50 protein-coding genes, 1 tRNA gene, 1 other RNA gene and 2 riboswitches (2 of these 54 cut by a window edge) are annotated in these 57671 nt (G+C 70.4%); of the genes, 26 read left to right on the top strand and 26 right to left on the bottom strand.

What is annotated here, in order from left to right:
- A protein-coding gene (locus CI785_RS13235; protein WP_105032536.1) for a DUF7933 domain-containing protein crosses the window boundary here: on the bottom strand, positions 1-1232 show its 5' portion. It extends 2602 nt beyond the left edge of the window; 1232 of the gene's 3834 nt are visible here — the first part of the coding sequence; its start codon is at positions 1230-1232; its stop codon lies off the left edge, out of view.
- Between the two features lie 796 nt (positions 1233-2028).
- Positions 2029-2682: a YdeI/OmpD-associated family protein gene (locus CI785_RS13225; protein WP_105032692.1), complete on the bottom strand. Its 654-nt coding sequence runs from the start codon at positions 2680-2682 to the stop codon at positions 2029-2031.
- 200 nt (positions 2683-2882) lie between these two features.
- Here CI785_RS13225 and CI785_RS13220 point away from each other — a divergent pair, with 200 nt between their 5' ends.
- The 6 genes from CI785_RS13220 to CI785_RS13195 all read left to right on the top strand — a co-directional run bounded on the left by CI785_RS13220 (position 2883) and on the right by CI785_RS13195 (position 8088).
- Entirely contained in the window at positions 2883-3626 is a 744-nt protein-coding gene (locus CI785_RS13220; RefSeq protein WP_105032534.1) for a VOC family protein, read from the top strand.
- A gap of 8 nt (positions 3627-3634) precedes the next feature.
- Complete coding sequence (locus CI785_RS13215) at positions 3635-4174, top strand: NUDIX hydrolase family protein (protein ID WP_105032533.1); 540 nt, start codon at positions 3635-3637, stop codon at positions 4172-4174.
- Positions 4175-4286: 112 nt separating this feature from the next.
- Positions 4287-5153: a DUF6707 family protein gene (locus CI785_RS13210; RefSeq protein ID WP_105032691.1), complete on the top strand. Its 867-nt coding sequence runs from the start codon at positions 4287-4289 to the stop codon at positions 5151-5153.
- A 67-nt stretch (positions 5154-5220) separates the two neighbouring features.
- Positions 5221-6498, top strand: a complete 1278-nt coding sequence (tgt, locus tag CI785_RS13205) for a tRNA guanosine(34) transglycosylase Tgt (protein ID WP_105032690.1) — start codon at positions 5221-5223, stop codon at positions 6496-6498.
- Between the two features lie 123 nt (positions 6499-6621).
- Positions 6622-7443 carry a bifunctional hydroxymethylpyrimidine kinase/phosphomethylpyrimidine kinase gene (gene thiD, locus CI785_RS13200; RefSeq protein ID WP_105032532.1) on the top strand — a complete coding sequence of 274 codons (822 nt, stop codon included), beginning with the start codon at positions 6622-6624 and terminating at the stop codon, positions 7441-7443.
- Between the two features lie 15 nt (positions 7444-7458).
- Positions 7459-8088, top strand: a complete 630-nt coding sequence (locus CI785_RS13195) for a DUF6328 family protein (RefSeq protein ID WP_338064910.1) — start codon at positions 7459-7461, stop codon at positions 8086-8088.
- Between the two features lie 114 nt (positions 8089-8202).
- On the opposite strand, the gene CI785_RS13190 is transcribed toward CI785_RS13195, so the two are convergent.
- The 3 genes from CI785_RS13190 to CI785_RS13180 all read right to left on the bottom strand — a co-directional run bounded on the left by CI785_RS13190 (position 8203) and on the right by CI785_RS13180 (position 10214).
- Positions 8203-8931, bottom strand: a complete 729-nt coding sequence (locus CI785_RS13190; protein ID WP_240615190.1) for a LytR C-terminal domain-containing protein — start codon at positions 8929-8931, stop codon at positions 8203-8205.
- A complete protein-coding gene (locus CI785_RS13185; protein ID WP_105032531.1) occupies positions 8924-9223 on the bottom strand; it encodes a type II toxin-antitoxin system VapB family antitoxin in 300 nt (99 codons plus the stop codon). The genes CI785_RS13190 and CI785_RS13185 overlap by 8 nt, the downstream gene beginning before the upstream one ends.
- Positions 9224-9296: 73 nt before the next feature.
- Positions 9297-10214 (bottom strand): ribokinase, encoded by a 918-nt coding sequence (locus tag CI785_RS13180; protein ID WP_105032530.1) that lies wholly within the window; start codon positions 10212-10214, stop codon positions 9297-9299.
- A 75-nt stretch (positions 10215-10289) separates the two neighbouring features.
- Between CI785_RS13180 and CI785_RS13175 the strand changes: the two genes are divergently transcribed.
- Entirely contained in the window at positions 10290-11210 is a 921-nt protein-coding gene (locus tag CI785_RS13175; protein WP_240615189.1) for a Cof-type HAD-IIB family hydrolase, read from the top strand.
- A 76-nt stretch (positions 11211-11286) separates the two neighbouring features.
- On the opposite strand, the gene CI785_RS13170 is transcribed toward CI785_RS13175, so the two are convergent.
- Entirely contained in the window at positions 11287-11790 is a 504-nt protein-coding gene (locus CI785_RS13170) for a glutathione peroxidase (RefSeq protein ID WP_105032529.1), read from the bottom strand.
- Between the two features lie 182 nt (positions 11791-11972).
- Between CI785_RS13170 and CI785_RS13165 the strand changes: the two genes are divergently transcribed.
- Positions 11973-12875, top strand: a complete 903-nt coding sequence (locus tag CI785_RS13165) for an oxygenase MpaB family protein (RefSeq protein ID WP_105032528.1) — start codon at positions 11973-11975, stop codon at positions 12873-12875.
- Positions 12876-12919: 44 nt separating this feature from the next.
- Here the strand turns inward: CI785_RS13165 and CI785_RS13160 are convergent.
- Positions 12920-13004 (bottom strand) — tRNA-Ser (locus CI785_RS13160).
- A gap of 124 nt (positions 13005-13128) precedes the next feature.
- On the opposite strand from CI785_RS13160, the gene ffs reads away from it, so the two are divergent.
- The 4 genes from ffs (at position 13129) to recR (ending at position 18856) form a co-directional block, all read left to right on the top strand.
- Positions 13129-13224: signal recognition particle sRNA small type (gene ffs / locus CI785_RS13155), an RNA gene on the top strand.
- 26 nt (positions 13225-13250) lie between these two features.
- A complete protein-coding gene (gene gluQRS, locus CI785_RS13150; RefSeq protein WP_105032527.1) occupies positions 13251-14204 on the top strand; it encodes a tRNA glutamyl-Q(34) synthetase GluQRS in 954 nt (317 codons plus the stop codon).
- Positions 14201-18073 carry a DNA polymerase III subunit gamma and tau gene (locus CI785_RS17185; RefSeq protein WP_157940269.1) on the top strand — a complete coding sequence of 1291 codons (3873 nt, stop codon included), beginning with the start codon at positions 14201-14203 and terminating at the stop codon, positions 18071-18073. The genes gluQRS and CI785_RS17185 overlap by 4 nt, the downstream gene beginning before the upstream one ends.
- 186 nt (positions 18074-18259) lie before the next feature.
- Positions 18260-18856 carry a recombination mediator RecR gene (recR, locus tag CI785_RS13140; RefSeq protein WP_105032526.1) on the top strand — a complete coding sequence of 199 codons (597 nt, stop codon included), beginning with the start codon at positions 18260-18262 and terminating at the stop codon, positions 18854-18856.
- Between the two features lie 64 nt (positions 18857-18920).
- Here recR and CI785_RS13135 read toward each other — a convergent pair whose 3' ends face one another.
- Together CI785_RS13135 and CI785_RS13130 are read right to left on the bottom strand one after the other, a co-directional pair.
- Positions 18921-20054: an ABC transporter permease gene (locus CI785_RS13135; protein ID WP_105032525.1), complete on the bottom strand. Its 1134-nt coding sequence runs from the start codon at positions 20052-20054 to the stop codon at positions 18921-18923.
- The gene (locus CI785_RS13130; protein WP_105032686.1) at positions 20051-20983 is read right to left on the bottom strand and encodes an ABC transporter ATP-binding protein; all 933 of its coding nucleotides are present in this window, start codon (positions 20981-20983) and stop codon (positions 20051-20053) included. The genes CI785_RS13135 and CI785_RS13130 overlap by 4 nt, the downstream gene beginning before the upstream one ends.
- Before the next feature lie 229 nt (positions 20984-21212).
- Between CI785_RS13130 and CI785_RS13125 the strand changes: the two genes are divergently transcribed.
- Positions 21213-22499 carry an aspartate kinase gene (locus CI785_RS13125; RefSeq protein ID WP_105032524.1) on the top strand — a complete coding sequence of 429 codons (1287 nt, stop codon included), beginning with the start codon at positions 21213-21215 and terminating at the stop codon, positions 22497-22499.
- 209 nt (positions 22500-22708) lie between these two features.
- Here the strand turns inward: CI785_RS13125 and CI785_RS13120 are convergent, their stop codons facing one another.
- Positions 22709-25882, bottom strand: coding sequence for a S8 family serine peptidase (locus tag CI785_RS13120; protein ID WP_105032523.1), 3174 nt, complete (start codon positions 25880-25882; stop codon positions 22709-22711).
- 217 nt (positions 25883-26099) lie between these two features.
- Here CI785_RS13120 and CI785_RS13115 point away from each other — a divergent pair, with 217 nt between their 5' ends.
- The 5 genes from CI785_RS13115 (at position 26100) to purL (ending at position 31180) form a co-directional block, all read left to right on the top strand.
- Positions 26100-26981 carry a 3-methyladenine DNA glycosylase gene (locus CI785_RS13115; protein WP_105032522.1) on the top strand — a complete coding sequence of 294 codons (882 nt, stop codon included), beginning with the start codon at positions 26100-26102 and terminating at the stop codon, positions 26979-26981.
- Between the two features lie 93 nt (positions 26982-27074).
- On the top strand, positions 27075-27662 hold the full coding sequence (locus CI785_RS13110; RefSeq protein ID WP_105032521.1) for an SSI family serine proteinase inhibitor: 588 nt from the start codon (positions 27075-27077) through the stop codon (positions 27660-27662).
- 159 nt (positions 27663-27821) lie between these two features.
- A complete protein-coding gene (gene purS / locus CI785_RS13105) occupies positions 27822-28082 on the top strand; it encodes a phosphoribosylformylglycinamidine synthase subunit PurS (protein ID WP_105032520.1) in 261 nt (86 codons plus the stop codon).
- Positions 28079-28876 (top strand): phosphoribosylformylglycinamidine synthase subunit PurQ, encoded by a 798-nt coding sequence (gene purQ, locus CI785_RS13100; protein WP_420808242.1) that lies wholly within the window; start codon positions 28079-28081, stop codon positions 28874-28876. The genes purS and purQ overlap by 4 nt, the downstream gene beginning before the upstream one ends.
- Complete coding sequence (purL, locus tag CI785_RS13095) at positions 28877-31180, top strand: phosphoribosylformylglycinamidine synthase subunit PurL (RefSeq protein WP_105032519.1); 2304 nt, start codon at positions 28877-28879, stop codon at positions 31178-31180.
- 99 nt (positions 31181-31279) lie between these two features.
- Here the strand turns inward: purL and CI785_RS13090 are convergent, their stop codons facing one another.
- From CI785_RS13090 to CI785_RS13060, 7 genes are all read right to left on the bottom strand, one after another.
- Positions 31280-31960: a response regulator gene (locus CI785_RS13090; RefSeq protein WP_105032518.1), complete on the bottom strand. Its 681-nt coding sequence runs from the start codon at positions 31958-31960 to the stop codon at positions 31280-31282.
- Positions 31957-34617 (bottom strand): DUF4118 domain-containing protein, encoded by a 2661-nt coding sequence (locus tag CI785_RS13085; protein ID WP_105032517.1) that lies wholly within the window; start codon positions 34615-34617, stop codon positions 31957-31959. The genes CI785_RS13090 and CI785_RS13085 overlap by 4 nt, the downstream gene beginning before the upstream one ends.
- Positions 34618-34620: 3 nt before the next feature.
- On the bottom strand, positions 34621-35226 hold the full coding sequence (gene kdpC, locus CI785_RS13080; RefSeq protein WP_105032516.1) for a potassium-transporting ATPase subunit KdpC: 606 nt from the start codon (positions 35224-35226) through the stop codon (positions 34621-34623).
- 34 nt (positions 35227-35260) lie between these two features.
- Positions 35261-37420, bottom strand: coding sequence for a potassium-transporting ATPase subunit KdpB (kdpB, locus tag CI785_RS13075; RefSeq protein ID WP_105032515.1), 2160 nt, complete (start codon positions 37418-37420; stop codon positions 35261-35263).
- 3 nt (positions 37421-37423) lie between these two features.
- Positions 37424-39097, bottom strand: coding sequence for a potassium-transporting ATPase subunit KdpA (kdpA, locus tag CI785_RS13070; protein ID WP_105032514.1), 1674 nt, complete (start codon positions 39095-39097; stop codon positions 37424-37426).
- Positions 39097-39186: a K(+)-transporting ATPase subunit F gene (gene kdpF, locus CI785_RS13065; RefSeq protein WP_055770995.1), complete on the bottom strand. Its 90-nt coding sequence runs from the start codon at positions 39184-39186 to the stop codon at positions 39097-39099. The genes kdpA and kdpF overlap by 1 nt, the downstream gene beginning before the upstream one ends.
- Before the next feature lie 353 nt (positions 39187-39539).
- Positions 39540-40103: a DUF1990 family protein gene (locus CI785_RS13060; RefSeq protein ID WP_105032513.1), complete on the bottom strand. Its 564-nt coding sequence runs from the start codon at positions 40101-40103 to the stop codon at positions 39540-39542.
- A 125-nt stretch (positions 40104-40228) separates the two neighbouring features.
- On the opposite strand from CI785_RS13060, the gene CI785_RS13055 reads away from it, so the two are divergent.
- Positions 40229-41092 (top strand): DUF1206 domain-containing protein, encoded by an 864-nt coding sequence (locus CI785_RS13055; protein WP_105032684.1) that lies wholly within the window; start codon positions 40229-40231, stop codon positions 41090-41092.
- Between the two features lie 3 nt (positions 41093-41095).
- Here the strand turns inward: CI785_RS13055 and CI785_RS13050 are convergent, their stop codons facing one another.
- Entirely contained in the window at positions 41096-41512 is a 417-nt protein-coding gene (locus tag CI785_RS13050; protein WP_105032512.1) for a CoA-binding protein, read from the bottom strand.
- A gap of 272 nt (positions 41513-41784) precedes the next feature.
- Here CI785_RS13050 and CI785_RS13045 point away from each other — a divergent pair, with 272 nt between their 5' ends.
- The 4 genes from CI785_RS13045 (at position 41785) to acs (ending at position 46531) form a co-directional block, all read left to right on the top strand.
- Entirely contained in the window at positions 41785-42594 is an 810-nt protein-coding gene (locus CI785_RS13045; protein ID WP_105032511.1) for an ABC transporter ATP-binding protein, read from the top strand.
- An 87-nt stretch (positions 42595-42681) separates the two neighbouring features.
- On the top strand, positions 42682-43725 hold the full coding sequence (locus CI785_RS13040) for an aliphatic sulfonate ABC transporter substrate-binding protein (protein ID WP_105032510.1): 1044 nt from the start codon (positions 42682-42684) through the stop codon (positions 43723-43725).
- The gene (locus tag CI785_RS13035) at positions 43722-44591 is read left to right on the top strand and encodes an ABC transporter permease (protein WP_105032509.1); all 870 of its coding nucleotides are present in this window, start codon (positions 43722-43724) and stop codon (positions 44589-44591) included. Before CI785_RS13040 ends, CI785_RS13035 begins: the two co-directional genes overlap by 4 nt.
- Positions 44582-46531: an acetate--CoA ligase gene (gene acs / locus CI785_RS13030; RefSeq protein ID WP_105032508.1), complete on the top strand. Its 1950-nt coding sequence runs from the start codon at positions 44582-44584 to the stop codon at positions 46529-46531. Before CI785_RS13035 ends, acs begins: the two co-directional genes overlap by 10 nt.
- 78 nt (positions 46532-46609) lie before the next feature.
- Here acs and CI785_RS13025 read toward each other — a convergent pair whose 3' ends face one another.
- The 3 genes from CI785_RS13025 to CI785_RS13015 all read right to left on the bottom strand — a co-directional run bounded on the left by CI785_RS13025 (position 46610) and on the right by CI785_RS13015 (position 49440).
- A complete protein-coding gene (locus CI785_RS13025; RefSeq protein WP_105032507.1) occupies positions 46610-47557 on the bottom strand; it encodes a C40 family peptidase in 948 nt (315 codons plus the stop codon).
- 5 nt (positions 47558-47562) lie between these two features.
- Positions 47563-47743, bottom strand: a riboswitch (cyclic di-AMP (ydaO/yuaA leader).
- A 108-nt stretch (positions 47744-47851) separates the two neighbouring features.
- Entirely contained in the window at positions 47852-48088 is a 237-nt protein-coding gene (locus tag CI785_RS13020) for a hypothetical protein (protein ID WP_105032506.1), read from the bottom strand.
- Positions 48089-48150: 62 nt separating this feature from the next.
- On the bottom strand, positions 48151-49440 hold the full coding sequence (locus CI785_RS13015) for a glycoside hydrolase family 6 protein (RefSeq protein WP_240615188.1): 1290 nt from the start codon (positions 49438-49440) through the stop codon (positions 48151-48153).
- A gap of 189 nt (positions 49441-49629) precedes the next feature.
- A riboswitch (SAM riboswitch) is annotated at positions 49630-49734 on the top strand.
- A 5-nt stretch (positions 49735-49739) separates the two neighbouring features.
- Here CI785_RS13015 and CI785_RS17665 point away from each other — a divergent pair.
- Genes CI785_RS17665 through CI785_RS13005 form a run of 3 tightly spaced genes read left to right on the top strand, consistent with a single transcriptional unit; the run spans position 49740 to position 51741 of the window.
- The gene (locus CI785_RS17665) at positions 49740-49862 is read left to right on the top strand and encodes a hypothetical protein (protein ID WP_276308030.1); all 123 of its coding nucleotides are present in this window, start codon (positions 49740-49742) and stop codon (positions 49860-49862) included.
- A complete protein-coding gene (locus tag CI785_RS13010) occupies positions 49862-51241 on the top strand; it encodes an O-acetylhomoserine aminocarboxypropyltransferase/cysteine synthase family protein (RefSeq protein ID WP_105032504.1) in 1380 nt (459 codons plus the stop codon). Before CI785_RS17665 ends, CI785_RS13010 begins: the two co-directional genes overlap by 1 nt.
- Positions 51238-51741: a CoA-binding protein gene (locus tag CI785_RS13005; protein ID WP_105032503.1), complete on the top strand. Its 504-nt coding sequence runs from the start codon at positions 51238-51240 to the stop codon at positions 51739-51741. The genes CI785_RS13010 and CI785_RS13005 overlap by 4 nt, the downstream gene beginning before the upstream one ends.
- Before the next feature lie 65 nt (positions 51742-51806).
- Here the strand turns inward: CI785_RS13005 and CI785_RS13000 are convergent, their stop codons facing one another.
- The 5 genes from CI785_RS13000 to chvE all read right to left on the bottom strand — a co-directional run.
- Positions 51807-53267 (bottom strand): hypothetical protein, encoded by a 1461-nt coding sequence (locus CI785_RS13000; RefSeq protein WP_105032502.1) that lies wholly within the window; start codon positions 53265-53267, stop codon positions 51807-51809.
- Positions 53264-53818, bottom strand: coding sequence for an RNA polymerase sigma factor (locus CI785_RS12995; RefSeq protein WP_240615187.1), 555 nt, complete (start codon positions 53816-53818; stop codon positions 53264-53266). Before CI785_RS12995 ends, CI785_RS13000 begins: the two co-directional genes overlap by 4 nt.
- 201 nt (positions 53819-54019) lie before the next feature.
- Positions 54020-55255 (bottom strand): multiple monosaccharide ABC transporter permease, encoded by a 1236-nt coding sequence (mmsB, locus tag CI785_RS12990; RefSeq protein WP_105032500.1) that lies wholly within the window; start codon positions 55253-55255, stop codon positions 54020-54022.
- A gap of 4 nt (positions 55256-55259) precedes the next feature.
- Positions 55260-56789: a multiple monosaccharide ABC transporter ATP-binding protein gene (gene mmsA, locus CI785_RS12985; RefSeq protein WP_105032683.1), complete on the bottom strand. Its 1530-nt coding sequence runs from the start codon at positions 56787-56789 to the stop codon at positions 55260-55262.
- Positions 56790-56900: 111 nt separating this feature from the next.
- Positions 56901-57671, bottom strand: the 3' portion of a protein-coding gene (gene chvE, locus CI785_RS12980) for a multiple monosaccharide ABC transporter substrate-binding protein (RefSeq protein WP_105032499.1). It continues 345 nt past the right edge of the window; the window shows 771 of its 1116 coding nt (coding positions 346-1116); its start codon lies off the right edge, out of view; it ends in the stop codon at positions 56901-56903.

Here is a 57671-nt window from a genome sequence, read left to right as displayed (position 1 = left end):
GTGGTGCCCTCGCGTAGCGAAAGGGTGAACTGGTCGGCCGATGCCGTGCGCGTGGGGAGGTTCTTGCGCACCGTGATCGTGGTCCGGGGGTCGACCGTGAGGTCGATCGGCGCCGATGCGATGAGTCCGTTGGCGGTCACGGTGCCGCTGGAGTACGTTCCTGCCTGTGCTGCCACCACGTTGACCGAGATCGTGCACGAGGCTGCGCCCGCAGGGAGGTCTCCACCGGTGACCGAGATGCTACCCGTACCCGCCGCGGCGGTGACGGCGAAGGCGGCGCCGACGGAGTTCACGCAGGTGCCGCCGAGGGTGGGGTTCGGCGCCACGGTGAGCCCCTGCGGAAGCGTGTTCGTGAACCCCCAGTCGGCCTTTGCAGAGAGCTCCGAGGTGTTGGTGATCGTGTAGGTCAAGGTCGTGGGCACGGTAGCCGTGGCCGGTGCAGGATCGAAGGCGACGTCCAGAGCGGGCGTGACGTCGAGTACCCGGATCTGGTCCACGCCGAACCCGCCACCCGCGCCCGCCTGAGCGTTCGCGATCTGCACCCGGGCAGCGGAGATCTGCGCGGGTGTGAGGAGGGCGGTGTTCGTACCGTTGAAGGTCTCCGCCCGCACGGAGGTCGGGAACGCCGGTTCGGTGAGGCCGGGGACGGTGCTGAGAGCGGGGGACGTGTAGTAGACGTTGCCCGTTCGCGTACATGGAACGATCGGGGCCCCGAATCCCGTCAGGAGGGTTACCGGAGTGGTGGCACCCGTGACCAGGTTCAGCGAGAGCGCCGCGTTGTTCGTGCCGCACCGCGCGCCCACGGCGTCCATCGCGAGTGCGTAGTACCGCGGGTTCGGGGCGCTGATTCCGATCCCTGCAGCGGACTGAAGGACCGTGGTGCTGCCCGCCGGGAGTGCGGCGTAGGGAAGCGAGACGAGCGCGTGATTGCTCCGAGTCGTGGCGTTGGAACCGTTGGCCGGCGCGTTGGCGGCCGTACCGCCGACCACGGGCACCTGGACCTGGCCGAGTACGTCCGCCATGCGTCGGGCCTCGCGCGCAGCGGACGATCCTCCTGAGGTCTGCGAGGGACAGAACGCAGTGTTCGGGTACGGGGCAAGGTAGTTCAGAAGGACGCCCGTGCAGTTCGCTCCTGTCGCCCAGCCCGGCGACGCCGTGTACCGGTTCGTGGCGTAGGTGGGAAGTCCGCTGGCGGTGTTCGTCAGTCCCTGCTCGAAGGACTCGACCCACACCTGGCGGGGCCCCTCGGGAGCACCTATGGCAGCGGAACCGACCTGGGCGAACGTTCTGAATTCGTCCGCCCTATCGGGCTCCGCAGGTGGCGAACGACCGCTTTCGGCCGCAGGGTCATCACCAGGCACCACGAGGTCCGGGGTTGCAGCGGGCGCGGGAGAGGGAACGGGCTTCGGGGTGGGGGGCAGAACGGAGATGCGAGGCTCAGGCTCGTCCGGGCTCGGCTCCCGAGTGGGTGCTGCAACTGACGGGGCAGGCCCGGAATCCTCAGGGTTCGACTCCTGAGGAGGGGCCGGCTGAGTGGACACCTCGACAGGAGTAGGCGTCGACGTCGCGACGGAAGGAGAGGGCTCGGTTTTCTTGTCGGGAACGTTCGCGACGCTCGGAGCCGCGACAGCGCCCGAGCTAGTGGAGACGGACAGCGCGACGACCGAACCCGCGCCGAGGACGACCGCGAGGCACATCGCCATGACGCGGTGCAGAAGAGACCAAGAGACCGTGCGCCGGTGAGACCGCCGGCCCCCACGAAGTGGAGACAAAAAATACCCCTGTACAGGATCGCCGCGACCGGTCGGGCCGTGCGATGAGTGCAAATGACGTTGTGCCGGCTCAGCCTCTGCTCCCCAGCAGTACTGACAGCTGAGCCGGATGGTGCTGCGGTCGAGGGCGCGGACGCCGGTCGACCGGTGGTGCGGTCCTGGTTCGTAGCAGTCAGCGCTCCGGATGGGAGCTACCGCGATCTGATTCGGAACAGGATGACGCTCTCCGACCATAGCGAATGAAACCGTGCCAGAACTACCCGTCAGTCCTTAAGCTCTGGTAAAGAATCGGCGAAGGGCGTACTATTCGGCGGCCTTGCCCCGCCCCTTGCCCTTGGGGGTGGACCGTTTCGCCACGGGCGAGCATCGCGACGAAGTTCGTGATGTTGCGCTGCTTCGCCGCCTCGGTCTTCAACTGGGAGAGTCGGAAGATCATGGCATACCGGTTCTGGGAGGAGAGGGTGCGGAAGGTGGCCAGTGCGGCCTCGTCGGCCTCGATCGCCGCCATGAGTTCCGGCTGCACCTGGGCCGTCGCCGGACCGGCATAGGCCCGCTCCCACCGGCCGTCGGCCTGCGCCGCCGCGACCGCCCGCTCCCCCGCCTCGCGCATCCGTCCCTCGGCGCGCAGCCGGTCCACATAGGTTCGGTTGCGGACCGACCAGATGCTCCGCGGACCGCGCGGCGTGAAGCGCTGCAGGTAGCTGCCTTCGTCGCGGGACTTCGCCTGGCCGTCGATCCAGCCGAAGCACAGCGCCTCGTCGAGCGCCTGCGCGTAGGTCAGCGCCGTCGTCGTCCCGCCCTTCTTGTGCTCGATGAGCCAGACGCCCGGCGAGGACGCGTGATTCTCCTCGAGCCAGTGGCGCCAGGCCGGCGCATCGGGCAGCAGGAGTTCGGGGAGTTCGGCCTTCATGCCAAACACCCTAGGACTCCCTTGGTCATTCGTGAACCCGATTGCTGGCATCCTGTCCATGGCCGACGAACCGAAGGTGCAGTTCGACGTGAACCTGCCCCCGGACCTCGTGTCGAGGCCAAGCACCGCAGTATCGACGAGACACTCAGCCTGTCCGCGTTCGTGGAACAGGCCCTCCGCGCCGACCCCAGGGAGAACCGATGCTCCGCGTCCGCCCCATCGTCAACACGCCGGATCTTCCGGGCGCGTCCCGCTTCCTGCAGGCGCTCGGGCTCCGCCCGGCCGCGGACCCCGCACCCAGCGGCTCCTACGCCGTGTTCGACGCCAGCAGCGGTCGCGTGGCACTCCATGCCTGTGAGCCGGGCAGCCCGGAGGACGGCACCACCTCGCTCGCGTTCGACGTCTCCGATGTGCGCGAGTTCGCCCGCCGGACCGCCGAGGGCGGTGCCCGCTTGACCGTCGAGCTCTCCCGGGAAGGCCACGGACTCGCGGCCCGCGTCTCCGCACCGGACGGGATGTCCTTCCTCGCGGACGCAGGGCCGCGCGAGACGGGCGCGCCGCCGTCGCCCCTGGCGGTCCTGGTCCGCTGGTACACCCCCGACGTCGGCCCTGCCGTCGGGGTCCTGCAGGACATCGGGGCGAGGTCGAGGATCAGTTCGGACACCGGCACGTGGCACGACTTCCGCGCGAAGAACGGCGGCCTCGTGGCGGCGCACACGGGACATCGGACGGCGGCGGAACTGGCGTTCGAGTACGACGGTGATGTGCAGGACCTGCTCGGCGGCCTCACCGGTGCCGGGTTCGAGCCCGCCGTCGTCGACGGGAGCTACGGGCGGTCGCTGCGCGTACGCGCTCCCTGGGGCGCCGAGGTCTGGATCAACGAGTGCCGGCGGGAGTTCCTCGGGCGGTCCACTGACAGGATTCAGGGGCGGGTGTCTGCTTAACTGGGGGTATGAACGTACGCACCCCTGATCCCAACCCGGGCTGGCTCTCCGAAGATGACCTGTACGAGGCCCGCCGCCGCCTCCCGATGGTGTACGTGGAGGCGATCCCCGTGCGGTGCGACGCCCTCGGGTACGTCAACGAGGTGGGGCTGCTCCTGCAGGCCAACGAGCAGGGCGAGATGCTGCGGACCTTCGTGTCCGGCCGCGTGATGTACCGCGAGACCATCCGCGCGGCGCTGCTGCGCCACCTCGAGAAGGACCTCGGGCCGCTCGCCCTGCCGCAGCTGGCGCCGTCGCCCCTGCCCTTCACGATCGCGGAATACTTCCCGTCCCCCTCGGAGACCGGCCTGACCGACGACCGCCAGCACGCGGTCGCCCTCGCGTACATCATCCCCGTGACCGGGGAATGCGCTCCCCGCCAGGACGCGCTCGAGCTGTCCTGGCTCACCCCCTCCGAGGCCCTGAGCCCCACCATCCAGGCCGAGCTCTCCGGCGGTCGCGGGGATCTGCTGCGCCAGGCGCTCGCGCATGCCGGGTGGGGCCGCTAGCCGTAGGACGCAGCACTCGCCGGCAGCCGCGTTACCGTATCGTGAAACGGGCGCGCTGGGGCGCCGCAGAACATCCAGGGGGCTACTGGCAGAGGTTGGCACGACGTACATGATGGTGAACAGAGCAGACAGGACAGGACTGCGCGCGGTCCCGGCGGAGGCGCTGGTGACGGGCAACGTCCTGGCACTGCCCGACGGCGGCGCCCCGGCGGAGGTCTCCGCCGTCGCGGTCGAGAACGACGATTTCGGAGTCCCCGCGCTCGTCGTCGCGACGGTTGCCGGTGGGCGCCGGGTCACGATCGCGACGGGCTCGATGGTCTACGTGGAGCCCGCCGACGCCGAGATCGGCGTCTCCGCCGTCGCCGCGGACCACGGCTCCCCCGAGGCGCTCGTGGCGCAGATCGCGCAGGGACATCCGGACAGCACCGCCGTCCAGGAGGTGGCAGGGCGGCTGGCGCGGGGCATCAACCTCAAGTCCGGCAGCAACCTGCAGGACCTCCACCAGCTCGCGCTCGCACTGCTGATCGACGAGGCCGACACGGCGTCCGCCCTGATGGTCGCCGACCTGCTCGCGGAGCTGCCCTTCGACGGGAACTTCGGGCGGTGGAAGTGGATCGAGGGCGGCCTGGCTATCGCCGCCTACCTCACCCGGCACGACGACGCCCGCTCGGCCCGGTACTCCGCGGCCATCCGCGCGGCCGACGACGCCGAGACGGACCCGCTGCGCGCCAAGACCGCCGCGATGTACCGTCAGCGCCAGCTCAACGAACCGAACGTCTACGACCCGGAGATCCTGCGCGCCTCCTCGGCGGGGAAGACCGACGTGGAGCGTGACTGGCGCGTGCTGCGCATCGGCGTGCTGCTGTACCTGCGGGCACACGGCGGGTCCGAGACGCTGAGCCGCGACGTGCTGGAGCGGCGGATCGCCGCCGAGCTCGCCGCGGTCGGGGCGCTCGACGAGCAGCTCGCCGCGGAGTAGCCGGCCCACCGGGCCCGCCCGGTCCGGCACGGCCGGCGGGACGCCCGGGGGCTGGCAAAATAGGGTGGTGCATCCACAGTCCCAGCAGTCCTCGTTCGCCTTCTCCGTCTCCCACCGGCTGGAGGACACGACGCCGGGGGCCGGGGACGGTGGGCGCCGTCACGGCCGGACCGGCACGATCACCACCCCCCACGGTGAGATCCGGACGCCCGCGTTCATCCCCGTGGGCACCAAGGCGACGGTGAAGGCGGTCCTGCCCGGCGCGATGGCGGACCTCGGGGCACAGGCGCTCCTGGCGAACGCGTACCACCTGTACCTGCAGCCCGGCGCGGACATCCTCGACGAGGCCGGCGGGCTCGGCGCCTTCATGAACTGGCCGGGTCCCACGTTCACGGACTCGGGCGGATTCCAGGTGATGAGCCTCGGCTCGGGCTTCAAGAAGGTCATCACCATGGACGTCCCCGTGGACGCGGATAAGGCCGGTGCGGACGACCGCGTGGCCGTCGGCAAGGAGCGCCTCGCGCACATCGACGACGACGGCGTCTGGTTCAAGAGCCATCTCAACGGCGACCGGCACCGTTTCACGCCCGAGATCTCGATGCAGGTGCAGCACCAGCTCGGCGCCGACGTCATGTTCGCGTTCGACGAGCTCACCACGCTCATGAATTCGCGCGGCTACCAGGAGGAGTCCCTCGAACGCACGCGCCTCTGGGCCCTGCGCTGCATCGCGGAGCACGAGCGGCTCACCGCCGAGCGCAGCCACCGCCCGTACCAGGCCCTCTTCGGCGTCATCCAGGGCGCGCAGTACGAGGACCTGCGCCGGAAGGCGTCGTCCGACCTGGGCGGCATGGACTTCGACGGCTTCGGCATCGGCGGCGCACTCGAGAAGGAGAACCTCGGGACGATCCTCGGCTGGTGCAGCGACGAGCTGCCCGAGGACAAGCCCCGCCACCTGCTCGGCATCTCCGAACCCGACGACCTCTTCACGGGTATCGAGAACGGAGCCGACACCTTCGACTGCGTCTCCCCCACGCGGGTGGCACGGAACTCCGCGTTCTACACGCCGGACGGGCGGTGGAACCTCTCGAACGCCCGGTTCCGGCGGGACTTCACCCCGCTGGTCGAGGGCTGCGACTGCTACACGTGCACCCACTACACCCGCGCCTACATCCACCACCTGTTCAAGGCCAAGGAGATGGTGTCCGCGACGCTGATCTCCATCCACAACGAGCGCTTCGTGGTCCGGATGGTCGACGACGCGCGGGCGGCGATCGAGGACGGCTCGTTCTACGAGCTGAAGGCGGAGGTGCTGGGGAGGTACTACACGAGGACATCGTCCAGCTGATCCGGGCGACACGCGCGTGGGAGCCGCAGGCTTCGCCCTACCCTCCACTCTGCCCGGCGCTCGACGAGATCCCGGTGAAGGGCCGGGTGGCCGCCCCGGAGCCGGTTCGGGCAGACTAGGGAGATGTCCGAGACCCAGACCTCCGCAACCCCCGCCGTCACCCTGACCATCGCCGGCTCCGAGGCGACGGGCGGCGCCGGCGCCCAGGCCGACCTCAAGACGTTCCAGGAACTCGACGTCTACGGCATCGTGGCGCTGACCTGCATCGTCTCCTTCGACCCGAAGAACGACTGGCAGCACCGCTTCGTACCCGTGGACCAGCAGGTGATCGCCGACCAGCTGGAGGCCATCCAGTCCTGCTACCCGCTCCGTACGGTCAAGCTCGGGATGCTCGGCACCCCCGACACCATCGACACCGTGGCCACCGCCCTGAAGAGCCAGGAGTGGGACAACGTGGTCCTCGATCCGGTCCTGATCTGCAAGGGACAGGAACCCGGTGCCGCGCTCGACACCGACCAGGCCCTGAAGGCGAACATCCTGCCGCTGGCCACCTTCGTCACCCCGAACCACTTCGAGGCGGAGTCCCTCTCCGGGATCACCATCGGGACGCTCGACGACCTGAAGGAAGCCGCCCGCATCATCCACCGGCAGAGCGGTGCCGTGGTCCTCGCCAAGGGCGGGGTGCGCATCGAGGGACCCGACGCCGTGGACGTCTACTTCGACGGGGAGACCCTCGAGGTGCTGTCCGCACCGAAGGTCGGCGAGGTCGCCGTGAGTGGCGCGGGCTGCACCCTGGCAGCGGCCGTCGCCGCCGAACTCGCCAAGGGCGCGGCACCGCTCGACGCCGCCCGCACCGCCAAGGCCTTCGTCACCGAGGGCATCCGCAACCGCGTGGCGTCGAACGCCCCCTTCGACGCCGTGTGGCAGGGCGGCGCGCGCGCGTAACGGGAGGGAGTCCAGGTGAGCACCGCGGCGGATCCGGTCGGAGAGAGCGGCGCAGCCATGTCCCGTCCGGGTCCTGGGCATTCGACGCCGTCGGACCGGGACGGCGCCCCGTCCGGCGCCACGGGCGCCGTCGTCCGGGCGTCCGGCACCGACCTGTCCCCGGACGACGACGGGCGGGGCGAGAGCAGCAACCAGCGCCTCGACCGCAACTGGCAGGAGATGCTGCAGGAGCTGCGGGTGATGCAGACGGGCATCCAGATCCTCACCGGATTCCTGCTGACCCTGCCGTTCCAGAGCCGGTTCACCGAGCTCGACGACGTGCAGGTCCTCGTCTACCTGTGCCTCGTCTGCCTGTCGGCGCTGATCACCGCCCTGGTGCTGTCCTCGGTGAACCTGCACCGCGTGCTGTTCGGCCTGCGCGTGAAGGCGACGCTCGTGCGGCACACCGCGGTCATCATCCGGACCACGATCGCCCTCGTGGGACTCGTGCTCGCGGGCACCGCATGGCTGATCTTCGACCTCGTGGTGGGCCGGGCCGCGGGCCTCGTCGTGGCCGGATCGATCCTGCTCGTGGTGCTGCTGCTGTGGGTCGTCTATCCGCTGGCGCTCCGGCGCCGTGCCGTGGCGGGCCGATCGGCCTCCTGACCGCCGACACCGAACGGACCGCGCCGACGTCGAGCCCGCGGACATGACCACGAGGCCGGCCTCCGGTCATCCGCGTCCTCCCCGCATCCGGGACCGACGGACGTCCGCGGGCGCCTAGGGTGCCACGGGGGTGGGCGTCGCTCCCGGCTCGGGTGCGCAGCTGAGCCCCGCCGGCGTGATGTCCACTCCCTCGGGCGGCACCAGGCCGGCGAAGGAGGACCCGACGATGACGTCGACCGACCTGTCCTCGCGCTCGTCGGCCCGGTAGACCGATCCGGGCAGGGTGCGCTGCAGGGTGAAGGCGTTGGCGCGTCCGCCCTCCCCCGAGACGATGACCGCCGTCACGGCCGCGGCGTCGACCTGGCGATTGCCGATGTCCCGTACCGCGAAGGCGCGGCCCCGGAGCTGGTCCGCCGCCGCGCCGGCAAGACCGTCGATGCTCGTGCTGTTGTAGACGTTGACGGTGATGGCGCTCGGGTCCTGGTAGTCGAAGGGCCCCGCCGGGCAGGTCGACGTGGGCGTCGGGGTCGGCTCGGAGGCCCCGATGCTGATGTCGCCGCGTGCGAGGCCGACGGCCAGGAAGACGCCGGCTGCCAGCAGTCCCACGAGCAGCACCAGCACGACGCCGTGGCGGATGCGGCGCCGCGACATACGGCGGCGCCGCTCGGCGTCGTCCTCCTCGAAGACGGCGCCGAGGTCGGTCTCGGTGACGATCCGGTGGCCGTGCCACTCGGTGGGATCACGTTTCGCCTGGGCCCGCAGCTGGCGCGGCGACTCCTGTGTCCGCTGGTGGCGCATCGCGCCCTGCGCCCCGTGCCGTGCCGTCGACTCCCGGTCAGTCATCGAGCACGAGGACTCTCGCGTGCAGGATGGTCCGCTGGTGGAGGGCGGTCCGGACGGCGCGGTGCAGGCCGTCCTCGAGGTACAGCACGTCCTTCCACTGCACCACGTGCGGGAAGAGGTCCCCGAAGAAGGTGGAGTCCTCGGCGAGCAACGCCTCGAGGTCGAGGGTGGTCTTGGTGGTCACGAGGTCGTCGAGCCGTACCTGCCGGGGAGGTACTTCCGCCCAGTCCTTGGGGGTCACGTGTCCGTGGTCCGGGTAGGGCCGTCCGTCACGTACTGCTTTGAAGATCACTGCTACAGCCTAGGTAATTGCTTCAGTGAAAGGAACGCGGAGGGCTCGGTACCGTCATCTCGTGGCTCAATGGTTACACCTCGTGTCCGGCGGGAAGCTCGTCGGCCTGCGTCGGGTAGGAGGGCTGCGCACCCGGGCGTTGGACGGCGTAGGAGCCCACCCGCACGGCGACCCGGACGGCGTCGTCGAGCGATCCGCCCGTGGCGAGGCGGGCGGCGAGTGCTCCCACGAAGGCGTCACCTGCGCCGGTCGTGTCCACGGCGTGCACCTGCGGGGCGGGTACTGCCCGGACCGCTCCGCCGTCGGACAGCAGCGCGCCGGCGGCACCGAGGGTCATGACCACCGACGCGAAGCCGCAGGCGAGGAGGCCGGCGACGACGGCGGCGTGGTCCCCGGCCTCGGCGCCGCCCAGCTGCGTGAGGAGCAGGGCGCCCTCGTGCTCGTTGACGATCAGCGGGTCGGCCCGCAGGAGTACCTCGCGGTCGACGGCGATGACGGGGGCCAGGTTGATGATCGCCCGCCCGGACGCGAGGCGGACGGCCTCCGCGGTGGCGTCGGCCGGCAGCTCGCCCTGCACGACGACGACGGCGGCAGTCCTGATGGCTGCCTCCGACGCCGCGACCAGGGCGGGTGTCACGGCGGCGTTCGCGCCCGGCAGCACGACGATGGTGTTCTCGCCGTCGTCGGACACCTCCACGATCGCCACGCCCGTGCCGCCGTCGATCCGCTGCACCGCCTGCAGATCGACGCCCGCGGAGTCCAGCGCCGATAGGGCGGTCACCGCATGGGAGTCGGTGCCCACCGCGCCGACCATCATGACGTCCGCGCCGAGCAGCGCCGCGGCCACGGCCTGGTTGGCGCCCTTGCCGCCGGGCAGCACCGTCATGGTGCGGCCCAGCACGGTCTCGCCCGGCTGCGGATGGCGCTCGAGGGTGACCAGGAGGTCCGCGTTGATCGATCCGACGACTGCGATGCCCCGCATGCTGTCCATGCCCAGCAGTCTCCCACGCGGCCGTCGACCGGGTGCGAATGGAAGGCGGGAGCGGCTCGGGAACATAATGGGGTCATGCCTACGGACGCCCCGATCGATCTGCTCCCCGATGCCCCCGCCGCTCCCGCGTCCGCCGACGGGCGGCCCGTCCAGGGGCTGCTGCTCGACGTCGACGGCCCGGTGGCGAGCCCCGTCACGCGCACCGTGCCGGCCGGGATCATCGACGATCTGCTGACGCTCGCCTCCGCGGGGTGGCCGGTCGTCTTCAACACGGGTCGCTCGGATGCCTTCATCAGGGAGCAGGTCATGGAGCCCATGCTCGCGCGGGGCATACCGGCCGGGGTCACCTTCCACGCCGTCTGCGAGAAGGGCAGCACGTGGTTCTCGTTCACGGCCGACGGCGCGGGCCAGGTGTTCGTCGACCGCGCGCTCGCGCTGCCGAGCAGCTTCGCCGACGATGTCCGGGACCTCGTGGAGGAGAAGTACGCCGACCTGATGTTCTTCGACGAGACGAAACTCGCCATGGTGTCCGTGGAGCAGTCCCTCGAGGCGACGAACGCCGACTATCTCGCGGCTCAGGGCTCCTTCGACAGCGATGCCCTGGACATCATGCACAGCCACGACATGGGTGCGTGCCGGCTGGAGCGCGAGGAACCGAACAGCAACGGGGACATCGAGTACCGCGTGGACCCGACCATCATCTCCACCGACATCGAGTCGGTGCGCGTGGGCAAGGATGTCGGCGCTGAACGCGCCCTCACGCTCATCGCCCCGTTCATGGAGATCCCGCGGACCTGGCGGACGGTCGGGGATTCCCGCACCGACTACGCCATGGCCGACTACCTGCACGAGCAGGGGTTCGACGTCGCGCACGTGGATGTGCGGCCCGCGGACGGGATCCCCGCGAAGCCCTACGAGATCCTCACCGAGGGCTCGCTGATCCACGAGGAGGCCGGAGCGGCCTTCCTCACGCGGTGCGTCGCCTCACTGGGCTGACGCTCGAGCCCCGGGGCGCTCCTGCGCGGACGCGTCCGGGTGGCCCGGTCGCGCGGGACCCGGTCCGGTGTCGCGCTCAGGCGGCGGGCCGTGCCAGGACGTCCTCGATCGCGGTGACGAGCTCGGGTGCGTCGGGTTCCACCGTGGGCGCGAACCGCGCGACGACCGACCCCTCGCGGTTGACGAGGAACTTCTCGAAGTTCCACTTCACGAGCCCCGGCAGCACGCCGTTCCGGAACTTCGTCAGCTCCCCGTACAGCGGGTGCTGGTCCTTGCCGCGGACGTCGCCCTTCGACATCAGCGGGAACGTCACGCCGAACGTCGTGGAGCAGAACTCGGCGATCTCGTCGTCGTTCCCCGGCTCCTGGCCCATGAACTGGTTGCAGGGCATGCCGAGAACCACCAGGCCCTCCTCGGCGTACGTCCCGTACAGCTTCTCGAGGCCCGCGTACTGCGGCGTGAAGCCGCACTTGGAGGCCACGTTCACCACCAGGACGGGATGCCCGCGGAAGTCGCCGAAGGACTTCCGGGTACCGTCGTTCATGGTGAGGTCGATCCCGTACAGCTCTGACGAGGACATTGAGGCTCCCTGGTAGTGGTGTTGCTCGTGCTTCGTCCTGCCCCGACCCCCGGATGGTCCGCGGACCGGCGAACCGGCCGGAGCAAACGGGTGCGGAGATACGTTGGAGGAGACGGCGGCCGGGACGGTCGCGCACGCCGACCCCCGAGAGGTGGCCGGTCACCCTCAACGATAGGTCTTGCATGGGAATCATCGACACCTGGAAGACGCAGCTCAGGACCACCTTCACGGACGGCGATCCCACCATCCCCCAGTGGCAGTTCGAGTTCGAGAAGGGCGACGACGCCGGCTACTTCCCCGTCGGTTCGGCCGTCTGGACGGTGCACAGCTCCATGACGCCCACCGTGGCAGGCATCCGCGCGCTGCTGCTGCAGACCCTGCATCCCGGTGCCATGGCGGGCGTCCACGCCCACTCGAGTTTCCGCGAGGAGCCGCTCGGGCGCCTCGCCAACACGATCCGCTGGATCTTCACCGTGACGTACGGTTCGAAGGTCGCCGCCCAGGAGGGGTCCGCGTTCGTGCAGCGGCTGCACACCCGCGTGCACGGTACGTACACCGACAGCCGGGGCGCGGAGCAGCCCTACTCCGCAGCCGATCCCGATCTCACACGCTGGGTGCACCTGGCGTTCACCGACGCCTTCGTGTCCGCCCATGCCGCCTACGGCGGGCCGATCCCGGGCGGCGCTGACCGCTACGTGGAGGAGTGGGCCCAGGCGGGGCGGCTGATGGGGCTCGAGGACCCGCCCCGGTCGGAGGAAGAGCTCCGCTCCCAGCTCGCGGCGTTCGACGGTGAACTCACGAACAGCGAGCAGGTTCAGGAGGCTCTGACCTACATCCGCCGTCCTCCGCTGCCGCGCTCGCAGCGCCTCGGGTACCGGATCCTTTTCGCCGGAGCGGTGGCCACCCTCGATGCCCGACACCGCGAGATGCTGGGCCTGCGGGTGCCGTCGCTCGGACCGGTTCCGCTGCCCGTCAGCACCGGGGTCCGCCTGGTGCTCGGCGTGATCCGTCTCGGACTCGGCCCGGAGGGCCCTGCGGAGGCAGCGGCGAAAACCCGCATCCGCCGTGTGACAGGGTCCGCTTAAGCAGCTGGACCCCGGCCGTGTGGCCGGGGTCCAGCTGCTTCGAGCGGAGGATGGGGGATTTGAACCCCCGAGGGCGTTAACCCAACACGCGTTCCAGGCGTGCGCCATAGGCCGCTAGGCGAATCCTCCTCATTTGGAGCAGATACCAGAATACCCATACAAGCCGATCCTGCCGAATCGTGCGCGGCAGGCGCCATCCGGCGGCCCTCCCCGGCCGATTCGGAAGCCGTCCATCCTCATGTGTAGACTATTTCCCGGCCCCTCATGTGGTGTCATCCTGTGAACTCCCCCAGGACCGGAAGGTAGCAAGGGTAAGCGGGCTCTGGCAGGTGCATGGGGGGTCTCTACTTTAAGCAAGCAGCGGGAGGTCGGACGGTGGCAGAGCAGGGCGCCGGCCGGTTCGCTCCCAGCCCCTCCGGACAGCTGCACATCGGCAACCTCCGCACCGCCGTCCTCGCCTGGCTCTTCGCCCGTTCGACCGGCAGGAGGTTCCTGGTCCGCGTCGAGGACCTCGACCGCGTCCGCGCGGGAGCCGAGACCGAGCAGCTGGCCGAACTGGCCGCGCTGGGGCTCGTCCCCGACGCACCCGTCATCCGCCAGAGCGAGCAGACAGGACGCTACGAGCGCGCACTGGACCGGCTGATGGTCCAGGGACGGGTCTACGAGTGCTTCTGCACGCGCCGGGACATCGCCGAGGCCGCGAGCGCGCCGCACGGTCGGCCCGGCTTCTACCCGGGGACCTGCCGCGGGCTCAGCGAGGACGAGCGGGGACGACGGCGGACGCAGCGGCGTCCGGCGCTCCGGCTCGCCTCCGCGGCGGGGACGTGGAGCATCGACGACCTGATGGCCGGCCGCGTCACGGCACCGGTGGATGATTTCGTGCTCCGCAGGAACGACGGCGTGATCGCCTACAACCTCGCGGTCGTCGTCGACGACGCCGCCCAGGGCATCGACCAGGTGGTGCGTGGGGACGACCTGCTCGATTCCGCTCCCCGGCAGGCCTACCTGGCCTCGCTGCTGGGGCTGCCGGTCCCGGTCTACGCCCATGTGCCCCTCGCCGTCTCGCCGGAGGGCCGCCGCTTGGCAAAACGGGACGGCGCTGTGACACTGGAGGACCTTGCCCGGCGAGGCTGGCCGGCGCGTGCGGTGCTGGGCGTCATCCTGGCTTCGCTGGACCTTCCCGACGGGTCGCCCGAGGCCGCCCTCGCGGTGTTCGACCCCCCTCGGCTGCCGCGCGATCCCTGGGTCGTGGATCCCGCGCAGCTGTTCCCCGCGTCCACCGGCCCGGCATGCAAACCGTCAGCACCAACCGATAAGGTTCATCCGTGAGTACAGCCCTCTACCGCCGCTACCGTCCCGAGACCTTCGCGGACGTCATCGGCCAGGAGCATGTCACCGAACCCCTGATGGCGGCCATCGACAAGAACCGCATCAATCACGCCTACCTGTTCTCGGGCCCACGCGGCTGCGGCAAGACCACCTCCGCCCGCATCCTGGCCCGCTGCCTCAACTGCGCCCAGGGGCCCACCTCCACACCGTGCGGCACGTGTGACAGCTGCGTCGAACTGGCGCGTAACGGCTCCGGCAGCCTCGACGTCATCGAGATCGACGCCGCCAGTCACGGTGGCGTCGACGATGCCCGCGACCTCCGCGAGCGTGCCACCTTCGCGCCCGTCCGCGACCGCTTCAAGATCTTCATCATCGACGAGGCCCACATGGTCACGTCGGCGGGCTTCAACGCCCTGCTGAAGATCGTCGAGGAGCCGCCGGAGCACATCCTCTTCATCTTCGCCACGACGGAGCCCGACAAGGTCATCGGCACCATCCGGTCCCGCACGCACCACTACCCGTTCCGGCTCGTTCCGCCGGAGCCCCTCATGGCGTACCTCGAGCTTCTCTGCCGCCAGGAGAACGTGCCCGTGGCGCCCGGGGTGCTCTCGCTGGTGATCCGCGCAGGCGGGGGTTCCGTCCGCGATTCCCTGTCCGTCCTCGACCAGCTGATGGCCGGTGCCGGTGAGAACGGCCTCGACTACGAACTCGCCGTCTCGCTCCTCGGGTACACCCATGCGACGCTCCTCGACGACGTCGTCGAATCCGTGGCGGCCGGTGACGCCGGCACCGTCTTCGATGCCGTGGACCGCGTCATCCAGACCGGGCACGATCCGCGCCGCTTCGTCGAGGACCTGCTCGAGCGCTTCCGCGACCTGATCGTCATCAACGCCGTGCCCGAGGGAGCGGCGTCGATCCTCCGCGGGGTCCCCGACGACCAGCTCAATCGCATGCGCTCCCAGGCCAACCAGCTCGGGGCCGGCGAGCTGTCCCGCTCGGCGGACGTCACCAACACCGCGCTGACCGAGATGACGGGCGCCACCTCGCCCCGCCTGCACCTCGAGCTCCTGTGTGCCCGGCTGCTGCTTCCCGCGGCCGACGCCACGGTCCGGGGCACGCTCGCCCGCGTGGATCGCATCGAGCGTCGCCTGGAGTACGCCGGCGGTACGCCTGCTCCGGAAGCCGAGGAAACGCCGAAGGCGCCCGCCCGCCCCCGCCTCGATGTCCCCAGGACCGCGGAGGAGGCTGCGGCCCGCTGGTCGCTGCCCGCAGCCGATCCGGCAGCTCCCGCCGTCGCGGTCGCCGATCCCGGCACCGCTCCGGATCCCTCCTCCCCCGCCGTCCCCGTCGCAGCCCGCGTGCCCGGTCCGGGTGGCGGACCCGTACCCGCCGACTCGTCCCCCGACTGGGGTGGCAGCTGGGGTGTGTCCACCGACTCCGCCTTCGCGGGTCCCGGGGCCACGAAGGGTGGGGCGCCGCAGGAGCCGGCCGCAGGCGGTCCTCCGCGTGCCTCGAACCAGTCCGACGCGGTACCTGCGGTCCCGTCGGCTGCCGCACCCGCCTTCTCCGCCCCGACGGGTCAGCCCGGTCGGGCGGCGGACACGGAGGACGACGCCGATACTGCCGCACCGAGGGTGCCGGACGCTGCTGCCGACCGCCGGGGACAGCCGTCAGCGCCGGCTCCGCTCGGTGCGCCTGAGCACGACGGCGGGCGTGCGCCGGCAGCCGATGCCGCCCGCGACCGGCAGCCTTCGGGTGCTGGGCAGGCGGCTCCCGACCGTACCCGGCGCCCGGGTGCCACGGACGGACCGGCGGGCGACGCCCCGGTTCGCGGCAGCCAGGACGCGCCGTCCTGGGGTGCGCCCTCCCGTCCCCAGGGAACGCCGCAGCAGGCACCGCAGCAGGCACCGCAGCAGGGTCGGCCGCAGCAGGGCCGGCCGCAGCAGGCACCGCAGGACGTTCCCCAGACCGGCCGGCCGCAGGTGGACCCGGCACAGACTGGCGCGGGGCGGCCCCAGCAGGAGGCCCGCCGCGCGGACCAGGGGCAGGGTCAGCCCCCGGCTCCCGGTGCTTCCGGCGGCAACGTCGAGATGATCCGCCGCGCCTGGCCCGAGATCATGGACGAGGTCGCCCGGATCAAGCGGGCCACCTGGCTGATCGTCAACGTCTCCGCGAAGCCGCGCTCGTTCGAGGGCAACCAGCTCGTCCTGGCCTTCGCGAACCAGGGGACCGCCATCGGCTTCCAGCGCGGCCCCCACGTGGACAACGTGAAGCAGGCCATCCACAAGGTGCTCGGTCTCACCTGTTCCATCGAGGCGGTCCACGACGCCGGCGGGGCGGGTGAGTCGGGCCCAAAAGTACCGGCCAGTCAGGCGGCCCCGGGCAGTAACCCGGGCCTCGCTCCTGCTGTGCCCCCACCCGGGCGCGGAGGTGCTGACGGGAGGCCGAACAGTTCATCGCAGTCCCCCGCGCCCCCGGCTGTCGGCCTGCCCGCCCACCGATCAGCGGTCGTCGCCGACGAGGACGCTCCGTCCCCCGGTACCCGGCCCTCGTTGAGCCGGGATGATGCTCAGGCTGCCGCCCCGTCAGCAGTCGGCAGATCGGGACATGGGACGAGTCCAGCCGCCTCCGCGCCCGCTCCCACGGACGGGCCTGCGGCGTCCGGGCCCGTGCCCGGGCAGGCTGCGCCCCCAGCTGCGCCGTCATCCAGCAGTCCTGGCACCGCCGGAGGGCGGGCGTCGTCGACCACGGGAGCACCGTCCCGCTCGGGCAGCCACCCCGCCGCGCGGTCCGACGCCCTGCGGTCCGATGTGCGGTCAGATGCAGCGCCGACGCCTGACGCCGAGCAGGGAAGGCGCCCCGATGCCGCCGTGCGCCGTGACGACGCGCGACCTACCGGCACCCGCACCACGGGCGGTACCGGCCGGCCCGCTGCTTCCACCGGTCCGGCAGTGCCGGAGGCCGTCGGCGCCTGGGATCCTTCGATGTCGGACGACTCGTGGGCGCTCGTCGAACCCCCGGAGGACGCCTTCGATCCCGGATCCGACGTCGGCTCGGTGCCGGAGGACCCCTACGACCACCGGCCGCGGCACCAGCGGGGGGCCGCGGGTGCCCACCCCGCAGGCACCCCGTCCCTAGCACAGGGGAACGGGCCGGGCACGGTAGCGCCGGCATCCGCGGGCGATTCGGCGTCCGCTCCGCAGCGCGCCCGCTCCACCGCACCCGGGGCACATGCCGCAGGCAATGCACAAGCCGGCAAGGTACAGGCCGGCGCGGCACCCGCTGCGGGCCCGGCACATGCCGGCGCGCCGCACGCCGGTACGGCACGGGCCACGGCACCCGCCGGGGGCCCGGCGGCTGCCGCGGCACCGCCGGCCGAGCCGCAGCGATCCCGATCCGTGGTGTGGAGCCCGCCGGTGGCCAAAGCGCCTCCTGCCTCTCCCGGGACACCCTTGTCGCCGGCCCCTGCGCAGCCGCGCGGCCTGACCGGCTCCGCCGGGATGCCCGATCAGGCACCATCACGCGGAACGGCCGGCTCCATCACGGACGGGTCCGTGGCGACCACCGGCCCCATCGTGCCCGCCGCACCCGCCCGGGGCGGTAGCAATCCCGCCCCGGATCCCTCGGCATCCGCCGGGAACGTGCGTCAGAAGCCGATCAGCCGCTACCAGCAACTCCTCGATGAAGCCGAGCGGAAACGGGCCGAGGAGGCCGCGGCGGCCAGGGGTGCCGTCGACCTCCGCTTCGTGGAGGACGAGCCGAGCGCGGACGACGAGACGATCGAGGAATCGGGCCTCGTGGGCCGCACGGCGATCGAGCGCATCCTCAACGGTCGTCTGGTCGAGGAACGCAGCATCGACGGCCAGTGACGTCCTTCCCGGCGTCCATCGACGTGAAGCGCAGGCCGACGGCGTAATCGCCCTCCATTGTCCGCCCCGCATCGCGGCGCAGGGCGGACAATGGAGGGGCACCCCGGCGCCGTCGGCAGGGGAGATGAAGAGCATGCCGCCGGACGCAACCGGGCCGGCGGACCATACAGCAGAAGAGGGACCATCGTGTACGAAGGCGCAGTGCAAGAGCTGATCGATGAGCTCGGACGCCTGCCCGGGGTAGGGCCGAAGTCGGCCCAGCGCCTCGCGTTCCACATCCTCGAGTCCGACGGTGAGGACATGAAGCGCCTCGTCACGGCGATCACCACGGTCAAGGAACGCGTGAAGTTCTGCACCATCTGCGGCAACGTGGCGGAGCAGGAGCAGTGCGCCATCTGCCGCGATCCGCGCCGCGACCCGTCCATGATCTGCGTGGTCGAGGAGTCCAAGGACGTCATCGCCGTCGAACGCACACGGTCCTTCCGCGGCAGGTACCACGTCCTCGGCGGCGCGATCAACCCGATCGCCGGGGTGGGACCGGACCAGCTGCGCATCCGCGAACTGCTGGCGCGCCTCTCGGACGAGAAGGTCCAGGAGATCATCATCGCCACCGACCCCAACCTGGAGGGCGAGGCGACGGCCACCTACCTGGTGCGCATGCTCAAGACGATCGGGATCCCGGTGACCCGCCTGGCCTCCGGCCTGCCCGTCGGCGGGGACCTCGAGTACGCGGACGAGGTGACCCTCGGCCGCGCCTTCGAGGGCCGCCGCGCCATGTCCTGACGGTCGGCCCCCCGAGGGTCGACGGCGAGCCGGGTCCGCGCCTGCCCGGGCTCGCCTACGCCGATCAGGCGATGCGCGTCCCCTGCGCGAGACGCCTGGCGGGCATGGTCAGCTTCCGGCGGCCGATGAGCAGGAGCGCGCCGGCCAGCAGGAGCTGGAGGCCGAGGCCGAGGGGCCAGATCGGCACGCCCTGCGGGAGCGGCTGGCGCCCACTCATCGACTCCTCGCAGGTGACCTCGAGGTCCGGCCCCGCCTGGGCCGAGCGCACCCCCTGGCTGACCGTCTCCATGACACCCGGCGCGTAGTAGCTGCCCGGAACCATCCCACCCGGCGCCGGGTCGGCCTCCACGTCCGGGAGGCTGTAGGGCACGGCGTCGGCGACCACCACGAACGGGTTCGCCGCGAGCAGCCACGTGATGTACTGCGTGTCGGGGAGGTCCGCGGTGTAGGTCTGGGACTGGCACACCGCCTCGGCGCCCTCCTCCGGCACGCCCATGCTGTCGAGGCTGCTCTCGGGATAGGTGTAGTAGGAGGACCGCACGGTCCTCTCTTCCATGACGAGCGTGGTGCTCAACCCGAAGACGATCACCGTGCCGATCGCCAGCAAAGCCACCAGCATGTACGTGCTGACGATCGAGAACAGGGGCCGGTTGGCCAGTGCCGAGACCCCGACGCCGATGGCGCAGACGACGCCGAGTTCCACCGCGAGCATGACGAGCGAGACCAGCGCTTCCGCGGCGTTCACCCCTCCCAGCGCCAGGGCCCAGAAGATGAAGGGGCTGCTGAGGACGAGGAAGGCGAGCGACGCGACCCAGGAGGCCAGCCATTTGCCCGCGAGAAGCTGTCCCGGCGTCAGCAGGGTCACCTGGAGGATCGCGAGGGTGCCACCCGCCCGGTCGCCGTTGACGGCGTTCGCGGACAGCCCGGGTGCCACGAGCAGGCCGAACAGCAGGATGAAGCCCACCACCAGGTCGAAGAGGACCCCGCCCTCGTTGTCGGTGGCGCCGAGGAACGCCGTCCCGAGCACGAAGATGAGGGCGATCACGGTGAACCAGATGCCGAGCATCCAGTACCAGCCCCTGCCACGCAGCCGCTGCCTCATCTCGAGCGAGAAGACGGTGCGGACGGCGGACCAGAGCGGCAGCCGCGTGGCCTGCCCGAAGGGCTGCCTGGTCGAGTGTTCGGTTCCTGCGCTCATAGTCGGTCCGTATCCAGGCTCATGTAGGTCTCTTCGAGGGCGCCGCCGGCGGGCGCGAAGGCGGTGACGACGACGTCGGCCATCACCAGGGTGCGCAGCAGCCAGGAGGCTTCCGCCGTGCTGCCGAGCTGGATCTGGAACTCCTCGCGGCGGGAGTCGGCGCGCATCTCGTAGCGGACCCCGTGGCTCCGCAGGGCATCGGCGAGCGCCTGCATCGGCTCGGCCTGGACGTAATAGCGGCGTGCCTGGCTGCCGGCCTCGTGGAGCGTCTGGCTCTTGACCGACTGTCCGCGGCTCACGAAGACCGCGCGATCGGCGATCTCGTCGAGTTCGGACAGGACATGGCTCGATACGACGACGGTCTTGCCCGCGGCGGCCAGGGAGCGCAGGAGGGACCTCAGATCCACCCGGGAGCCGGGATCGAGCCCCGATGCGGGTTCGTCCAGGAGCAGGACCTGCGGATCGTGGATCAGCGCCCGGGCGAGGCTCAGCCGCTGCTGCTGTCCGCGGGAGAGCACGCGGGCCGGGGCACGGCCGAACTCGGTGAGCTTCACGGCGACGAGCAGTTCGTCGGCACGCCGTGCGCTGTCCGCGACGCTCATGCCGTAGAGCGTGCCGAGGGTCCTCAGCACCTCGAAGGCGGTGAGCGACTCCCACACCCCGAGGGTGTCGGGCATCCAGCCCACACGGCTCCTCACCTCCGCGGGCTGTGTCACGGGGTCGAAGCCCGCCACACGCACGGTGCCGTGATCGGGAGCCAGCAGGCTCGCCATCATGAGCATCAAGGTGGTCTTGCCGGAGCCGTTGGGACCGATCAGAGCGGTCACTTCCCCGGGCGGAGCCTCGAAATCGATGTCGCGGATCGCCTGTACCGGGCCGAAGCTCCTGGCAACCCCCTCGACAACGATTCCCCCACATTCGTCGGTCATGGTACGAGAGTAGGCCACACCCCGGTGCCAGGACCGCAGGATCGACGCGGGGAGCACGTTCCGGCGGCTGTTCTTAAACGGACGCGGACTTTGGGCCGGGGATCAGCCCGTCGCTAGACTGGCACGGGCGCAGGGTTTCGAACTGCCGCCCCGAGGCGCCGGTGCTGCCGCCCCTGAAGTCCCAGCCAGCACGGCGAGGTCCACCGCCGTCGTCCCAGTGAGCGAGTGCATGAGCCTCATAGTCCAGAAATTCGGCGGGTCCTCGGTCGCCGACGCCGAGGGCATCAAGCGGGTCGCCCGGCGCGTCGTCGACACGCAGGCTGCAGGCCACCAGGTGGTGGTGGTCGTGTCCGCCATGGGCGACAGCACGGACGAGCTGCTCGACCTCGCCGCCCAGGTGAGCGCGACGTCGGACGCCCGCGAGATGGACATGCTGCTCAGCGCGGGCGAGCGCATCTCGATGGCCCTGCTGGCCATGGCGATCCACGGGATCGGTGCCTCCGCGCAGTCCTTCACCGGCAGCCAGGCCGGCATGATCACGGACGCGATCCACGGCAAGGCACGGATCATCGACGTCTCCCCTCACCGCATCCTGACCGCCATCGAGAAGGGCGACGTCGCGATCGTGGCCGGCTTCCAGGGCATGAGCCGGGAGAGCAACGACATCACGACCCTCGGCCGCGGCGGGTCGGACACCACCGCCGTCGCCCTCGCGGCAGCGCTCGGGGCCGACGTCTGCGAGATCTACACCGACGTCGACGGCGTCTACACCGCCGACCCCCGCGTGGTCCCGTCCGCGCAGAAGATCGACACGATCTCGAGCGAGGAGATGCTCGAGATGGCAGCCTCGGGCGCCAAGATCCTGCATCTGCGCTGCGTCGAGTACGCGCGGCGTTTCGGGGTCCCCCTGCACGTCCGCTCCTCCTTCAGCCACAACGAGGGCACCTGGGTGCTGCCCAGCCCCGACGACCAGATCAAGATTCAAGAGGGAGAACCCTTGGAACAGCCCATCATCTCCGGAGTGGCCCACGACCGGTCCGAAGCGAAGGTCACCGTGGTCGGGGTTCCCGACATCCCCGGCAAGGCGGCGGAGATCTTCGGGATCGTCGCGGGTGCCAACACGAACATCGACATGATCGTCCAGAACGTCTCGACGCACGGCTCGGGCCGCACGGACATCTCGTTCACCCTGCCGATCGTCGACGGCGTCGAGGCGCTCGCCGCCCTCGGCGAGGCGCAGGACCGCGTGGGCTTCGAGACGGTGGAGTACAACGAGAAGATCGGCAAGCTCTCCCTGATCGGTGCGGGCATGCGCTCCAACCCGGGCGTCTCCTACCGCTTCTTCCGTGCCCTGTCCGACGCCGGCGTGAACATCGACATGATCTCGACGTCGGAGATCCGCATCTCCGTGGTCACGGGAGCGGACCTGCTCGACGACGCCGTCCGCGCCGTCCACGCTGCGTTCGAGCTCGACGGTGACGCCACGGCCACCGTCTACGCCGGCTCGGGGCGCTAGGACCTCCGCTCCGCCCGTCGCCTGCGCGACGGCCGGTCCCGCCGTCGTTCCCGGTTCCTGATGCCCGCGGGTACGAGGAGCGGCGCGCTGGGGCACATCGGGCCCGGGATGCCGCGGGAAGCAGGAATGACGAACGGCACCGACAGCATGAGAAAGGCCGGTGGATCGATGATCCACCGGCCTTTCTCATGTCCCCGTGGGGTGTGCTGCTACTTGTCGCCGGTCGGGGTGGTCGACTCGCGAGGACCGGTCATGAGCTTGTCCGCCGGGTTGACGGTGGGGAGCTCCGCCGTCGGCTGCGCCGCGACATTGCCCGCTCCGCCGACGACGACCGTCACGTAGGTCACGGCCGAGGACCCCTCGTAGGTCACGCGTCCCACGTGTGAGCCGGCAGCGAGGCCGGTCCAGTTGAGGGTCACGGCGCCCTTGCTGCCGTTCGCCAGGGCGAGCGGGTTGGGCGTCAGTGTCGCGTTCTTCTCCGTGCCGGTCAGCACTGCCGCATCGATCGTGCCGGCGGTCGGCGCATTGTCGGTGCTGGCGTACAGGTTGGCGATGATCCGGTAGGTGCCGGGCGCCGGCTTCTCGAGCGTGATGGTCTCGCTCGCGTCCGACGTCGCCACCTGGGTGACGGTGCCGGCCGGCGTGACGAGGAACATGTCGAAGTCGGCGGCAGGGTCGCTGGACAGGACGGAGAACTTCGCGACCGGGGCGCCGGCGGGGACGGTGACGTCCTTGACGGCGTTGGAGGCGTTGTTGCCGTTAGCCAGGCCACCGGGCACCAGGTTGATCGCCGAGGAGTCAGCCTTGGCGAGGCCCAGGAGCGTCATCTTGATGGGGGTATTCGTCCCCGAGGTGACGTCGAAGGTGCCGCTGCCGTTGGAACCGGCCGAGGTGAGGGTCACGTCGGCCGGCGCGTTGACGGCCTGCGGGCGGACGGCCACCGGTGAGGTGACCTTCTTGCCCTGGCCCTCCCAGGTGAGCGAGCCGCCGGCGAACTTGCCGAACGGAGCGCTCTGGTTCTCGAAGGAGACCTTGAACGTGCGGGTCTCCCCCGCGGCGCTGAAGTTGAGGATCGACGGCGTGACCGTGACCTTCACGCCGGGGACGTTGGCGGTGGCACGGTAGATGCCCGGGGTGAGGGCGGTGACCGTGCGGGTCACCTCCGTGCGACCCGTCAGGTTGCCGAGCGCGAAGGACGGGACGTTGGTGTCCTTGGCCGCGACGGGCTCGATGTCCCCGATCCCGAGGTCGAAGCCGGTCCCCGCGATGAAGCGGAGATAGTCGTCCTCGTTCTGGTCGTAGACCAGGCCGGGGCTGAGGACGGTGGCCGGGTTGATGTGGCCCGCACCCACGGCGAGGACGTCGGTCTCGACGCCGCCGGTGGCGGTCTTCAGGGGGGTGGCCGTGGTCATCATGGCCGACTTCACCGTGGCGGGTGACCAGCCGGGGTTCTTGCTGAGTACCAGTGCGCCCAGGCCTGCCACGTGGGGCGAGGCCATGGAGGTCCCGGAGAGGAAGCCGAACTGCGCGCCGTTGGATCCGACGGTGGAGACGCCCGCGAGGACGGCCACACCGGGAGCCGTGATGTCCGGCTTCAGGAGATCGGAATCGGTGGCGAGCAGCGGGCCGCGCGAGGAGAACCCGGCGATCTGCGGTACGGGCGGCAGGGGCTTGCCCGTGGTGTCCGTGGGCTGCAGGGCGACCTTGATGGCGGGGTTGGCCGCGACCTTCGCCTTGAGCTCGAGGGCCTCGGGGGCGTTGACGTGCACCGTGGGGATCACGTGCTGGTCGGTGTCCGTCGAGGAGTCGACGAGGTTCACGAGGATCATGCCCACACCGCCACCGCGCTTGACCTCGGCGCTCTTGGCGGTGCGGTCGACGACGCCGCGGTCGCAGACCACGATCTTGCCGGCCACCTTCGCCGGGTCGAGGGTGTTGGGACCGCAGAGGTTCGGGGTGACGGCACCGGCTGCCGCGGCATCGGCCGCGAGGACCACCGGGCTGGCGGGGACGCCCGTGCGCATGATCGATGCGCCCCGGTACTTGGTGCCGTCGGAGAACTCGGCGGTGCCCTGCAGTTCGTAGTTGAAGGTGCTGGCGGCGACCGTCGTCATCCAGGGCCCGCCGTGGTTCACGGTGCTGGCGGTGGGGCCGGAGTTGCCGGCCGAGGCGGCCACGAAGATGCCCGCGGACGTGGCGGAGAGGAAGGCCAGGGACACGGGGTCCGTCGTCGTCGTCGTGCTGCCCGAGATCGAGTAGTTGAGGACGTCGACGCCGTCGAGGATGGCCTGGTTGATGGCCGCGATCGCCGCGGAGGAGTAGCAGCCACCGGTGGCGGGGTCGTTGTCCTCCCAGCAGGTCTTGTAGACGGAGATCTTGGCGGCCGGGGCCACACCCGAGGAGACGCCGAAGTTGCGGCCGTCCACGGTCTGCGTCACACCGGCGTTGCCGGCGGCCGTGCTGGCCGTGTGCGTTCCGTGGTTGTCGATGTCCACGGGGGAGAGGACTTCCTGGGGCGCGCGGTCGGCCTCGGGCACGCTGGCCACGAAGGTGTCCGCGAAGTACTGGGCCGAGAGGACCTTCGAGTTGCAGAGGCTTCCGTCGAAGTCCTCGCCGACCTGGCATTCACCCACGAAGGTGCTGCCGTCGGACTTCAGCATGGCGATGTTGCCGCTCGCGTCGCGGTAGGGCTCGCCCACCTTGGGCTTGGCGTTGCCCTTGAGCGGCTTGACGGGGCTGCCCGCGAAGAAGGGGTTGTCCGGCGCGTAGCCGGTGTCGATGACACCGACGACCGTGCCGGCGCCGGCGTTCTTCTCGCCGCCGAACTGGCTCTTCCACGTCCCCTTGTTGCCGTTCAGGCCGAGGAAGTCGATGCTCGAGTAGTCCGGCGCGTTCTCGACGTCCGGTGCCACGAGCAGGACGTCGTCGCTCTTGGCGAGCTCCACGGCCTGATCGGTGCTGAGGTCCGCGGCGAAGCCGTTCAGCGCTGCCGTGTAGGTGCGCTTGATGTCGACGTTCTTCTCGCCGGCGACCTCCTGCTGCTTGGTCTCGAGGAACTGCGAGTACTGCTGCACGTTCTCCGCGGCGGCGTCGAGCTTCTCGCCCTTCTGCGGCTTGGTCGGTGCGATGCCGTCCACGCCACCCTCGTAGGTGGCGACCGGCTTGTCGGCGAGCACGACGATGTACTTGCCATCCGGGTACTGCGCGGGGTCCAGCTCCTTGGTCGGAGCCTTCTGGGGCATGATCGAAGTGCCCTGCGCGGGCGCTGCGAAAGCAGCGGGCGCGACGGCCGTCGACGTCACCAGCAGTGGCAGACCCAGGACGATCGCCGTGGCAGCGCGCAGTGTGCTGCGCCCCTGTCCGGCTGTTCTCCGTTGTGTCATTGGAAGGTAGTGCCTCTCGTGGAAGTGCGGGCCGGCCGGAACCGTTCCCCCTGCGCCGTGACTCCTGGAGAGGACCCCCACCCTGTGATGACGATCACAAGCGCCACAGCAGTCACAACTTACCTGAGGCAACTCATGGTGACCAGCGCGCCACGGCCCGAATTCCCTCTCTTTTCACAGGGGATTTACCTCTGGGGGTCGAGGTGATAATGGAACAATGCCCGCCGTTGTCCCCACCCGTCTCCCCGAGGCCGACTGGCAGGACCGCGAACGGCGGCACCGGGACCGCGTGACCCGCTTCAGCGAGCCGTACCTGGAGCGGCGGTCACGGGGGGCCAAGCACCCGGTGGAGGACTTCCTCTTCACCTACTACAACCAGAAGCCGGGGCAGCTCCTGCGCTGGCACCCCGGGGCGGCAGTCGTGCTGACCGGCCCCGCCGCCGCGGAGCGCGCCGGCTGGAAGTACTACGCCGCCGGTGACGGCGTGCGCGTGGACGTCGGCCGGTTCGTCGAGGAACGGCGTGACGCCATCGACTTCGCACGCCTGATCCTCGGCCGCACCGCGGCCCGCCCGGCGCAGTTCGGCTGCTTCGGGCTCCATGAGTGGGCCATGGCCTACCGCTCGGCGGTCAACGGCGTGCGCCACGAGTACCTCGACCTGCGCCTGGGCGCGGACGGGACGGACGACGTCGTCGACTCCTCCCGCATCCGCTGCACGCACTTCGACGCCTTCCGTTTCTACACCCCGGAAGCCGTGCCCCTCAACGAACACGCGCCCACCCGCGCGACGCAGCGGGACCTCGAACAGCCCGGGTGCCTCCACGCGAACATGGACCTGTACAAGTGGGCCTACAAGCTCACGCCCCTGCTCCCGAGTGAGCTCGTCATGGACTGCTTCGAGCTGTCCTGGCGCATCCGCGTCATGGACATGCGGGCCTCCCCGTACGATCTCGCAGCCTGGGGCTACACGCCGATCGCCATCGAGACGGCCGAGGGCAAGGCGGAGTACGTCCGCCTGCAACGCGGCTTCGCCGAGGAGTCGCAGGCCCTCCGGGTGCGGCTCCTCGAGGACCTCGAGCGGGCTCTCGCCGCGGACTGACGACGACGGCGGCACCGGCACGCGACCGGGCGCCGCGGTGCTTCGCTGTGCCCCCACCAGCCGTTACGCTGGGAAACCACTCGAAGGGACACCGTGACCAGTACCGACCCGATGCCGGGACGCCGACCGCGCCGCGCCGTCCTGCGCCGCGCCCTGCCCCTCGCCGCCCTGTGCCTCACCCTCGCCGCCTGCACCCCGGGTGGGCCGGCGGCCGAACCGACCGATCAGGAGACCGCCGTGCAGTTCGCCACCCCCCGACCGTCCGCGAGCGACTCCCCGACGGCATCCCCCACGGCGTCCACCCCGCCTACCCCGACGTCGGCTGCTCCTCCTGCCGGCGCCACCAACGCCCTCCTGACCATCTCGGTCAGCCAGGACGCCGCGGCCGAACCCGTTCAGTACGTCCTCGAGTGCGTCGACGGCGCGCCCGGACCCGCCTCCACCCTCCCCGGGGCCGAGGCCGCGTGCGCCGCGCTCGGCCGGCTCGGCACGAAGTTCTTCACGGCTCGGCCGAACAAGGACGTGATCTGCACGCAGCAGTACGGCGGGCCGCAGACCGCGAGCATCACCGGCGACCTCGACGGCACGTCCGTGCTGGCCTCCTTCTCCCTCACGGACGGCTGCGAGATCTCGCGCTGGGACAAGGTCCGGGACCTCCTGGGGACGCCCGGAGGGCAGTAGGGGGCCCGCGCGGGCGGCGCAGGTACGGGACGGGTGCGCGGCGAAACCCCGGTAGACTGGACCCGCAAGCTCGCGGAGCGCCGGTATCGACCCTGATGCGGCGTGAGACGGCACTCCCGGGCGGCTGCATACCCACTGCTCACCCACAGGAGTTGCCGGATGCCCCGGATCGTTGTCGACGTCATGCCCAAGCCCGAGATCCTCGACCCGCAGGGTAAGGCGATCGCAGGCGCACTCCCCCGGATCGGCCTCACCGGTTTCACCGCTGTCCGCCAGGGCAAGCGGTTCGAGCTGACCGTGGACGGTGACGTCACGGACGAGGTCCTCGAGCAGGCCCGCCATGCCGCCACCACGCTGCTGTCCAACCCCGTCATCGAGGATGTCACGCGCGTGGAGGTTCTCGAGGAGGACGCCCAGTGACCTCCTCCCCTGTCGAGACCCCCCTCATCGGCGGCCCGCAGCCCCTCGCACCGGCCGACGCGGCCAGTCCGCTCGACGGCGTAAGCGTGGGTGTCGTGACCTTTCCCGGCACCCTGGACGACCGCGACGCCGCCCGCGCCGTGCGGCTCGCCGGGGGCAGCGCCGTCCAGCTCTGGCACGGTGACCACGACCTGCAGGGCGTGGACGCCGTGATCATCCCCGGCGGCTTCTCCTACGGCGACTACCTGCGCGCCGGCGCCATCTCCCGCTTCGCCCCGCTCATGGAGCAGATCACGGCGGCCGCCTCGGGTGGCGCCGACGCGCTCCCCGTGCTCGGCATCTGCAACGGCTTCCAGGTCCTGACCGAGGCGCACCTGCTGCCCGGGTCCATGATCAAGAACGAGTCCCTGCACTTCCTCTGCCGCGACCAGCGCCTGCGCGTGGAGAACGCCGGGACCTTCTGGACCTCGGAGTACGCGGAGGGCGAGGAACTCGTCATCCCGCTCAAGAACCAGGACGGGCAGTTCGTGGCCGACAACCGGACCCTCGACGAGCTCGAGGGCGAGGGCCGCGTGGTCTTCCGCTACGTCGGCGGCAACCCCAACGGATCGCGCCGCGACATCGCCGGCATCTCCAACGCGGCGGGCAACGTCGTCGGGCTCATGCCGCACCCCGAACACGCCGTCGAGGCGGGCTTCGGCCCCGACTCCTCCGCGCGCGGCGCCGTGGACCTCCGCGGCGGCACCGACGGACTCGGCATCTTCACCTCGGTACTCAAGAAACTGGTGGGCTAAGTGACTGCAGAGACGACGTCCCGGAAGTTCAACATCGACACCGTCGCCCACGCCGAGGCCACCCCGGATCAGGCGCTCCCCTGGGCCGAGCTCGGCCTCAAGGAGAACGAGTACCGGCGTGTCGAGGAGATCCTCGGCCGCCGGCCCACCGGCGCCGAACTCGCCATGTACTCGGTGATGTGGAGTGAGCACTGCTCCTACAAGTCCTCCAAGGTGCACCTGCGCCAGTTCGGCGAGAAAGTCACCGACGCCATGAAGGAGCACCTGCTCGTCGGCATCGGCGAGAACGCCGGCGTGGTGGACATCGGTGACGGCTGGGCCGTGACTTTTAAGGTGGAGAGCCACAACCACCCCTCCTTCGTGGAGCCCTACCAGGGCGCGGCCACCGGCGTCGGCGGGATCGTCCGTGACATCATCTCGATGGGCGCCCGCCCCGTGGCCGTCATGGATCCGCTGCGCTTCGGGGCGATCGACCACCCCGACACCGCGCGCCTGGTGCACGGGATCGTCGCGGGCATCGGCGGCTACGGCAACTCCCTCGGCCTGCCGAACATCGGCGGCGAAGTGGTGTTCGACTCCGTGTACCAGGGCAACCCGCTGGTCAACGCCCTCGCTGTCGGCGTGCTGCGGCACGAGGACATCCGCCTCGCCAACGCCTCCGGCGCGGGCAACAGGGTGGTCCTCTTCGGTGCCCGCACCGGCGGCGACGGCATCGGCGGCGCCTCGGTGCTCGCCTCGGAGTCCTTCGACTCCACGAAGCCCTCCAAGCGCCCGGCCGTGCAGGTGGGCGACCCCTTCGCCGAGAAGGTGCTCATCGAGTGCTGCCTCGAGCTGTTCAAGGCCTCCGTGGTGGAGGGCATCCAGGACCTCGGCGCCGCGGGCATCTCCTGCGCCACGTCGGAGCTGGCCTCCAACGGCGACGGCGGCATGCATGTGGAACTCACCAACGTGCTGCTGCGCGACCCGTCCCTCACCCCGGGTGAGATCCTCATGTCCGAGTCGCAGGAACGCATGATGGCCGTGGTGACACCCGAGAACGTCGCGGCATTCGAGGCGATCATGGACAAGTGGGCCGTGGAGTACTCGTGGCTCGGCGAGGTCACCGACACCGGGCGCCTCATCATCGAATGGGCCGGCGAGAAGATCGTCGACGTCGATCCCCGCACCGTGGCGCACGAGGGCCCCGTCTACGAGCGCCCCTACCACCGCCCTACCTGGCTGGACGGCGTCCAGGCGGATGCCTTCACCACCTCCTCGGCGGGCGTCGAGCGGCCGGCGGACCTGCGCGAGGCCGTCCTGGAACTGATGGCCTCGCCCAACATGTGCGCGAAGGACTGGGTGACCGACCAGTACGACCGCTACGTCCAGGGCAACACGGCCCTCGCCATGCCCGACGACGCCGGAGTGGTCCGCGTGGACGAGGAGACCGGCCTCGGCGTCGCGATCTCCACGGACGCCAACGGCCGGTACTCCTACCTCGACCCGTACGAGGGCGCACGCCTGGCCCTCGCCGAGGCCTACCGCAACGTGGCGACGTCGGGCGCCGCGCCCCTCGCCGTCACCGACTGCCTGAACTTCGGCTCCCCCGAGGACCCCGAGGTCATGTGGCAGTTCGCCGAGACCGTCCGGGGCCTCGCGGACGCCTGCCAGGAGCTCGGCGTGCCCGTGACCGGCGGCAACGTCTCGCTGTACAACCAGACCGGCGGCGTGGCCATCCACCCCACCCCGGTGGTCGGTGTCCTGGGCGTGTTCGACGACGTCGCCCGCCGCACGCCCTCGGGCTGGCGGGAGGACGGCCAGGCCGTCTACCTGCTGGGCACGACGGCGGACGAACTGGACGGCTCCGAGTGGGCCAATCTGCGCGGTCACCTCGGCGGACGGCCTCCGGCCCTGGACCTCACCGCCGAGAAGACGCTCGCGGCGATCCTCGTCAACTGCTCACGCGACGGCATGATCGACGCGGCGCACGACCTCTCCGAGGGCGGGCTCGCCGCCGGCCTGAGCGAGATGGCGCTGCGCTTCGACGTCGGCGCGCGGATCGGCCTCGACGAGCTGTGCGAGCGGGACGGCATCGACGCCTTCACCGCCCTGTTCAGCGAGAGCCAGGCACGCGCCGTCGTGAGCGTCCCCCGCTCGGAGGAGGTGCGCTTCAACGACATGTGCACGGCGCGGAACTTCCCCACCATGCGCATCGGCGTGGTGGACACCGAGAACCGGGCGCTCGACGTGCAGGGCTACTTCACCCTGCCGCTGGACGTCCTGCGCGAGGCCCACGAGGGGACGCTGCCGAAGCACTTCAGCTAGAGGCCGGGCCTGCCGGCACCGCCGCGGCGGGTGTCCTGCCCCCGGAGCCGAGGTCCCCGGACGCGGGGGCCTCGGCTCCCGGGGACGGCGGCGCACCCGTCATCCTGGTACGAACCGGTAGCCCATCCCCGCCTCGGTCAGCAGGTGCCGGGGCGAGCCGGGGTCCCGCTCGAGCTTCTTGCGCAGCTGCCGGATGTACAGGCGGAGGTAGCCGGAGTCGTTGACGTGCTGCGGCCCCCACACCTCCGTCAGCAGGATCTCCTGCGGTACGAGCCGCCCGGGATTGAGCATGAGTGTCTCGAGCAGCCGCCATTCGGTCCGGGTCAGGTGGATGTCCGCGCCGTCGGTCGTCCGGACCACGGACCTCGCCACGAGATCCACCCGCACGTCCCCGAAGGCCGCCCCGGCCTCCTCACGGACCGGGAGCCGGCGCCGGGTGAGGGCTCGCACGCGGGCGAGCAGCTCGTCGGTGAGGAACGGCTTCGTGACGTAGTCGTCAGCGCCGGCATCGAGAGCCTGGACCTTGTCGATCGAGTCCATCCGCCCCGAGATCACGAGGATCGGAACCGTACTCCAGCCGCGCAGCCCGTGGATGACGTCGATGCCGCCGAGGTGGGGCATACCGAGATCCAGCACCACGATGTCCGGATGGTGCTCCGCGGCCCGGCGGAGGGCGGCCCCGCCGTCGCCCGCCGTGACCACGTCGTAGTCGGACGCCGTGAACGTGATGCTGAGCGCGCGCAGGATCTGCGGATCGTCGTCGGCGATGAGGACCTTCATGCGGCACCCACGCTGTCCCCGCTGAGCAGCGCGGTCCCGGACCGCGGCGCATGCGGCAGGGACACCACCGACGTGAGCCCGCCGCCCGGTGTGTCCTCGAGGGTCAGGCTCCCGCCCATGCCCTCCACGAACCCGCTGGCCAGTGCCATCCCGAGGCCGAGTCCGGCGTCGTTGTCCGTGTCCCCGAGCCGCTGGAAGGGCAGGAGCACCTGGCCCTTCCGGTCGTCGGGGATGCCCGGACCGCGGTCGATGATGCGAAGCTCCGCCCGCCCGCCGAAATCGCTCACGGACAGCACCGGCGGCTCCGCACCGCCCGCATGGCGGGCCGCGTTGGACAGCAGGTTCACGAGGACGCGCTGCAGCAGCACGGCGTCGGCCAGGAGCAGCGGCGATTCGGCGGGCAGTTCCAGTTCGACGTCACCCGGGCCCAGGTCCAGCTCCTCCAGCGCGGGCAGGATGATGTCCTCCGGCCGCAGTGGTTCCAGCACGACACCCAGCACCCCGGCCTGGATGCGGCTTGCATCGAGCAGGTCGGTGACGAGGGTCGAGAGGGTGCCGAGGCTCTGCTCGGCGGTCTCCAGCAGGGCTGCCTGCTCCTCCGCTGAGAACGTGATCTCTGCGGACCTCAGGCTCGTGACGGCGGTCGTCGCGGCGGTGAGCGGCCGGCGGAGGTCGTGCCCGACGGCCGCGAGCAGCGCCGTGCGGACGCGGTCCGCCTCGGCGAGCGGTCCCACCTCGCTCGCTGTGCGCGCGAGGTCGCGGTACTCGAGGGCGGCGTCGATCTGGGCCGTGATCACCGCGAGCAGGCGGCGATCGGCGGCCTCGAGGGTGCGGCCCTCGAGCTGGAGCACCGCCCGCTCCCCCACGGGGATGCTGACCGGAACCGGTCCGGCGCCGTCCCCGTTCCTGCCGTCCCCGTCGCTGCTATCCCCGTCATTGCCGTCCCCTCCGGACGTCGCCGACGGCACGCCCGGCCCCGGCGGAGACATCCCGGACAGGACCGGTGTCGGGCCCCGGCGCCCGGCCCGTGACACCGCGGGTACGTCTTCGCACAGCAGTGAGCCGTCGGGGGCGCGCAGCCGCGCGGCGTCCAGCCCAAAGGCCTCCCGCGTGCGCGCCACGAGCGCCTGCAGCGTGTCCTGGCCGCGGAGCACCCCGCCCGCGACGGTCGCGAGCAGCTCGGATTCGGCCGCAGATCGTGACGCCGCGCGCGTCCGCCGGGCGGCCTGGTCCACCACGTAGCTGACCAGCACGGCGTTGACGATGTAGAGGCCCAGCGCCGTGAGGTGAGCGGGTTCGCCGATGGTGAGGGTGCGGATCGGGTCGATGAAGAAGAAGTCGAGCGTCAGCCCGGACAGGACGGCGGCGAACAGCGCCGGCCAGATGCCGCCGATCAGCGCGGCCACGATCACGAGCAGCTGGTAGCTGAGGACGTCCCCGGTGATGGACTCCTCGGAGCGCAGCGCCATGAGCAGCAGCGTCAGCAGCGGCCCGCCGATCAGGGCTACGAGGGCCCCGAGCAGGCGTCGGCGCCAGGACAGTGCTCCGCCGGCGTGCGGCAGCGCGAACCTGCGACCGGCCGAGGCGTGGTTGACGATGTGCACGTCGATCTCGCCGGACTCGCGGATCACGGTGGCACCGATGCCCGGGCCGGTGAGGAGGGCGGCGAGCCGCGAGCGGCGGCTCACACCGATGACGAGCTGGCTGGCGTTGGCCCCCTTGGCGAAGTCGACGAGGGCCCTGGACGTCTGGTCGCCCACCACCTCGTGGTAGGTGCCGCCCAGCTTCTGCAGGAGGGACCGCTGAGCCGCGAGCTCGGCGGGGTCGGCGTCGCGCAGGCCGTCCTGGTTGGTGACGTGCACGGCCAGCAGCTGCCCTCCCGTGGAGCGCGAGGCGATCCGGGCACCACGGCGGAGCAGGGTGCGGCCCTCGGGCCCGCCGGTCAGCGCGACGACGACACGCTCGCGCGCCTCCCACTTGTCGTCGATCCCCTGTTCAGCGCGATACCGCTGGAGGGCGCTGTCGACCTCGTCGGCGAGCCAGAGGAGCGTGAGCTCGCGCAGCGCGGTGAGGTTGCCCACCCGGAAGTAGTTGGACATCGCTGCGTCGATACGACCCGAGGGGTAGATGCACCCCTCGGCGAGTCGGACGCGCAGCGCCTCGGGGGCGAGGTCCACCACCTCCACCTGATCTGCCCGGCGCAGCACCTCGTCAGGCACGGTCTCGTGGTGCGGCACCCCGGTGATGCGTTCCACGACGTCGTTCAGGGACTCGATGTGCTGCACGTTGACGGTGGACATGACGTCGATCCCGGCGTCGAGCAGCGCCTCGACGTCCTGCCACCGCTTCTCGTGCCCGGTGCCCGGCGCGTTGGTGTGGGCCAGTTCGTCCACCAGCGCCACCCCGGGCCCCCGGGTCAGGACGGCCTCGAGATCGAGGTCCGTGAGGCGGACTCCCCGGTGGTCCTGGCTGCGCCTCGGCAGCACCTCGAGGCCCTCGGTCATGGCCTCGGTGGCGGTGCGGCCGTGCGTCTCGACGAGCGCGACGACGACGTCGCGCCCCTCGGAGCGGAGCCGACGGCCCTCCTCGAGCATCGCGTAGGTCTTCCCCACGCCCGGGGCCGCTCCCAGGAACACCCTCAACCGGCCTCGCGTCATGGCCTAAGTCTCCAGCGCGGCGAGGGCGATGTTCAACTGCAGCACGTCGACCCGCTGTTCCCCGAGGTAGCCGAGGTCGGGACCCTGCGTGTTCTCCTCCACGAGGGCTTCGACGTCGGTCTCGTCCAGACCGCGTTCGGCTGCGACGCGTGGCACCTGCAGCAGCGCGTACTCGGGGCTGATGTGGGGGTCGAGACCGGAGGCCGAAGCTGTCAGCGCGTCCGCGGGTACCGCGGAAAGGTTCGCCCCCTCGAGCTCCGCGACGGTAGCGCGCCGTTCCTCGATGGCCGCGACCAGGTCGGGGTTCTCGGGGCCGAGATTGCTGCCGCCGGAGGCGCCGCCGTCGTACCCGTTCCCGGCCGCGGACGGACGGGACTGGAACCATTGCGGGAGCGCCGCGCCCTCGGCGTCGGTGAAGCCCTGACCGATGATCGCGGAGCCGACGGTCTCGCCGTCGAGCGTGACGGGCTGCCCGTCGGCCCGGTCTCCGAACGCCGCCTGCCCCAGGGCGGTGATGACGAGCGGGTAGCCGACGCCGAGGACGAGGGTGAGGACGAGGGCTCGGACGGCGGTGCCGAGCTGTCGGACGGTGCTGCGGGAGGAGCTCATGGGATGCCATTTCGTGGACGTCGGCGGACGGGGATCAGAAACCGGGGATGAGGGAGAGCACGAGGTCGATGGCCTTGATGCCGATGAACGGCGCGATGATCCCACCGAGCCCATAGACGAGCAGGTTCCGGTCGAGGGTGCTCGATGCCGATGCGGCGCGGTACTTCACGCCGCGCAGCGAGAGCGGGATCAGGGCGATGATGATCAGCGCGTTGAAGATGACGGCGGCGAGGATCGCCGAGGACGGCGAGTTCAGCTGCATCACATTCAGGGCGGCGAGGCCCGGGAAGGCGCCGATGAACATGGCGGGGATGATCGCGAAGTACTTGGCGACGTCGTTCGCGATGGAGAAGGTGGTCAGTGCACCGCGCGTGATGAGCAGCTGCTTGCCGATCCGCACGATCTCGATGAGCTTGGTCGGATCGGAATCCAGGTCCACCATGTTCCCGGCCTCCTTCGCCGCCGAGGTGCCGGTGTTCATCGCGACGCCGACGTCCGCGAGCGCGAGGGCCGGGGCGTCGTTGGTGCCGTCGCCGGTCATGGCCACTAGCGCGCCTCCCTCCTGCTCCCTGCGGATGAGGCGCATCTTGTCCTCGGGCGTCGCTTCGGCCAGGTAGTCGTCCACGCCGGCCTCCGCGGCGATGGCCTTGGCCGTCAGTGGGTTGTCCCCCGTGATCATGACGGTGCGGATGCCCATGGTGCGTAGTTCGGCGAACCGTTCGGGCAGCCCGTCCTTCACGACGTCCTTGAGGTGGACCACCCCGAGCACCCGGGCACGGCCGGAGGCGTCCCGGACGGCGACCACGAGCGGGGTACCGCCGAGCTGGGAGATGCGTGTGACGGCGTCGTCGAGCTCCGCCGTGACGATGCCGGAGGCGGCGGCGACCCATTCGCGGACCGCGCTGCCGGCACCCTTCCGGACGGCCGAGCCGTCGGGGAAGTCCACACCGCTCATGCGGGTCAGGGCCGAGAACGGGACCACCGTTCCCTCGACCGCGGAGCGGATGAATCCCTCGGTGACGGCGAGTTCCACGACGGACGTGCCCTCGGGCGTCGGGTCGCTCAGGGACGACTGCGCGGCGGCGGTCACGAGTTCACGCCGGTCCGCGCCGCCCACGGTGACGAACTCGCTGGCCCGCCGGTTGCCGTAGGTGATGGTGCCGGTCTTGTCGAGCAGCAGGGTGGTCACGTCACCGGCGGCCTCCACCGCGCGGCCGGACATGGCGAGGACGTTGCGCTGCACGAGCCGGTCCATACCGGCGATACCGATCACGGAGAGCAGGGCACCGATGGTGGTGGGGATCAGGCAGACGAGCAGCGCGACGAGGACGGGCACGCTGACGGAGACGCCGGAGGAGCTCGCGATCGGGTTGATGGTCAGCACCACCACGGTGAAGACGATGGAGAGCGTGGCCAGCAGGATGTCGAGGGCCACCTCGTTGGGCGTCTTCTGCCGTTCGGCGCCTTCCACGAGGCGGATCATGCGGTCCACGAAGGTGTCGCCGGGCCGGCTGGTGATGCGGACGACGATGCGGTCGGACAGCACGCGCGTACCGCCCGTCACGGCGGACCGGTCTCCGCCGGATTCCCGGACCACGGGGGCGGATTCGCCGGTGATGGCCGACTCGTCCACCGAAGCGATGCCCCAGACGATCTCACCGTCACCCGGGATCAGTCCGTTGGCCTCGATCACCACCATGTCGCCGAGGGTCAGGTCCGACGACGGCACCTCCGCGATCGACGCCCGGAGAGCGCCCGGGTCGGTGTCCGCCGCGTAGTCGCGGATCACGCGCGCCGTCGTGCCGGTCCTCGCCTGCCGCAGACTGGATGCCTGTGCCTTACCGCGGCCCTCGGCCACCGACTCCGCAAGGTTCGCGAAGAGCACCGTGAGCCAGAGCCAGACGGCGATGAGCCACGCGAACGACGCCGGGACCTCGCTGCCGCCCGAGGCCTCGGGACCGCCGAGGAAGGGTTCGGCGATGGCGATGGCGGTGATCAGGACCGCGCCCACCTCGACGATGAACATGACGGGTGTGTGGAACATCTGCCGCGGGTCGAGCTTGCGGAAGGCGCCGGGCAGGGCCTCGGCGAGCTGGGCGGCGGAGAAAGCTCCACCGGGTGTCCTCGCGGGCCGGTTCCCCTCCGGTGCCGGGCTGTTACTGCTGCCGGCTGCCGGCTCTGTGATGGTGGACATGATCTAGAGCAATCCTTCCGCAAGCGGACCCAGTGCGAGCACGGGGAAGAAGGTGAGGGCGGTGACGATGACGGTGACGCCGACGAGCAGCGTGGCGGACTGCACGCGGTCCGTGGGCAGAGTCCCGGCGGTCGCGGGCACCCTGTCCTGGGCGGCGAAGGCGCCCGCGAGGGCGAGGACGAAGACGATGGGCAGGAAGCGCCCCAGCAGCATCACCACGCCGAGCGCCGTGTTGAGCCAGGGAGTATTGGCGGTGAGGCCCGCGAAGGCGGAGCCGTTGTTGTTGGCGGCGGAGGTGAACGCGTACAGCACCTCGGACATGCCGTGGAGACCGGGGTTGAGGATCGAGGTCCCGTCGATGTCGGCGCGGAGGACGGGAACAGCGAAGCTCAGGGCCGTCCCGGCGAGCACGAGGGCGGGCATGGTGAGGATGTAGAGGCTGGCGAGCTTGATCTCGCGGGCGCCGATCCTCTTGCCCAGGTATTCGGGCGTGCGGCCGACGAGGAGTCCGGAGACGAAGACGGTGACGACGGCGAGGACGAGCATGCCGTACAGCCCCGAGCCCACACCGCCGGGTGCCACCTCGCCGAGCATCATGTTGATCAGGGGGAGCATGCCGCCTATCGCCGTGTAGCTGTCATGCATCGAGTTCACGGCGCCCGTGGAGGTGAGCGTACTGACCGAGCCGAACAGGACGGACCCGACGATGCCGAAGCGCTGCTCCTTGCCCTCGGAGGCGGAGCCCGCGGCCTGGGCTGCGGCGCCGTGGGCGGACAGCTCCGCGAGGGTGGCGGCCGTGAACGAGACCAGGGAAATCACGGCCATGGCGCCCAGGATCGCGTAGCCCTGCCGGCGCTGCCCGATCATGGTGCCGAAGGTGCGCGGCAGACTGAACGGGATCGCGAGCATGAGGAGAACCTGGAACACGCTGGTCCACGGCGAGGGGCTCTCGAAGGGGTGCGCCGAGTTGGCGTTGAAGAAGCCTCCGCCGTTGGTGCCGAGCATCTTGATGGCCTCCTGCGAGGCGACGGGCCCTCCGGGGATGACCTGTTCGCCGCCGGTGAGGGTGGCGACGGTCGTGAACCCGTTGAAGTTCTGGATCACACCGCCGGAGAGGAGGATCAGGGCCGCGATGACAGCGCCGGGGAGCAGGATGCGCAGCACCGCGCGGGTGAGGTCCACCCAGAAGTTGCCGAGCGTCGCGCTGCGGCGTGCCACGAAGGCACGCACGAACGCGACGGCGACGGCCAGGCCGACGGCGGCGGAGACGAAGTTCTGCACGGCCAGGCCCACCATCTGCACGGTGTAGCCCAGGGTCACCTCAGGTGAGTAGGACTGCCAGTTGGTGTTGGTCACGAACGAGACGGCCGTGTTGAACCCCAGGCCCTCGGGGACGGCCGGCAGTCCGAGGGAGTAGGGCAGGAGGGCCTGCGTGCGCTGCTGCAGGTAGACGAGGAGCACGCTCACGGCGGAGAAGGCGAGCACCCCGGTGAGGTAGGAGCGCCACGACTGGGAGGACGCCGGGTCGACGCCGAGCACACGGTAGAACCCCCGCTCCACGCGGAGATCGTTCGTGCCGGTGAAGGTCCGCGCCATATGGTCGCCGAGCGGACGGTGGATCAGGGCGAGCACGACGACGACGGTCAGCAGCGGCAGGACGGCCGCGGCGAGGGTCATCAGAAACGCTCCGGACGTACGAGGGCGTACACGAGGTAGCCCAGGGCGGCGATGCCGAGGACCAGCGCGATCAGGTTGAAGACGATCACAGCTTCTCCACCGCCCGGGCGATCAGGGCGACCAGGGCGAACAGGGCCACGACACCCACGAGGTACACGACGTCAAGCACGAGGAACTCCATCGGACTGCGGTCCGCCGGGCTTCCTGCCGGGCGGGTGCCCGCACGGGGCACGGGCTCGATTACACACCCCGTGCCGGATCGAAAAGCCGATCCTCACGATTTCCTCATGGCCCTCGGTGAAACCCCTACGCGTTCTTGATGGCGGGGTCCGTCGGGGTGGTCCGGGGACGGTCCGCCGTACCGGATGCCGGGGCTTCGAGCGGCCGACGGGTGCTCAGGCGGCGCGGTGGACACCGAGAACCGGGCCCTCGACGTGCAGGGCTACGCTCCCGCCAGCTCCCGCGCCGCCTTCACGTAGCGCGACAGCACGTACCTCTGGGTCAGCCGGGTGACGGGCGAGGCGAGCCGGAACAGGAGGGTGGCCGGCACGCTGTACGCGGAGCAGATGAACAGCAGCCGGTCGTCCGCCGTCAGCTCGGCGTAGAACCCCTCCTCCCCCTTCACGGGGTGGCCGGGCAGCGTCCCGTAGCCGAATCCGCCGCGCTGCCCCGGTACCGCCCGTCCGGCCCCGTCGAGCTGCGGCTCGCGGGACCAGATGACGCGGCAGGGCGCCTTGATCCGGGCGGGCCCGATGCCGAAGCCGGCCACCACGCGGACACCGGGGTGGGCCCGGGCGGCGTCGGACTGCATGGTCAGCCCGGCCCGCCGGTGCAGGTCCCAGGCCAGGATCCCCTCCGTGAGGCTGATGAAGGCTGCGGAGGGGTCTTCGGTCGCGATCTCGTGGGACTCCACCATCACGGTGTAGCCGGGGGGCCAGCCGTCGTCGAGGGCCTCCGGGTAGGGCCTGTCCGTGGCGCCTTGCTCCTCGTACGTGAACCGGTCCATGCCTGCCTCTTCCCCTCCCGGTGGAGCCGATGTCCTCGCTCCAACCTAGCGGACCCGGAACCGCCCGAAGCAGGGGGAGCAGTGGCAGGATGGAGGTCCGGACCGGCGACGAAGGCGGGACTCCCATGGCATCAGGAACGGCCTCGAACAGGCACAACGGACACGGCGGACCCAGGGACACGGCGGACAGGGCGTCCGACGCCGCCGAGGAGGCCGTCAACTCCCGGGGGTTCGAACTCGCCGCCCGCGCGGGCTACGTGGCCGCGGGCATCCTGCACCTGCTGATCGGAGTCATCGCGTTCGGCCTCGCACGCGGCGGCTCGGGCAGCGCCGACCAGAGCGGGGCGATCGGGCGACTCGCAGGCAGCCCCGGCGGGACCCTGCTCCTGTGGTTCTGCTTCATCGGCTGCCTCGCCCTCGCCCTCTTCCAGCTCGCCACCACGGTCTTCGGCACGAAGACCCTCCGCGACCGGGAGAAGCTCAAGGCCCGCCTGAAGAGCGGCGGGCAGGCCGCGGTCTACGCCGCCATCGGCGTGACCTTCGGGCGGTACGCGCTGGGCGGTTCGAGCAACAGCAGCAGCAGTACCCGCTCCCTCAGCGCCACCCTGATGTCGAACCCGGCCGGCTCGGCCCTCCTCCTCGCGGTCGGTACGGGCATCCTGATGGTGGGCGGCTACTTCGTCTACAGCGGGGCCACCCGCAGGTTCCGCCGGAATCTCTCGGGTCTGCCCGCCGGTAGACCCGGCACGGCCGTGGTGGTGCTCGGGACCGTGGGGTACATCGCCAAGGGCTTCGCGCTCGGCGTCCTCGGCGTGCTCGTGGTCGTCGCCACCGTGACGAACAACCCGGAACAGTCCACCGGCCTCGACGGCGCCCTGAAGACCCTGCGCGACCAGCCCTTCGGTGCCTGGCTGCTCGGTGCCGTCGCGGTGGGCCTCATGGCCTACGGCGTCTTCATGATCATCCGTTCGAGATACCAGCGCATGTAGCCGCTACTGACGGAGCGCCGGCGCCTCCATCACGGGACACGTGTCCATCACGACGTCGAGCCCTGCCTCGGTCGCCCTGCGGGCGGCGTCCTCGTCGATCACGCCCAGCTGCAGCCATACGGCCCGGGCGCCGACCGCGATCGCCTGGTCCACCACGGCTCCCACGCGGGACGAGTTCACGAAACAGTCCACGACGTCGATGCTCCCGGGGATGTCCGCGAGCCGGGTGTAGCCCTTCTGCCCGTGGACGTCGTCGCCCTTGAGGCTCACCGGGATGATCTCCATGCCGAGGTTCTCCTGCAGGAAGCGCGAGACACCCACAGCCGCCCGGCGCGGATTGTCCGACAGCCCCACCACGGCCCAGCGTCCGCGCTCGGTCAGGAGCCTCCTGATGACCTGCGGATCGTTCTCGTGCGCCACGGCGCCTCCTGCTCCTCGTGCCGGGTGTCCCGACGGATTTGTTACAGCATTTGTTACACGCCCTATTTTGCTCCCGACACGGCGCGGGCGTTTCATGGGAGTGACCATCCCGAGCGGCCGAGAGACCTGGATCAGTGAAGCCGCAGCAACCCTGGTTGTCCGACGTCCCCCTGACGTCGGGCGATAACGAGGTCCGAGCCACGGGCACCACCGCACGACGGTGGCGAAGGCTCGGTCCGTAGGGTGCTACCGCCAGGACCGATGGAGACACCATGACCGTTGTTCTGGCACCCGGCAGCACCCAGCCCTCCACCAAGCAGGCCCTCGGCGTCCACTTCGCCGGGCTCGGCCGCAGCTTCGGCTCGCCCACGGACCGGCGCACCGTCCTGCGCGACGTCACCGTGGAGGTGAAGCCGGGAGAGATCCTGGCCATCCTCGGCACGAGCGGCTGCGGCAAGTCCACGCTCCTGCGCGCGGCCGCCGGCCTCGACATCCCCGACAGCGGCGAGGTCCTGATCGACGGGACGCCCGTCACCGGCATCGACGAACGTTGCGCCGTCGCGTTCCAGGAGCCCCGGCTGCTGCCGTGGCACACGCTGCAGGCCAATGTGGCGATCGGGCTGCCGAAGTCCTCCAGCGCCAGTGCCGGCAAGGCCAGGGTCCTCGAACTCCTGAAGCTCGTGGGGCTCGACACGTTCGCCAAGCACCGGCCTCGCGAGGTCTCCGGCGGCATGGCGCAGCGCACGTCGCTGGCCCGCGCGCTGGCCCGCAACCCGGGTGTGCTCCTGCTCGACGAGCCCTTCGGCGCCCTCGACGCCCTGACGCGCATCAAGATGCAGGACCTCCTGCTCGACATCCACCGCGCGCAGCCCACCACGGTGCTGCTCGTCACGCACGACGTCGACGAGGCCCTCCAGCTCGCGGACCGGGTCCTCGTCCTCGGACGGGGCGAGGGCGGAGACGGCTCGACCGTCGCGGAGCTCGTCACCGTCCCCGGATCCCGGCCACGGGATCGCAACGCCTCGGACCTCGGAGCGCTCCGGAGCTCCCTGCTCTCCCTGCTCGGTGTGACCGGGCACTAGCCCGGGCATTCCCACCCCGTTCCGCCGTCGTCGTACGGCGGGAGCCCCCTGCCTTCCTCTTCCCGCTCCATCCAGCAAAGGACCACCATGAACCGCCGCGCCCTCCTGCCGACCCTCGCCCTCGCCACCGCCCTCCCGCTGAGCCTCAGCGGCTGCCTGGCCGGCGAGAACGCCGCCGACACGCAGGCAGTGGCCGATGGCGCCGCCGCCACGGAAGGCGGCGCCCTGAACATCGACTTCGCCACCTACAACCCCCTGAGCCTGATCATCAAGGACCAGGGCTGGCTGGAGGAGGAGCTCGCCGCCCAGGACATCACCGTCAACTGGGTGCAGTCCGCCGGGTCGAACAAGGCCAACGAGGCGCTCCGCGCCGGTGCCATCGACGTCGGCTCGACGGCGGGTTCGGCCGCGCTGCTCGCCCGCTCCAACGGCTCGCCCATCAAGGCCATCGACATCTACTCGCAGCCCGAGTGGGCGGCGCTCGTGACCCTGCCGGACTCGGGCATCACGAGCGTGGAGGACCTGCGCGGCAGGTCGGTCGCGGCGACCCGCGGCACCGACCCCTACTTCTTCCTGCTGCAGGCCCTCGAGGCCGCCGGCGTGGACCAGTCCGAGGTCACCATCGAGAACCTGCAGCACGCCGACGGCCGCGCGGCTCTCGCCAGCGGCGCCGTCGACGCGTGGTCCGGCCTCGATCCGATCATGGCCGCCGCCGAGCAGGACGGCGCCCAGCTGTTCTTCCGCGACATCGACTACAACACCTATGGCTTCCTCAACGCCACGGAGGACTTCCTCGCGGAGAAGCCCGACGTCGCGCAGACCGTGGTCGACGCCTACGAGAAGGCCCGCGAGTGGGCCAAGGAGAACCCCGAGGAGACCGCCGCCATCCTCGCCGAGGTCGCCGCGATCGACCCGGCCGTCGCCACCGCGGTGATCATCGACCGGACCAACCTCGAGGTCGATCCGGCGCCGGGTGACGCGCAGCGCAGCGTGCTCGAGAAGATCGGCCCCGTGTTCGTGGAGACCGGCGACGTGCAGACCCAGCAGCAGATCGACGACGCCCTCGGGTCCCTGTTCGACGCCTCGCTCGTCGAGAAGGCCGACCCGGCGTCCATCGGTTCCGATTCATGAGTGCCGAGCACCTCACGGGCAGCAGCGCGACACCCGTCAGCGAAGAGGGCCACGGGGCCGCCGGCTCCCCGGTGGCCGGGCCTGCGGCCAGGGGCGGGCGGACGCGCGTACCGGGTCGGCGCATCGGCGTCGTCCTGCTCGGACTCGTCGTCCCGGTGCTGATCCTGCTCGCCTGGCACCTCAGCACGGCCTCGGGATTCTTCCGGCCCTCGCAGCTGCCGTCGCCGGCGTCTGTCCTCGCCGCCGCCGTCGATCTGGCCGAGCGCGGCCAGCTCGCCACGCACATCCTCATCTCCACCCAGCGCGTGCTCCTCGGATTCCTCATCGGCTCCGCGCTCGGCGTGCTGGCCGGTGCGCTGCTGGGACTCTCCCGCATCGCCGACGTCCTGCTCACCCCCACCGTCGGAGCCCTCCGGGCGGTCCCGTCACTGGCATGGGTCCCGCTGCTGGTCCTGTGGATCGGCATCAACGAGGACTCCAAGGTCACGCTGATCAGCATCGGCGCGTTCTTCCCCGTGTTCACCACGCTGTACCTCGGGCTGCGGCACGTGGACCGCAACCTCGTCGAGGCGGCGCGGGCCTTCGGACTGAACGGCGTCCGCCTGCTGACCACGGTGCAGCTCCCCGCCGTCGTCCCCGCCCTGTTCTCCGGCCTCCGGCTGGCCCTCGCGCAGTCCTGGCTGTTCCTCGTGGCGGCCGAACTGATCGCGTCGTCGATGGGACTCGGCTTCCTGCTCACCGACTCGCAGTACTCGGGCCGCGTGGACCGCATCATCCTGGCGATCATCCTGCTGGCGGTCCTGGGCAAGACGACGGACGCGCTCCTCGGCATCGCCGAGCGCTGGGCGGTGCGCCGGTGGGCGTAGGTACGGCGCCGGCAGGCACGACGGCGGACGACCCGGCGGCCCTGCAGGACGAGGCCGGACGGCTCGCGTTCTGGGCCGAACAGGCCGGCCGGCTCGACTGGGACACGCCGTGGGACACGGTCCACACGTTCCGGAAGGCCGCTCCGCAGGAGGACGGGACGCTCAGCGTCCCCGTCATCGAGTGGTTCGCCGGCGGCACGCTCAACGTCGCCGCGAACTGCGTGGACCGGCACGTGCGCGCCGGGAACGGTGACCGCGTGGCCCTCCACTTCGAGGGTGAGCCGGGCGACCGCCGGACCATCACCTACGCCCGGCTGCAGGACGAGGTGTCCCGCGCCGCGAACGCCCTGCTGGGCCTGGGCATCGGCCCGGGCGACCGCGTGGTCGTCTACCTTCCCGTACTCGTGGAGACGGTGGTCGTCACCCTCGCCTGCGCCCGGATCGGGGCCGTGCACTCCCTCGTGTTCGGCGGGTTCTCGGCCGAGGCGCTGCGCTTCCGCGTCGAGGACACCGGGGCGAAGCTGCTCGTCACCACCGACGGACAGTACCGCCGCGGTACGGCCGTGGCCGTGAAGGACAACGCCGATGCCGCCGTCGCGGGCGTGGGAAGCGTCGAGCACGTCCTGGTGGTCCGGCGGACGGGGTCCGCGGTCAGCTGGACCGAGGGCCGCGACGTGTGGTGGCACGACGTCGTCGACACCGCCTCACCGCGCCACGACCCGGAGGCGTTCGACGCCGAGACGCCGCTGTTCATCATGTACACCTCGGGGACCACCGGGAAGCCGAAGGGCCTCGTGCACACCTCCGGCGGCTACCTGACCCAGGCGTCCTGGAGCTTCGAGCATCTCTTCGGCCATCCTGATCCGTCGCAGCGCGACCGCGACGTGCACTGGTGCACCGCCGACCTCGCATGGGTCACCGCGCACACCTACGAGCTGTACGGGCCGCTGTCCAACGGCGCCACGCAGGTCCTCTTCGAGGGCACTCCCGACACGCCGCACCCGGGCCGCCACTTCGAGATCATCGAACGCTACGGCGTCACGAGCTACTACACCGCGCCCACCCTGGTCCGCTCGCTCATGGGCTGGTTCCCCGACGGCGTCCCGGCTTCCTACGACCTCTCGAGCATCCGCGTGCTCGGCACCGTGGGCGAGGCCGTGAACCCCGAGGCGTGGCGCTGGTTCCGCAGGAACCTGGGCCGCGACGAGGTGCCCGTCGTCGACACCTGGTGGCAGTCCGAGACCGGGGCCACCGTGCTCTCCCCGAGCCCCACCGACGCGGACTTCAAGCCCGGCTGCGCGGCACGTGCCCTGCCCGGGGTCGGCACGCGCATCGTCGACGAGGACGGCCGGACCGTTCCGCCGGGCGTGCAGGGGCTGATCGTCGTCGACCGCCACGGACCGGCCATGGCCCGGACGGTGTGGGGGAACCCCCAGCGCTACCTCGACTCCTACTGGCGGAAGTTCGCAGTCCACGGCTGGTTCCTCGCCGGCGACGGCGCGCGGTACGACGACGACGGCGACACCTGGATCCTGGGGCGTGTGGACGACGTCATCAACGTCTCCGGCCACCGCCTGTCGACGATCGAGATCGAGTCGGCGCTCGTGGCCCACCCGCTCGTCACGGAGGCCGGCGTGTGTCCGATCTCCGACCCGCTGACGGGTCATGCCATCGCCGCGTTCGTGGTGCTCGGCGCGGGATCCGGCCCGGGCGGGGACGTCACGGCCACGCTGCGCGCCCACGTGGCCGAGGTGATCGGGCCGATCGCGCGGCCGTCGGCCGTCGTCGTGGTGCCCGATGTGCCCAAGACGCGCTCGGGGAAGATCATGCGGCGCCTGCTCACGCAGCTCTACGAGGGGGCCCCGCTCGGGGACACCACCTCCCTCCAGAACGAGGCCTGCATCCCGGGGATCCAGGGCGTCCTGGCAGCACGCCGCTGAGGACCACCCGTTAAAGAAGGAAGCGGCAGGCGCCCCGTCCAAGCACCTGCCGCTTCCCGTGTGTGGTCCGTTCAGGTACTAGACCCGGACGAAGGATGCTCCCGCGAGATCCGAGAGGGGGTGCTGCATGGTGAGGTTCGACCCGTTCATGCCGCTGCTGATGACCTGGCCACCGCCGGCGTAGATGGCCACGTGGCCACCGGTGATGACGATGTCGCCGGGGGCGGGAGTGGACACGCGCGTTCCGAACTGGAAGAACTGCGAGGGGCCGAGATCGCCCACGGAGATGCCGGCCGCACGCAGTGCGTTCTCGACCAGGACGGTGCAGTCCTGCACCGCTCCGGCTGCGAGCTGCGCCTGGGCGGAGGCCAGGAGGGTTCCGCCGACGCCGCTGGGGGTCGCGGCCGGGGTGATCTCCGCCGAGGCGAGGTAGACGCTCGAGCCCGGCGCAGCGGACACGGCGGGTGCGGGTGCGACGGCTGCCGCCTGGTGCACGACCGGCGCCGGGGCGACGGCTGCTGCCTGCTGCACGGGGGCTGCGGGAGCGACGGCGACAGGTACGGACACCGTCTGCGCGGGTGCCTGGACGGCTCCACCCGTGGGGATCACGATGGAGTCGCCCGGGAAGATGATCGAGGCGAGGGACAGCCCGTTCACTGCGAGGACCGCGTTGAGGTCAGCGCCGTGGCGGGCGGAGATGGCACCGAGGGTGTCGCCGGCGACGACGGTGTGGGTCGCTGCGGCCGGAGCAGCAGCGACGGCGGGGGCTGCAGCCGGAGCGGCTACAGGTGCTGCGGCCACGGGCGCTGCGACGGCCGCCGGGGCGGTCGTCGTGCCCTGCTCGGTGTACGAGCTGGCGTTGGCGGTGCCGACGGCGCTGAGCGCGAGGCCCGACGTGACGGCCACGACGGCAACAGGACGGCCGACGGTGGTTGCGTGGGCCTTCGCGGCGCGGGACAGGCCCTGCAGTGCGAGGTTGCCGTCGATGTCGGCACGGTGGCGCGCCGGTGAAGTCTTAACTGACATGGTTGTATACCTCTCCCATGCCTGCGGGGTGAGCTGTCGGGTTCGGATGGGAGTCACCCGGGCGCGGGCATCGGCCGGTAGGGCGATGCGATGCGACTTAACCCCAAGGACGATGGCAGCTGGTGCTGCACGTCCGCTGGAACTGTGGTTCCCCCGTCCCCGCCGTGATGTTTGCGAACGTGTCCAGGACGACGGCAGGGCTCGGCATTCCGTCCGGGAGAGCCTCACTGAGACGGAGGCACTCGACGACGATAGCCACTGCTCGAACGGTTTGTCACATTCGCATAACGCCGGTTACCCTGCCCTTCCGGCACTGGCGAAGCGGCGGAACGCGAGCGCCGTTCCTGCGGCGCCGAGCGTGAGCAGGACGGACTGCTGGAGGTAGAACCACCCTCCCGGGATCGGTGTCGGGCTGACCGCCGCCCCCACGATGCTGCTCGCGACGGCCACCGTCAGGGCCACGCCGACGCAGCACAGCGTGCCCCAGAGCCTGCGTTCCGGGGCACGCTGTGCCGACCGCCAATCCTCCATGGGTCCAGCCTAGGCGGCCGGGGTGTGCGCGGGCTGTGGTACCGCGCACACTCCGGACTGCGCTACGGCCGGACGGGCGCGCTGGCGTTCTTGATCAGGTCGAGTGCCTGCTCGGGGAACCATGCACCGGCCGAGGGGTCCACCCGGCCCCACGCGGGATCCACCCCGCCGTTGTTCGTCAGGCCGCGGCTGCACTCGCCGTCGGACTCGCCGGGTACCTTGATCCAGAGGAAGGCGTCCGCCAGCTCGTGGCCCGTGTCCGAGGTGGGCAGGTAGCCGAGCCCGCGAGCGGGAGGATTGCACCACACCTGGGGGTCCGGGTAGGTGGTGGCGGGGACCCAGGGCCCGCGGCCGTTGCGGCTGGTGTCGATCACGAAGTGTGCGAGATCGTCCGAGGTCGGGGCGTTGCGCGCACCGGCGACGTTCTGGGCGTACCAGGCGTCCGTCAGGCCCCAGGTCGAGAAGTCCGTGGGCGAGGCGGGGTAGAACTGGCCGGCGCAGGAACCGTGGGCGCCCGGCTCGATCTCCGTGGCGTAGTAGATGCACTGCGACACCCAGGAGCCGTACTTCAGTTGCCGCTCGGTCAGCTCGTAGTTGGAGACGTTGAGGAAGAATCCGTCCGCCTTCTGCACGCCGGCCTTCACGAGGCGGTTGGCGATCTCCCCCGTACCCAGCCAGGCACTGTGCGTCCCGTCGAGGTAGACCTTCGTGTTCGGCAGCGCCTTCAGCTCGTCCACCGCGTAGTTGAGCATCTCGTAGCGCTCCGCGGCCGCGGTCGCGCTCTTCGCCTCCGCGGGCTGGCACCATTCGAGGTTGCCGTCGATCGTGCGGTGCCAGGGGATGATGCCGAGTCCGTCCGGCTCCAGCACGATCATCGCGGCCCGATCCTGGATACCTGCCGCGAGGGCGTCGATCCAGGCCTTGTATCCCGCGACATCGGTGGCGCCACCGGCCGAGTACTGTGCGCAATCCCTGAACGGGAGGTTGTAGGCGGCGAGCACGGGCATCTGGCCCTTGCCGGCTGCACGGTGGGTGGTATTGCGCACTTCTTGCGTCACCGTTGCGGGATCATTGCCCGTGACCCACACGGCCTGCGGCGTGGAGACCATGGCGCTGAGTTTCTCGGCGGTCGCTTTGTCACCCGAGGACCTGAGGTCCGCGATCTGGCGCTGGGCCTCGTGGTAGTGGTTCTTCATCGGGACGTAGAACTGGGTGGGCGATGATCCGGCCCCCTGCAGGGGCCCGCCCTTGGGCCCCTGGGCCGCAGCCGGAAGGGCCGCGAAGGCGGTGGAAGCGAGGACCCCTGCGAGCGCAAGAGTCATGGCACATCTACTGGCGATGCTGAGCATCATTGCTCCTCATGGTGCTGGTCGTTTGGCGTGAGAGCCCGAGCGGGACGCGCTCCGTATCCCCGTGGAAGCGCTCCCATGGCAAAGTCTTTGGTGCAGATGTGAATATTGTCAAGACGCCGGAATCGGCCGTCCGCCTCATCCGACGACACATGGTTTGGTTCCGCCGCGGGGCGGTGTCACACTCGTTCCTGACCATCCCGAGCGGCTGAGAGATCTGGCTCCCTGACGCCGCAGCAACCCTGGCCTCCGCCGTCCGGCGGCGACAGAAGGGTGCTACTGCCAGACCGATGGAGGACACGATGAGCGCCACCGACCCCGCAGACTTCCCGCAGCCCCCCGGAGGCACGCACTGCCCGCACGACAGGGACCCGGGGCACTCCGGGTACGGCGCGACCAACGGACCCACCAAGGCAGGTATCTGATGGCAGAACGTTCCTTCGGCTTCCGCACGCGCGCACTCCACGCCGGCGGCACCCCCGACGCCACGCACGGCGCGCGCGCCGTGCCGATCTACCAGACGACGTCGTTCGTGTTCAAGGACACCAACGACGCCGCCAACCTCTTCGCGCTGCAGAAGTACGGCAACATCTACTCACGCATCGGCAATCCCACCGTCGCCGCGTTCGAGGAGCGCATCGCCTCCCTCGAGGGCGGCATCGGCGCGGTGGCGACGGCGTCGGGCATGAGCGCGGAGTTCATCACGTTCGCGGCGCTGTGCCAGGCGGGCGACCACATCGTCGCCGCGTCCCAGCTGTACGGCGGGACGGTCACGCAGCTGGACGTCACGCTGCGCCGCTTCGGCATCGAGACCACCTTCGTGCCCGGCACCGACCCCGCCGACTACGCGGCCGCCATCCGGGAGAACACCAAGGCCGTCTACGCCGAGGTCATCGCCAACCCCTCGGGGGAGATCGCGGACCTCGCGGGACTGGCGAAGGTGGCGCACGACGCCGGCGTGCCGTTCATCGTCGACTCCACCCTGAGCACGCCCTATCTCGTGCGGCCCATCGAGCACGGCGCGGACATCGTCATCCACTCGGCCACCAAGTTCATCGGCGGCCACGGCACCACCCTGGGCGGTGTGGTCGTGGAGAGCGGCCGGTTCGACTGGGGCAACGGCAAGTTCCCCACCATGACCGAGCCCGTGCCCTCGTACGGCAACATCCAGTGGTGGGCCAACTTCGGGGAGTACGGCTTCCTGACCAAGCTGCGGACCGAGCAGCTCCGCGACATCGGTCCGTCGCTCTCGCCGTCGTCGGCCTTCCAGCTCCTGCAGGGCGTGGAGACGCTCGCCCAGCGCCTCGACGAGCACCTCGAGAACGCCCAGGCCGTGGCTGAATGGCTGCAGGCCGATCCCCGGGTCGAGTACGTCAACTACGCGGGACTCCCCACGCACGTGCACCACGAGCGCGCCAGGACGTACCTGCCGCAGGGCCCCGGATCGGTGTTCAGCTTCGGGATCAGGGGCGGACGCAAGGCGGGCCAGAAGTTCATCGAATCGCTGCAGCTCGCCTCGCACCTGGCGAACGTGGGGGACGCGCGCACGCTCGTGATCCATCCCGGCTCGACGACGCACCAGCAGCTCTCGGCCGAGCAGCTCGTGGCGGCGGGCGTGCCCGAGGACCTGGTCCGCATCTCGGTGGGGCTCGAGGACCTGGACGACATCCTGTGGGATCTCGACCAGGCGCTCGAGACCGCGACCGGCTCGTCGGACGAGGCGTTCGACGACCTCCCGCAGGAAGCGGCCGGGGAGAACGACGACGACGCCTCGGCAACGCGGGCAGTGGGAGTGGGAGCATGAGCGGCACGACAGCACCGGAGCGCACGTGGGAAGGGCCGTCGGCACCCGAACGCCTGGCCCTGCTGAGGAATGCGCGGTCGGTGGCGATCGTCGGGGCCTCGGACAAGCCCTCCCGGGCGTCCTACTTCGTGGCCACGTACCTGCAGTCCTCCTCCCCCTACCGCCTGTACTTCGTGAACCCGGTGGCGAAGGAGATCCTGGGGCAGCCCGCGTACGGCTCGCTGAAGGACCTGCCCGAGGTGCCCGACGTGGTCGACGTGTTCCGCAGGCACGACGACCTGCCCTCGGTGCTGCAGGAGACCCTCGACGTCGGAGCCAGGACGCTGTGGCTGCAGCTGGGCTCGTGGCACGAGGACGTCGCGCGGGACGCGGAGGCTGCGGGCCTGGACGTCGTCATGGACCGGTGCATCAAGATCGAGCACGCGCGCTTCCACGGTGGGCTCAACCTCGCCGGGTTCAACACCGGAGTCATCTCCTCGAAGCGCCAGATCACCTCGTAGCGCTTCGGCCCCGGGCCGCCGCCACGCAGCGTCGATCGCCGCACCGGTGGACGCGATCGGCGCGATCAGCGGCCTGCGGGCAGGCCGTTCCCCGCTTCGACGACGCCGGCGGCCGGGGCGCCCGGCACCGCAGGATCAGGCACGTCATCCGGTGACGGCAGGACGTCCGCAGCGGGCGCGTCCGGCACCCCCGGCACCGCCCCAGGAGCAGGTTCGCCCGGCACCTCCGGGACGATGCCGCCCGCGGGCGCGTCCGATACCTCCGGCACGACGCCGGCAGCCGGCGTATCCGGCACTTCGGGTACGGCGGGTCCCTCGGGGACGACATCTCCGGCCCAGGGATCCGGCACCGGGTACTCCTCCGGTGGTACGGCCGCCGGGTCGACGAACGTCTCCGCCCGGAACAGCTCCATCGAGTCGGCTTCCCGTGCCACGGGAGCGTCGCCGTGGAAGGTCACGGGGTTCGACGGTCCGGCAGGTGTACGGAGCCACGAGATACCCGGACGCTGCGGGGCCGGCAGTGGCTGGACCTCATCCGCTGCGGGACCGACGTCGAGGCGCTTCATCCCGACCTTCCGGTCATGGCCCGTCTCGTCCCGATTCTTCCCGGCAGGACCCGTCGTGTCCTGACCAGCCTTCACCGGTCCCACTGTGTCCTGACCAGCCCTGCCCGGACCCGTCGTGTCCTGACCAGCCCTCACCGGACCGACCTTGCGCTGCTCCACCCTGTCCGGGCCCCGCTCGGCGATATCAGTATCAGTGCCCTTCTTCGGGACAGGGACCGCCACGGGTGCGGGTGGACCAGCAGGAGCCGTGGTGATGCGGGTGTCACGGGCAGGCGGCAGCGGCGGGGCAGGAGCAGGTGGGACAGGTCCGGCAGGTTCCTGGGCGCTCGGTGCGACAAGGGGCACGGCCGGGGATACGGCGAAGACACCGCTCACGGCGGAGGACGAGTGCGCCCCGGACGCCGGGAGGATATTCGAACCGACGGAGGTCCCGGTCCCCGGGGCTGCGGGATCCGACGTCGATGGAGCCGAACCGGACGCCGCGGGAGCTCCGGGAGGCCTGGCGCCGGGAGGGCCGGGAGTTCGGTGCTCGTCGGCAGCGCCTGCAGCCCCACGGCCGGAGGGTGCACGGACCTCCGATGCGCTGGTCTGCGGGTGTGCAGGGCGCTCCATGCGACCGGCGCCGTCGCGGGCCGTGAAGTGGACGATCGAGTCGACGGCGTCGCCCAGACCGGAGGGCAGGTGGAGTGTTCCTGCCGCGACCCCTGACATCCCGGCGCCCATCGACACCGCGAGCGCACCACCGATGAAGGTGATGCGGCGTCTGTTCCGACGGCTCCTCGGTGCCCGGCCGCCGTCGGCCATCAGTTGTCCGAGCTCGGCGGAAGCGTCGGGTGCCGGTCCTTCGCCGAGCGTACCGATGTGCCGGACGGCGTCGAGGAGCAGTGGCTCCTCGGGCAGGCCGCTCTCCCCGAGGAGACGCAGCACGGGCTCCGGCGACGGGGTGTCACGTGCAGTCATGGCGCGTCCGATCCATTGGGTTGTACCAGTTCCCTCAGCTTGAGCAGCCCCCGCCGCTGCAGTTGTTTGACCGATCCTGCGGACTTCCCGAGGATCTCCGCGACCTGCTCGATCGGCAGCTCCGCCACGATCCGCAGCAGGAGCACGTCGCGCTGCTCGGCATTGAGCTGCGCCAGCATCCCACCCGTCCCCGCGGAGTCGAGATTGCCCAGCGCCACCGTCTCCGCCGACTCGGTGACCCGGGTGTCGCCCTCGGCCTCGTAGCCCACGAGGACCGGCGCACGCACCCTCTTCCGCACCTCGTCCACGTGCCGTGCGTGGGCCACCGAGAAGGTGAACGTGCGCAGGCCCTGCACCCCGCCGGAGACGGAGTCCAGTTTCGAGAAGACCGTGAGGAAGACGTCCTGCGTCAGCGCCTCCGGATCCTCAGAGCCGCGTCCCCGGAAATAGCCCAGCACGCGCGGACCGAGGGTCTCGTAGATCTCGGTGAACGCCGCGGGGTCGCCCGCCTGTGCGCGGACCAGCGCATCATCAGGCAGCGGTGTGACCACGGTCTCTTCCTTGTCCGGGGGGAGGGCGACACCCATCGTAACCGCTGGCCCCTCCCCCGAAGCGCCCGGCCGCGCAGACCGGGCCAACGAAAAGGCCGCACCGAGGTCTGTTGGGGGAAAGACCTCGGTGCGGCTTACATACGGGTAATCGACGCGGAGGACGTGAAAGTTACGCCCGCCCGGAAACTTTTCTCGTCGGTCCTATTTCAGCGCGTTCGAGGCGCGCCGCTTGTTGAAGACGTCGAACCCGACCGCGAGCAGGAGCACCATGCCCTTGATGAACTGCTGGTAGTCGATGCCGACGCCGAGCAGCGACATCCCGTTGTTGAGCACGCCCATGATGAGCCCTCCGGTGATGGCGCCGATCACGGTTCCCACACCGCCCGTCACCGCCGCACCTCCGATGAACGCCGCCGCGATGGCGTCGAGCTCGAACAGGTTGCCGGCACCCGGCCCCGCGGAGTTGAGGCGGCCCGTGAAGATGAGGCCGGCCAGCGCTGCGAGGACGCCCATGTTGACGAAGAGCATGAAGTCGATGCGCTTGGTGTTGATGCCCGACAGCTGTGCCGCCTGCAGGTTGCCGCCGACGGCGTAGATGTGGCGGCCGAAGACGCTGTTGCTCATCACCGCGCTGTAGCCGACGATCAGCACGCCGAGGACCACGAGCACGATCGGCGTCCCGCTGCGCGAGCTGGCGAGCAGGTAGGTCAGGCCGAGGATGATGGCCGCGATGAACCCGAGCTTCGTGAAGAACCACGACGCCGGCTCGTCCTCGAGCTTCAGGCGGGCGCGGGTCGCCCGGCCGCGCAGCTGCGTGGCCACGAGCAGGGCGACGGCGATGACGCCGAGGCCCACGGTGGTCCAGTCGAGGAGGTTGGTCTCCGCCGGGAAGAGTCCCGGGAACAGGAAGCCGCCGCCGAGCTGGCGGTACTCCTCGGGGAAGCCGGTGATGCGCTGGTTCTCGAGCACGATCTGCGTCAGGCCGCGGAACACGAGCATGCCGGCCAGCGTGACGATGAAGGCCGGGATGCCCACGTAGGCCACCCAGAAACCCTGCCAGGCGCCCACGAGTCCGCCGATGACCAGCGATGCGAGGAAGGCCGCCCACCAGGGGAAGCTCCAGTCCTGCACCATGATGCCGGACATCGCGCCGACGAAGGCCGCCACCGACCCGACCGACAGGTCGATGTGCCCGGCGACGATGATCATGACCATGCCGATGGCCAGCAGGAGGATGTAGCTGTTCTGCACGATGATGTTCGAGACGTTGTCCGGCTGCAGCAGCGCTCCGCCGGTCAGTACCTGGAACAGGGTCACGATCGCGATGAGGGCTACGAAGATGCCGATCTGCCGCAGCCTGCTGGTCAGGAAGGAGAACCCGTTCTTCACGGGAGGCGGCGTCGTCGCGACGTGGGGGTCCTTGACGGTGGTTGCCATGGAGTCAGTCCTTTTCCTTGGTCATGTACTGCATGAGGAGTTCTGGGGTCGCCTGCCCGATGGGCACTTCCGCGGTGATGCGGCCTTCGGCGAGGGTGTAGATGCGGTCGCAGATGCCGAGGAGCTCGGGGAGCTCGGAGGAGATGACGATCACGGCCTTCCCCTCGGCCGCGAGCCGGTTGATGATCGTGTAGATCTCGTACTTGGCGCCGACGTCGATCCCCCGCGTGGGTTCGTCGAGGATCAGGACGTCGGGGTCCGAGAACATCCACTTGGAGAGCACCACCTTCTGCTGGTTCCCGCCGGAGAGCTTGCCCGTGATGGAGGTGACGGAGGGCGCCTTGATGTTCATGGACCTGCGGTAGTCACCGGCGACGACGGCCTCCCGGCCGCTGTCCACCCAGCCGCGCTTCGCGAGCTTGCCGAGGGCGGCGCCGGAGACGTTGCGCTTGATGTCGTCGATCAGGTTGAGCCCGTAGCGCTTGCGGTCCTCGGTGGCGTACGCGATGCCGTGCCCGATGGCCTCACTGACGGTGCGCGGCGCGATCGCGGTCCCGTTCTTGTACAGGGTCCCGGTGATGCGGGAGCCGTAGCTCCGCCCGAACACGCTCATGGCGAGCTCGGTGCGCCCGGCCCCCATGAGGCCTGCGATCCCCACCACCTCGCCTGCGCGGACGGAGAGGTTCGCCGAGTCCACGACCACCCGGGAGGTCTCCTGGGGGTGGTGCACGGTCCAGTCCTCCACCCGGAGGACCTCCTCGCCGATGACGGGCGTGCGCTCGGGGTAGCGGCTCTCCATGTCGCGCCCCACCATGCCCCGGATGATGCGTTCCTCGGTGACCGAACCGTCATGCAGGCTGAGCGTCTCGATGGTGCGCCCGTCCCGGAGGATGGTCACCGAGTCGGCGATCTCCCGGATCTCGTTGAGCTTGTGGCTGATGATGATGCACGTGATGCCCTCGGAGCGGAGCCCCTTGACGAGCCCCAGGAGGTGCGCGGAGTCCTCGTCGTTCAGCGCCGCGGTGGGTTCGTCGAGGATGAGCAGCCGGACGTTCTTGGACAGCGCCTTGGCGATCTCGACGAGTTGCTGCTTGCCCACGCCGATGTCACCGGCCCGTACCACCGGGTTAAGGTCGAGGCCCACGCGGCGCAGGAGCTTCCCCGCCTCCACATTGGTCTCGTTCCAGTCGATGAAGCCGCGCTTCTCGCGTTCGTTCCCGAGGAAGATGTTCTCGGCCACGGACAGGAACGGCGAGAGGGCGAGCTCCTGGTGGATGATGACGATCCCGTCGCGCTCGCTGTCGCGGATGTCCTTGAACTCCACGACGGAGCCGTCGAACTCGATGTCGCCGTCGTACGTGCCGTGCGGGTACACGCCCGACAGCACCTTCATGAGGGTCGATTTCCCGGCCCCGTTCTCCCCGCAGATCGCGTGGACTTCTCCACGCTCGACGTCGAGGGTGACGTCCTGCAGTGCCTTCACGCCTGGGAAGGTCTTGGTGATGCGGCGCATCCGAAGGATGTTCTCCGCCATGGTCATGCCTCGCTTACTCGAGTGGAAGTCCCGGCAGCCGCCGGGCGAGGGCGCCTGTGGCTCCGGACCAGGACGGTCCGGAGCCACAGGCATCATGGAGCTACGGGAGGGCTACTTGAGCTCGTCCTCGGTGTAGTAACCGGTCTCCACGAGGGATTCCTCGTAGTTGTCGACCGTGACGATCTCGGACTCGAGCAGGTAGGACGGGACCACCTTCACGCCGTTGTCGTACGTCTCGGTGTCGTTGACCTCGGGCTCCTCGCCCTTCATGAGCGCGTCCACCATGGTGACGGCCTGCTTGCCGAGTTCCCGGACGTCCTTGAAGATCGTCGAGTACTGCTCGCCGGCGATGATCGACTTCACCGATCCCACCTCGGCGTCCTGGCCCGTGACCACGGGCAGCTCGTCGGCGGAGTAGCCGCCCGAGGTCAGGGCCGAGATGATGCCGATCGACAGTCCGTCGTACGGGGAGAGGACGCCCTCGAGGCGCTCTCCGCCGCCGACGGTGAGCAGGTCCTCCATGCGGTCCTGCGCGGTGTCGGGCAGCCAGCGGAGGATCGCCGCCTGCTCGAAGTCGGTCTGGCCGCTGGGGACGCGGAGCACGCCGCTGTCCAGGTAGGGCTTCAGCGTCTTCATGGCGCCGTCCCAGAAGAACGTGGCGTTGTTGTCGTCCGGGCTGCCGGCGAAGAGCTCGACGTCGAAGGGACCCGCCGCGCCGGTCTCCTTGCCCTCGGCGTCGAGGATCCCGAGGCCCGTGAGCAGCGAGGTGGCCTGCTGGACGCCGACCTCCTCGTTGTCGAAGGTGGTGTAGTAGTCCACGGTGTCCGACTCGTTGATGAGGCGGTCGTAGGCGATGACCGGGATGTCCTGCGATTCGGCCTG

Source organism: Arthrobacter ruber, assembly GCF_002954225.1.
Lineage (GTDB): Bacteria > Actinomycetota > Actinomycetes > Actinomycetales > Micrococcaceae > Arthrobacter_D > Arthrobacter_D ruber.
Note: the sequence above shows the minus strand (reverse complement) of the source record. Positions and strands in the feature narration are given on the sequence as shown.

Bases quoted from the DNA above. Each gene is read 5' to 3' on its own strand.
- purS (WP_105032520.1), top strand. From the start codon at position 27,822: ATGCCCCGGATCGTTGTCGACGTCATGCCCAAGCCCGAGATCCTCGAC.
- CI785_RS13000 (WP_105032502.1), bottom strand. From the start codon at position 53,267: ATGACTGCACGTGACACCCCGTCGCCGGAGCCCGTGCTGCGTCTCCTC.
- thiD (WP_105032532.1), top strand. From the start codon at position 6,622: ATGTCCGAGACCCAGACCTCCGCAACCCCCGCCGTCACCCTGACCATC.
- CI785_RS13015 (WP_240615188.1), bottom strand. From the start codon at position 49,440: ATGATGCTCAGCATCGCCAGTAGATGTGCCATGACTCTTGCGCTCGCA.
- CI785_RS13180 (WP_105032530.1), bottom strand. From the start codon at position 10,214: ATGGACAGCATGCGGGGCATCGCAGTCGTCGGATCGATCAACGCGGAC.
- CI785_RS13025 (WP_105032507.1), bottom strand. From the start codon at position 47,557: ATGTCAGTTAAGACTTCACCGGCGCGCCACCGTGCCGACATCGACGGC.
- CI785_RS13010 (WP_105032504.1), top strand. From the start codon at position 49,862: ATGGCAGAACGTTCCTTCGGCTTCCGCACGCGCGCACTCCACGCCGGC.
- CI785_RS13120 (WP_105032523.1), bottom strand. From the start codon at position 25,882: ATGACACAACGGAGAACAGCCGGACAGGGGCGCAGCACACTGCGCGCT.
- CI785_RS13190 (WP_240615190.1), bottom strand. From the start codon at position 8,931: ATGACTGACCGGGAGTCGACGGCACGGCACGGGGCGCAGGGCGCGATG.
- CI785_RS13045 (WP_105032511.1), top strand. From the start codon at position 41,785: ATGACCGTTGTTCTGGCACCCGGCAGCACCCAGCCCTCCACCAAGCAG.
- CI785_RS13040 (WP_105032510.1), top strand. From the start codon at position 42,682: ATGAACCGCCGCGCCCTCCTGCCGACCCTCGCCCTCGCCACCGCCCTC.
- CI785_RS13125 (WP_105032524.1), top strand. From the start codon at position 21,213: ATGAGCCTCATAGTCCAGAAATTCGGCGGGTCCTCGGTCGCCGACGCC.
- CI785_RS13225 (WP_105032692.1), bottom strand. From the start codon at position 2,682: ATGAAGGCCGAACTCCCCGAACTCCTGCTGCCCGATGCGCCGGCCTGG.
- kdpA (WP_105032514.1), bottom strand. From the start codon at position 39,097: ATGACCCTCGCCGCGGCCGTCCTGCCGCTGCTGACCGTCGTCGTCGTG.
- CI785_RS13115 (WP_105032522.1), top strand. From the start codon at position 26,100: ATGCCCGCCGTTGTCCCCACCCGTCTCCCCGAGGCCGACTGGCAGGAC.
- kdpB (WP_105032515.1), bottom strand. From the start codon at position 37,420: ATGTCCACCATCACAGAGCCGGCAGCCGGCAGCAGTAACAGCCCGGCA.
- CI785_RS13220 (WP_105032534.1), top strand. From the start codon at position 2,883: ATGCTCCGCGTCCGCCCCATCGTCAACACGCCGGATCTTCCGGGCGCG.
- CI785_RS13210 (WP_105032691.1), top strand. From the start codon at position 4,287: ATGGTGAACAGAGCAGACAGGACAGGACTGCGCGCGGTCCCGGCGGAG.
- CI785_RS13020 (WP_105032506.1), bottom strand. From the start codon at position 48,088: ATGGAGGATTGGCGGTCGGCACAGCGTGCCCCGGAACGCAGGCTCTGG.
- mmsB (WP_105032500.1), bottom strand. From the start codon at position 55,255: ATGGCAACCACCGTCAAGGACCCCCACGTCGCGACGACGCCGCCTCCC.
- mmsA (WP_105032683.1), bottom strand. From the start codon at position 56,789: ATGGCGGAGAACATCCTTCGGATGCGCCGCATCACCAAGACCTTCCCA.
- CI785_RS13060 (WP_105032513.1), bottom strand. From the start codon at position 40,103: ATGGACCGGTTCACGTACGAGGAGCAAGGCGCCACGGACAGGCCCTAC.
- CI785_RS13005 (WP_105032503.1), top strand. From the start codon at position 51,238: ATGAGCGGCACGACAGCACCGGAGCGCACGTGGGAAGGGCCGTCGGCA.
- CI785_RS13135 (WP_105032525.1), bottom strand. From the start codon at position 20,054: ATGAGCGCAGGAACCGAACACTCGACCAGGCAGCCCTTCGGGCAGGCC.
- CI785_RS13175 (WP_240615189.1), top strand. From the start codon at position 10,290: ATGCCTACGGACGCCCCGATCGATCTGCTCCCCGATGCCCCCGCCGCT.
- kdpC (WP_105032516.1), bottom strand. From the start codon at position 35,226: ATGAGCTCCTCCCGCAGCACCGTCCGACAGCTCGGCACCGCCGTCCGA.
- CI785_RS13090 (WP_105032518.1), bottom strand. From the start codon at position 31,960: ATGAAGGTCCTCATCGCCGACGACGATCCGCAGATCCTGCGCGCGCTC.
- CI785_RS17665 (WP_276308030.1), top strand. From the start codon at position 49,740: ATGAGCGCCACCGACCCCGCAGACTTCCCGCAGCCCCCCGGAGGCACG.
- CI785_RS13215 (WP_105032533.1), top strand. From the start codon at position 3,635: ATGAACGTACGCACCCCTGATCCCAACCCGGGCTGGCTCTCCGAAGAT.
- CI785_RS13085 (WP_105032517.1), bottom strand. From the start codon at position 34,617: ATGACGCGAGGCCGGTTGAGGGTGTTCCTGGGAGCGGCCCCGGGCGTG.
- CI785_RS13170 (WP_105032529.1), bottom strand. From the start codon at position 11,790: ATGTCCTCGTCAGAGCTGTACGGGATCGACCTCACCATGAACGACGGT.
- CI785_RS13035 (WP_105032509.1), top strand. From the start codon at position 43,722: ATGAGTGCCGAGCACCTCACGGGCAGCAGCGCGACACCCGTCAGCGAA.
- CI785_RS13130 (WP_105032686.1), bottom strand. From the start codon at position 20,983: ATGACCGACGAATGTGGGGGAATCGTTGTCGAGGGGGTTGCCAGGAGC.
- CI785_RS13055 (WP_105032684.1), top strand. From the start codon at position 40,229: ATGGCATCAGGAACGGCCTCGAACAGGCACAACGGACACGGCGGACCC.
- CI785_RS13165 (WP_105032528.1), top strand. From the start codon at position 11,973: ATGGGAATCATCGACACCTGGAAGACGCAGCTCAGGACCACCTTCACG.